Below are 56,773 nucleotides of genomic sequence, written 5' to 3' on the forward strand. Positions count from 1 at the left end.
GCGCCGAGTCGCGCGGCGTGCCGCGGCCACCGGTCAATGCGCCGGTTCGCGCCGGCTCGATTCGAGCCGACGTTGCCCGCTATAACGAGGAGCGCGGTTCTTCGCGCGCCATGCCGCGCCAGGCGGACGACCCACGTCAGCCAGAAGGCTCGCCGTACCGTAACTAGGCCATGCGCGGTCGTCTTTGTTCGCGGCGCGGGCTGAAGTACTTCTCCGCTGAACCTCTTTCGGCTGAAACTTCTCGGCTGAAACTTCTCGGCTGAACCGTCTCTCGGCCGAACCATCTTTCGGCCGAATCACTTTCCGGCTTAACCACCTCCCGCCTTTCCAACCGCTGCGCAGCGACCTGCCGCTGCCCCGCGCCCCAAGGCTGCGCGCCATGTGACGTTTCGACGCCACACTTTTTTGAAAACACTCGGCAGCACACCCCCTCTCGTCGTCAAATTTGGTCGTTTATGCGGCGGCGCGTCATCCGCATGTCATCTGAGGAGTTATCACGCGGTCGGGCCTAGTGTCGGTAACGTTTTGCGCGCCGCTACGGAGTCTGCGGCAGCACCGCGAACGCACTGTCCGCCAAGGCCTTATCAGGCCGATAAACGATAAAACTAATCAGTCCGATATACCCGCAATAACCAACGATATTTTTGTTCATAAAAATGGTCCGCAAAGATGGTCCCGCCCAGATTGGCTCGATGATCGAACGGACAACAACAATGGTTCGCGCGAGCCTGCCCTTTCGCACAGCCACACCCCTTTTGACAAAGACAGGAGAACCCATGAAATCAAGCATCAGCAGTGCGCTGAAGACCACCCTCAAGGCAACCGCGTGTGCCGCTCTGCTGGCCAGTGCATCGTCTGCTTTTGCGCAATCGAGCGTCCAGCTCTACGGTCAGGTCGACGAATGGGTCGGCGCGCAGAAATTTCCGGGCGGCAAGACTTCCGTGCAAGTCTCGGGTGGCGGCATGTCGACCTCGTACTGGGGCCTGAAGGGGGCGGAGGATCTGGGCAACGGCTACAAGGCGATCTTCGCGCTGGAAGGCTTCTTCCTTGCGCAGAACGGCCAGTATGGCCGCTTCACGGGCGACACGATGTTCTCGCGTAACGCGTACGTCGGTATCGAATCGCCCTACGGCACGGTGACCGCGGGCCGTCTGACGACGCCGCTGTTCGTGTCGACGATTCTGTTCAACCCGTTCATCGACTCGTACGTGTTCTCGCCGATGGTCTATCACACGTACCTCGGCTTGGGCACGTTCCCGACGTACTCGACAGACCAGGGCGTGACGGGTGACTCCGGCTGGAGCAACGCGGTGCAGTATTCGTCGCCGAACTTCAACGGCCTGTCGGCGTCGGCCATGTACGCGCTCGGCAACACGACCGAGAACGGCGCGAAGAAGTGGAGCGGCCAGGTGCTGTACTTCCACGGCCCGTTCGCGGCAACGGCTGTCTACCAGTACGTGAACTTCAACAACGTGCCGAGCGACCTCGGCAGCTTCAGCACCTCGGGCGTTCCCGGCCTGAAGAGCCAGAGCGTCGCGCAACTCGGCCTGTCGTACGACCTGAAGTTCGTGAAGTTCTTCGGCCAGTACATGTACACGTACAACGACCAGCAGGTCACGAGCTGGCACGTGAACACGGCGCAGGGCGGCGCTTCGGTCCCGTTCGGCCCGGGCACGGTGATGGCGTCGTACGCCTACTCGCGCGACGGCGGCGGCTTCGACCAGACCCGTCAAACGGCTGCGATCGGCTACGACTATCCGCTGTCCAAGCGCACGGATATCTATGCGGCGTATCTGTACGATCACATCACCAGCCAGTCGAGCGGCAACACCTACGGCGTCGGCCTGCGCGCGAAGTTCTAAGCGCTCCGGGCCGGCTGCGCGACGCCTCCTTGCTGGTGTCGCGCGGCAGCGGCTGCATCGAGCTTGATCTCCCAAGCCCGCCTTCTTTGGAAGGCGGGTTTTTTTGCTTTTGGGCTCCGCTTCTTATGGCTCACGACGCCGTTTTGCTGACCATCTTTTGATAAACCAGGCAAAATGACACCGATTGATTCCTGAAGTGAGCGATTGAGATGGATACCCTCGTCAGCATGAAAGTGTTCCGCCATGTGGTCGAAGTCGGCAGCTTTGTCGGCGCGGCCGAACGGATGGAGATGTCGGCGGCCATGGCGAGCAAGCACGTGATGCATCTCGAACAGCAACTCGGCGCGCGGCTGCTCAACCGCACCACGCGGCGGGTCGCGCCGACTGAGGCGGGCCGCGAATATTACGAGCGTCTGAGCCAGGTGCTCACCGAACTCGAGGAGGCCGAACAGGTGGTCGGCGCGGCGAGCGTCGTGCCGCAGGGGCGCTTGCGGGTATCGTCGCTGTCGGCATTCGGCTTGAGCCACGTGATGGCCGCGGTGGCCGACTATGCCGCGCAGTATCCGCAGGTCACCGTCGATATGACGCTGTCCGACCGGGTGGTCGAGTTGATCGACGAAGGTTTCGATGTCGCGATCCGGGCTTCGCCGAGCGGGCTCAAGTCGTCTTCGTTGATTGCGCGGCAGATCGCGACCGCGCATCTCGTGCTGTGCGCGTCGCCTGCCTATCTGAAGCGGCACGGCACGCCGAAGACCGTCGCCGATCTGGCGCGTCACAACTATCTGCAATACGCGGGCGTGTCGGCGCTCGAAATCGCGCCTGCCGCCGGTGACGCTTCGACGCGCGTGCGCCTGACGGGCAACCTCATCGTCAACCATCTGGAAGCGCAACGCGTGATCGTGCTGCAGGGCGCGGGCATCGCGATGCTCGGCACCGAAGTGATCGGCGACGATCTGGCCGCGGGGCGTCTCGTGCCGCTGCTGGTGGACGATGTTCCGCCGCGCGAGTTGCCTATTCATGTGGTCTACGCGAGCCGGCGGCATCTGTCGGCGAAGGTGCGCTCGTTTGTCGACTTCCTCGCCGAACGGTTCGCGAACGAGTCGCTGTGGCCGTCGCTCGAACAGATCAAGGCGCTGGCGGTGCGGTAGGCGCGTGGGCCGGTCAAGCGCCGCGACCCGTTTCGCTATACTGGGTGCAGCACCCATACGCGTAACGATCTGGGGGAGACATGACCGATCTGTCCACGCCGCAGCGCATCGGCAGCCACAAGCTGCCCGCGGGCCGGCGATTGCGCTTTGTCACGGCGGCTGCGTTGTTCGATGGCCACGATGCGTCGATCAACATCATGCGGCGCATTCTTCAGGCGAGCGGTGTCGAGGTGATTCACCTCGGCCATAACCGCTCCGTCGATGAAGTCGCCACCGCCGCGCTGCACGAGGACGCCGACGGCGTCGCCGTGTCGAGCTACCAGGGCGGTCACAACGAATACTTCCGCTATCTGGTCGACCTGCTGCGCGCACGCGGCGGCGAGCGCATCAAGGTATTCGGCGGCGGCGGTGGGGTGATCGTCCCGGAAGAAATCGCCGAACTCGAGCGCTACGGCGTCGAGAAGATCTATTCGCCGCAGGACGGCCAGCGGCTTGGTCTGCAAGGCATGATCGACGATATGATCGCGCGCTGCGCTGAAGGGGCGCGCGCGGCGGCGAGTGAGGTGAGTCCGGTTGGCGCGTGGGTGGCCGAGCTTTCGGAGCATGGGCTGCCGCGTTCTGATTCGCATGACGATGCTGCCGCAGAGGATCACGCGGCAGCCGCGCGCGATTCAGCCAGCAAGGCGATTCAAGCGGGCAGGGCCAACACGGCCGACACGGCCGACACGGCCAACACGGCCAACACGGCCAACACGGCCAACACGGCCAACACGGCCAGCACGGCCAGCACGGCCAGCACGGCCAGCACGGCCAGCACGGCCAACACGGCCAGCACGGCCAGCACGGCCAGCACGGCCAGCACGGCCAGCACGGCCAACACGGCCAACACGGCCAACACGGCCAACACCACCCCCAACCCAACATCCCTCGCTTTCCGCCGACTCGCCCAACTCATCAGCGCATTCGAAACGGCCGCCATCGACGCCGCCTCGCGCGAAAAACTGTCCGCCGTGGCCAAAGCAACCGCGATTCCCGTCCTCGGCATTACCGGGACAGGCGGCGCCGGCAAGTCGTCGCTCACCGATGAACTGATCCGCCGCTTTCGCCTCGACTACGGCGACGCGCTCACCATCGCCGTGCTCGCCATCGACCCGTCGCGCCGCAAGTCCGGCGGCGCGCTGCTGGGCGACCGCATCCGCATGAACGCTATCGGCGACTGGGGTGGCGGCGCGCGCGTGTACATGCGATCGATGGCGACGCGCGAAGCGTCGAGCGAAATCTCCGCCGCATTGCCCGACGCGCTGATGCTGTGCAAGGCGGCGGGCTTCGATCTGATCGTCGTCGAAACGTCCGGCATCGGTCAGGGCGACGCGGCGATCGTGCCGTTCGTCGACGAATCGCTGTATGTGATGACGCCGGAGTTCGGCGCGGCCAGCCAGTTGGAGAAGATCGACATGCTCGATTTTGCCGGCTTCGTCGCGATCAACAAGTTCGATCGCAAAGGCGCACCGGACGCGTTGCGTGACGTCGCCAAGCAGGTGCAGCGCAATCGCGGCGATTTCGCGAAGTCGCCCGAAGCGATGCCGGTGTTCGGCACGATCGCCTCGCGCTTTAACGATGACGGCGTGACCGCGCTGTACCTGCACGTCGCCGAAGCGCTGCGCAGGCACGGCTTGCGTGTGGGCGGCGGCCGTCTGGCAGCGCCCAAAGGCCTGCGGTTTTCGAGCGGCCGCAACGCCATCGTGCCGCCGACGCGGGTGCGTTACCTGGCGGATATTGCGCAGACGGTTCACGCTTATCGCGAGCGCGCCGACGCGCAAGCACGCGTGGCGCGCGAGCGCTGGCAACTTGTCGAGGCGCGCAGGATGCTCGGGGAGGCGGGGGCGGCTGCACGTGGAGTTGCAGTTGCGAGCTCAGGTTCCGCCGCAGGTGCAACCAATGATCCAAGCACAAACGCCGTTTCAGGCACAAACGCGCCTGCGAACTCAACCTCAACCGCAAGCCCAGAAACGACCACACCCACCGCCACCGGCAACCAGAATCTCTCCCAACTCGACACCCTGATCACCCAACGCACCGCGGCACTCGGCGAACGCGAGCGCATCCTCCTCGACACCTGGCCGCAAACCGTCGCCGCCTATTCGGGCACCGAACACATCGTCCGCATTCGCGACCGCGAAATCCGCACCGCGCTCACCGTCACGACGCTGTCCGGCTCGGAAGTGCGCAAAGTCTCGCTGCCGAAATTCGTCGACCACGGCGAGATCCTGCGCTGGCTGATGCTCGACAATCTGCCCGGTTACTTTCCCTTCACCGCCGGCGTGTTCCCGTTCCGCCGCGAAAACGAAGACCCGACGCGGATGTTCGCCGGCGAAGGCGATCCGCAACGCACCAATCGTCGCTTCAAACTGCTCTCGGAAGGCATGCCGGCCAAGCGTCTGTCCACCGCGTTCGATTCGGTCACGCTCTACGGAGAAGAGCCGCACGAGCGCCCCGACATCTACGGTAAGGTGGGCAATTCGGGCGTTTCGGTGGCGACGCTCGACGATATGAAGACGCTCTACGACGGATTCGACCTGTGCGCGCCGGAAACCTCGGTTTCCATGACGATCAACGGCCCGGCGCCGACCATTCTTGCGATGTTCTTCAACGTCGCGATCGATCAGCAGATCGCGCGCATGACGCAACAGCAAGGCCGCCCGCTCACGGACGACGAACTCGCCGCGACGCGCCGCGCGGCGCTGGAAAACGTGCGCGGCACCGTGCAGGCCGACATCCTGAAGGAAGACCAAGGCCAGAACACCTGCATCTTCTCGACCGAATTCAGCCTGAAGGTGATGGGCGATATTCAGGCGTACTTCGTCGAGCACGGCGTGCGCAATTTCTATTCGGTGTCGATCTCCGGCTATCACATCGCCGAAGCCGGCGCGAACCCGATTTCGCAGCTCGCGTACACGCTCGCGAACGGCTTCACCTATGTCGAGGCCTATCTCGCCCGCGGCATGTCGATCGACGACTTCGCGCCGAATCTGTCGTTTTTCTTTTCGAACGGCATGGACCCGGAATACACGGTGCTGGGCCGCGTCGCGCGACGCATCTGGGCCGTTGCCATGCGCGAGCGCTACGGCGCGAACGAACGCAGCCAGAAGCTCAAGTATCACGTGCAGACGTCGGGCCGCAGCCTGCACGCGCAGGAGATCGACTTCAACGATATCCGCACCACGCTGCAAGCGCTGATCGCGATTTACGACAACTGCAACTCGCTGCACACGAATGCCTTCGACGAAGCGATCACCACGCCCACGGAAGAGTCGGTGCGCCGCGCGGTGGCGATCCAGTTGATCATCAACCGTGAATGGGGGCTCGCGAAGAATCAGAATCCGAATCAGGGCAGCTTCGTGATCGAGGAACTGACTGACCTGGTGGAAGAGGCGGTGCTGGCCGAATTCGACCGGTTGACCGAGCGCGGCGGCGTGCTGGGCGCGATGGAAACGGGCTATCAGCGTGGACGCATCCAGGACGAGTCGATGCTGTACGAACATCGCAAGCATGACGGTTCGTATCCGATCGTCGGCGTGAATACGTTTTTGAGCGCGCATCCGCATGAGGCGCCGCAGCCGATCGCGCTAGCCCGCTCCACCGACGACGAAAAACAGAGCCAGTTGCACCGTCTGCATGCATTCCAGGCGCAGCATCGCGAAGCGGCGCCTGCCGCGCTCGAACGCCTCAAGCGCGCGGTGATCGACGATCAAAACGTGTTCGCGGTGCTGATGGACGTCGTGCGTGTCTGCTCGCTTGGGCAGATTACGCACGCGTTGTTTGAAGTGGGCGGGCAGTATCGCCGCAACATGTGAGTCTTGCTGCGCGGCGATCGCTGCGGCTCGGCCCGACGGTCGGGCCTGAGGCGCGGGCCTGAGGCGCGGCCGCAGCGAAATCTCCTCAGATCCGGCGCCTCAGCCGAGGCGCTCCAATGGGACGCTCAGCGCGCAATCCCCAGCCGCGCCTTCGCGTCGTTATATTCCTTCGTGAGACGCTGCACCAGTTCGCTCACGCTCGGCACGTCGTCCATCAGGCCGACGCCCTGGCCCGCGCCCCAGATGTCTTTCCACGCCTTCGCCTTGTCGCTGCCGAAGTTCATCTTGGTCTTGTCCGATTCCGGCAGCGCGTCCGGGTCCAGCCCCGCGTTCACGATACTTTCGCGGATGTAGTTGCCGTGCACGCCGGTGAACAGGTTCGTATAGATGATGTCGGACGCCGTGGAATTGACGATCGCCTGCTTGTAGCTGTCCACCGCGTGAGCTTCCTTGGTCGCGATGAAGCGCGTGCCCATGTAGGCGAGGTCCGCGCCCATGGCCTGCGCGGCGAGAATCGAGCCGCCGTTGGCGATCGAGCCCGACAGCACGATCGGGCCGTCGAACATGCGCCGCACTTCGCCGACCAGCGCGAACGGCGAGGTCGTACCCGCATGGCCGCCCGCGCCGGAGGCCACCAGGATCAGTCCGTCGACGCCCGCTTCCAGCGCCTTCTGCGCATGCCGCAGATTGATCACATCGTGCAGCACGATGCCGCCGTAACTATGCACGGCGTCGACGATTTCCCGCGCCGGCGCCCGCAGGCTCGTGATGAAGATCGGCACCTTGTGTTCGACGCACACGCGCACGTCGTGTTCGAGCCGCGTATTCGACTGATGGACGATCTGGTTGACCGCTATCGGCCCGATGATCGCATCGGGGTTGGCCGCCTTGTGCTCGGCGAGCTGCGTCTGGATCTGCGTGAGCCATTCGTCGAGCAACTCGGCCGGGCGGGCATTCAGCGCGGGGAACGAGCCGACGATCCCCGCCTTGCATTGGGCCAGGACGAGTTCGGGATAGCTGACGATGAACATCGGCGAGGCGACGACGGGCAGCGCAAGTTTTTGCAGAACGGCGGGCAATGCCATAGTGCGAGTCTCCTGATTTGAGCGGACCGGTGCGTCGTTGCGCGCCCGGCGATGAATGAGTTTAGCGGCACATGGCTTGCGGTGCTTTTATCTGCCGCAGCCACCCGAATATTTAAGAACGGTCGTTCGATTATAGGCGAAGCGCCGTGCTTGCGTCCGGTCGCTGCGTTTGGAACAGTTGGAAGGAGTGTTCAGGTTCTATGCTTGCGTGGGCTGTCCCACCTCGCGCGGTCATATTGGGCTTCTACAATGCAGTGACTCCAAATCACAAAAGAGAGAGACGCCATGGCCTTCGAGAATTTCACGCCTTTTCGCGTCGCCGTGGGCGATGTCGATATTTTCGGAGTGAAGGGCGGAGCGGGGCCGCCTCTTCTGCTGCTGCACGGTCATCCGCAGTCGCATCTGATCTGGCAAAAGTGCGCCGCGCAACTGGCCGAACATTTCACCGTCATCGCAACCGACCTGCGCGGCTACGGCGCATCGGGCAAGCCGCCGAGCGACGCCACGCACACGCCGTATTCCAAGCGCGCAATGGCCGCCGATCAGGTTGCCGTGATGCGTCATTTCGGCTTCGAACGTTTTCTCGTGTGCGCCCACGATCGCGGCGCGCGCGTTGCGCACCGCATGGCGCTCGACCACAGCGACGCCGTCGAGCGTCTGATGCTGCTCGATATCGCGCCGACGCTCGCGATGTACGAAGCCACCGACCGCGCCTTTGCGACGCACTATTTCCACTGGTTCTTCCTGATCCAGCCGGAGCCGCTGCCCGAGACGCTGATCGGCGCGAACCCGACGGCCTATGTCGACGCGGTGATGGGCAGCCGTCACGCGGGTCTGGCGCCGTTCGAGCCCGCCGCGCTCGACGCCTATCGGTCGGCGCTGGCCGAACCGGGCGCCGTGCACGCGATGTGCGAGGACTACCGCGCGTCGGCGAGCATCGACCTGGAGCACGACCGGGCCGATATCGAACGAGGTTACAAGATCGGCTGTCCGCTGCGCGTGCTGTGGGGCGACAAGGGTGTGATCGAGAAGTGCTTTGACGCGCTGGCGGAATGGCGCCATGTGGCGCGCGACGTGAGTGGCCGCGCGTTGCCTTGCGGGCATTACATCCCCGAGGAAGCGTCGAGCGAACTGGTCGCCGAAATGCTGTCCTTCTTCGAAGCGGTCGAACAGTAACTCAGCCGCTTCGTTCCCTTCGTTCCGCCGCGTACACGCACGCGCGCTTCGTCTAACCGAGCGGAGGCAAGCGGCGCGCGACCGGTGTCGACTTGACGATGGCGGAGCTGGTCTCCGCGCGCTCGGCGACTTTCGTCAGAATTTCGTCGAGCTGCTCGATCGAGTGGAGGTACAGGCGGCAGATGAAACAATCGTCGCCCGTCACCTTGTCGCACTCGACGAACTCCGGAATCCGCCGGATCACTTCTTCCACGAGATGCAACTGACCGGGCAGCGGCTTCACGCGCACGATGGCCTGCAACGTGTAGCCGAGGGCGCGCGGATCGATGTGCACCGTAAAGCGCTCGATCACGCCTTGCGCTTCGAGCCTGCGCACGCGCTCCGCCGTACTCGGCGCCGACAGTCCGACCAGACGCGCCAGTTCGCTGACCGGCTGACGGGCGTCTTCTGCCAGCGCGGCGAGTAGTGCGCGGTCCGTCTCATCGAGTGGGGCAGGTGCCGAGGGAGTAAGGCGTTTGGTCATAACGGCCTTCGATTATTAGGTTTCATCGCAGTTGCGCTTAAGTTTAGCCATGTATTCAGGCGATCGGATTAATTACACTGCTGGTCGTGCAGGAATCAATTCGAGGATTGAATCATGGCGTCAAACGAAATTCGCCGCGGAGCCGCGGAAATGACCATGGCCATGCTGATGTCCGGCACCATCGGCTGGCTCGTGGTGTCGTCGCAGCAAGGCCCGTTCAATGTCGTGTTTTTCCGCTGCATTTTCGGCGGCGCGACGCTGGCGCTCGTCTGTGCGGTGCTGGGTTTGTTCCGGCGCCAGCTCTTCTCGTGGAAGATGCTCGGCCTCGCCTTGCTCGGCGGGGCGGCGATCGTCATCAACTGGGTGCTGCTGTTCGCCGCGTATTCGCGCGCGTCGATCTCGATGGCCACGGCCGTCTATAACACGCAGCCGTTCATGCTGGTGGCGCTCGGCGCCCTGGTGTTTCGCGAGCGCATCAGCCCGTCGACCGTGGTCTGGCTGGTGGTTGCGTTTATCGGCCTCGTGTTCGTCGTGAGGGTCGAGCCGGCGGTGTTGGCGGTGCCGGGGCAATACCTGGTCGGCGTCGCGTATGCGGTGGGCGCGGCGGCCATGTATGCCGTGTCGTCGATCATCACGAAGCGGCTCAAAGGGACGCCGCCGCATCTGATCGCGTTGATCCAGGTGTCGCTCGGCGTGCTGATGCTCGCGCCGTTCGTGCGCTTCGACGCGCTGCCCACAAGCGGTGTGCAGTGGCTCGAACTGGTCGTGCTCGGCATCGTCAATACCGGGCTCATGTACGTGCTGCTGTATGGAGCGATCCAGAAGCTGCCGACTTCAATGACCGGCGCGCTCTCGTTTATCTATCCGGTGGTGGCGATCATTGTCGATCGGGTTGCGTTCGGGCAAACGCTGGCGTGGATTCAGGTGCTCGGCGCGCTGCTGATTCTGTTGGCTGCCGCGGGCGTCAATCTCGGCTGGCGGATCGTGCCGCACAAGCGCCTGTCGTCGACATGACAGATATTGTGTCGTTGCAGCGTGCGGTAATGCTATGGATTCCAGAGTAACTGGGCGCCGGGATTGTTCGTATGAGCGGACTAATGTTTCGAAAGCTGCACGACTACGGGGTTTTGTAGTGTGACGTGTATGCCGCTTTAAAAGCGCGCGTCAAACTTCTGTAGGGAAATCACTGATGCGGCCAAAAAACCGGCACGCGTATCATGCGACTTGACGCTGATCACGTCCGACAGAATTTCCGCCGCTCGCCAGTCATGGTTGAGCGGCTTTCTTTTTGTACCGACGGTTCGAGCATCTCGCGCTGCCTGTCGGCGGCGGCGCGCTCCACGTCACGTCACGACGCACGCGCGACAATGCGCTCACCATCCACTTCCAGCGGCCCATTTCTCGCCGCCAGTTCCTCCACGATCTCTTTCACCAGCGCGGGCCACTCGCCGCGCGGCTTGAGCATCGACGCGGCGGCGCGCATCACGGCGGCGTCGTCGAGCATGTGCAGCAACGTGTCGAAGCGCATTGCGCGGACTTCGAGCAGCTTGAACACGATCAGCACCTTCAACGCATTCTTTGCGTTGCGCGCGGGATCGGCACGCAGCCACGCCAACCGCGAGAAAGCGCGTTCAAGCGCCTGTTCGACATTCGTGAAGGGTGCGCCATGACCGGGAATGACGAGGCGCACGTCGAGCTTCGCAATGGCTTCCAGTACGGCCTGCTCCTCGGCGAATCCGCTCTCGCCCTCCAGTTCGGGAAAGATCACGCCGAAGCTGTTTTCCCACAGCGCATCCGCGCTGATCAGGATGCGCTCGCCCGCGCAGTAGAGCATCAGCGAATGCGGATCGTGGCCGGGCGCGCCGAGCACGTCCCAGTCGAGCGCGCCGAGCCGCAACTGTGCGCCGGGTGCAATCGTTCCAGTGAAGCCGAAGCGCTCGCAGTTCTGGCCGGTGGCGCGAAACGTGAGGCGTGCCTCGTCCCAGTCGCGCACGGCATCGGCTTCCGAGGCGGGAATCACGGTGCGGCATGGCCACGTCGCTTGCAGGAGCGCATTGCCGCCACAGTGGTCCGAGTGCAGATGCGTGTTGACGATCAGATCGAGCAGCCGCGTGCCTAGCGCTTGCCGCACGAGCGAGACCGTTTGCGGCGCGTGCGTGGCATAGCCGGTATCGATGAGCGCCGTGCATGCGTCGTCCACCAATAGCACGTTGTTCGACGATAGCCAGCCGCGTTCGAAGACGCGAATCGATTCCGGCAGCGTGATCATGCTGAGTGGGGCGTCGCGCTCGCATGAGCGGCGGCTTCGGGTTTCGGCATGACGAGAATGGTCGACGAACCGATCAACATGAGCTCGCCGCGCTGATTCACGACCGTGCCTTCGAGGTGCGTCAGATCGCCGTTCAGGCTCGGTTTCCAGTAAGCGTGCTTCACCCGCCAACTGATGGTGAGCGTGTCGTTCGCATGGACGGCTTTCTTCAGCTTGATATCGAACTCGAGACCAAGCGGTTGCGCGTAGGCCGAGTAATGCGTCGCCAGCAGCGCCATGAAATGCGCGGTGGGTTGTGTGCCGGACGCGATCAGGCCGCCGAAGCGGCTCTGCGCCGCATACGCTTCGTCGTGATGCAACGGATTGTGGTCGTTGACGAGCGATGCAAACGATTTCACCGACTCCGCCGATAGCACCAACGTCGAACTGAACGTCTCGCCGATCGTGACGATGCGCGGCGCGGCGTTCATCGCTGCTCCTTTGGCAGGCTCGCCATGAATTCCACGTGGCGCGACTCGATCGCGTCCCAGACCGCGCGCTTCGCGTCGTCGTCGAACGACGACCAGCCGGCGATTTCGTCGATGGTGCGCAGGCATCCTTCGCACCAGCCGGTCGATGCATCCATCCTGCACACGCTGATGCAAGGCGACGGCACGGCGTGGTCGTCTTCGGTATCGAGGCCTGCTGTCATGTCGTCACGCCGTCTCGCGCAGCGCCACGTCGATCACCGGCGCGCCCGTCAGCGCGATCAGTTCCTGCGCCGTCAGATTGAACACCGCATGCGGATGGCCCGCAGCGGCCCACAGGCTGTCGAGTTCGAGCAGATCGGCGTCGATCAGCGTGACCGGTTCGGTGGCGTGACCGATCGGACAGACGCCGCCAATCGCATAGCCGGTTTTTTCGCGGACGAACTTCGCATCCGCGCGGCCGATTTCGCCGACCTGCGCGGCGACCTTTTTTTCGTCGACACGATTCGCGCCGCTCGCCACCACCAATACCGGCGCATCGTCTTCACGGCGGCGAAACAGGATCGATTTGGCGATCTGCGCGACCGAGCAGCCGAGTCCGGCGGCGGCTTCGGCGGATGTCTTGCCGGTTTCCGGCAGCATCACGATGCGGCCCGCGTGACCGCGTTCGCGCAACAGCAGCGCGACGCGGCGTGCCGAGTCGGGCAGCGCGCTGAGATCGTCGGATTCGAGGGAAGCGTGGTCCGTCATCGTTTCAGGTCCTGATGGTTTGCATGAGTATTGAGCGCATGCGTCGAGCAAGCGTCAGACGCAATTGGCCGCTTCGCTGCGCGCCTTGGCGAGCAGCGCTTTACCGGCGCGCGAAACGTTGGGCCGGCCGATCGACGTGGAGATGAAATCGCCGATGGCCACGACTTGCGCGAGTTCGATGCCGGTTTCGATGCCGAGCCCTTTCATCAGATACAGCACGTCTTCGGTCGCGACGTTGCCGGTCGCGCCCTTTGCATACGGACAACCGCCGAGGCCCGCCACCGACGCGTGATAGATCTCGATGCCTTCCAGCAACGCCGCGTAGATGTTGGCGAGCGCCTGACCATAGGTGTCGTGAAAGTGGCCCGACAGACGCTCGCGCGGAAACACCCGGGTGACCGCTTCGAACACTTCACGCGTGCGCCTGGGTGTGCCGACGCCGATCGTGTCGGCGATATCGATTTCGTCGCAACCGAGCGCCGCGAAGCGCTCGACGACATCCACCACCGACGCCACCGGCACTTCGCCCTGATACGGACAACCCAGCGCGCACGACACGCTGCCGCGAATCCGCAGGCCGTGCTGCTTGGCCGCCTGCGCGACGGGCGCAAACCGGTCGATGCTTTCCGCGATGCTGCAGTTGATGTTTTTCTGCGAGAACGCTTCGCTGGCGGCGCCGAAAATCACGATCTCGTCCGCACGCGCGGCGAGCGCGCCTTCGAAGCCGCGCAGGTTGGGCGTCAGCACCGAGTAGATCGTGCCGGGGCGCCGTTCGATGCCGGCCATCACGTCCGCGCCGTCCGCCATTTGCGGCACCCATTTCGGCGACACGAACGAAGCGGCCTCGACGTTACGGAAGCCCGCCGCTGACAGACGGTTGACCAACTCGATCTTGGTCGCGGTGGGGACGAACTCTTTTTCGTTCTGCAGTCCGTCACGCGGACCGACTTCGACGATTTTCACTTGCTGGGGCAGTGCCATGATGTGTCTCCTATGCGGTCCCATGCAACCGGTCGCCGCCAGATAGGGCGGCGCTCCTTCAACGGGACCCGATATGTTCAGTATCCACGTTCGATATCCACCACGCCGCTGACGGTAGCGCCGCCTACCAGCGCGGTGATCTTCCTCGCGACCTGAGCGACGCTTTCTTCGCGCAACGTCAAAGCCGAGACATGCGGCGTAATCGTGATGCGCGGCTCCTGCCAGAACAGATGATCCGCCGGCAGCGGTTCTTCGCGAAACACGTCGAGCGTGGCGGCGGCGATCTGGCCGCTCGCGAGCGCGTCGAGCAGGTCCGGTTCGACCAGATGTCCGCCGCGCGCCACATTGATCAGATACGCGCCGCGCGCAAGCCTCGCGAAGGTGCGCGCGTTCAGCACGTCGCCAGTTTCAGGCGTATGCGGCAGTAGATTCACCAGCACTTTTACACCGTCGAGAAACGCGTCGAATTGCGCTTCTCCGGCGAACGTTGCGATGCCGTCGATCTGCCGCGGGCTGCGGCTGTAACCGCGCACCGGCATGCCGAATGCCGCCACCGCCTGTGCGACATGCGCGCCGAGCACGCCGAGTCCCAACACGCCGACGGTAAAACTTTCGCGCGGATGCGGCTCCAGCACTTCCCAGCGGCGCTCGTTTTGCTGCGTCTGATATTCGTCGAAGCGACGCAGATAGCGCAGCACCGCATGCGTGACGTACTCGGCCATTTGCAGCGCCATGCCGGTGTCTTCGAGGCGGATCAACTGCGCGTTGCGCGGCAACGTGCCGGGCTGTTCGTGTTCCAGCGCGAGGATCGCGTCGACGCCAGCGCCGAGATTGAAGATGGCGCGCAGATCGTCGCGGCCGGCCAGCATCTCGCGCGGCGGCCGCCACACCACCGCGAAATCGGCGGGCGCGGTATCGCCCGGCTGCCATTCACGCAGATCGGCCTCCGGCAGCGCGCGGGCGAAGTCGTGCAGCCACGCGGCGGCGTCGGCATGCGGCATGTAGAAGAGGATTTTCATACGGTCCGGAAGGCGCCTGCGAGGTCGAGTCGAGTGACGGAGAAGCCACGACACGGCCGATGCGGCAGATGCAATGCTGCGGACGACGCGTGCGGCATGAGGCCTCCTCCTTTTATGGATAGGCTTCATTCTACTTTTTCGACGCGGATTGCGCGCGTTTGCGCACGAGCGTGCGGTTTTGGTGGTGCGCTTTCCGTCGGGAGACCTCTATCTGGCGGTGCTTACGAGCGTTTGGCGCTCCATTTGCCCGCGCGTTTGCTCGCGCATTTGCCCCATAACCAAAGCACAAAAACTTGGTTCGCCCACGCGGGCCCCGGCGAGACAATCACTATCCGGAATTCCGCAGCGAGGCACCCACATGCTTTCATGCACCAAATCGACATGGCCGCCGCGGCTCGTCACCGTTCCCGGCCTGCACGGCAGCGAGCGCGCGCACTGGCAGACATGGCTGGAGCGGCAGTTCGCGCGCTCGCTGCGCGTCGAGCAAGCCGACTGGGACGCGCCGGACCTCGCGCGGTGGTCCAAATCGTTGCGCGATCTGCTGGCGCGCGAGCGCGGGCCGTTCGTGCTGGCCGCGCATAGCTTCGGCTGCCTCGCGACCGCGCATGCGCTGCAGCAGGCGTCGTACGCGAACGACGTGATCGGCGTGCTGTTCGTCGCGCCCGCGAGTCCGCAGAAGTTCGCCTTCGCGGGACCGTTCGACGCGCGGCGTCTCGGCGTGCCATCCATTCTGATCGGCAGCGAAACCGATCCGTGGATGTCGCTCGCCGGATCACGCGATCTGGCGCAGCGTTTCGGCAGTGCGTTCGTCAATCTCGGTGACGCGGGACATATCAACACCGCGGCCGGATTTGGTCCGTGGCCGCGCGCGAAGTATTTCGTCGACACGCTGGTGCATTGCGCGGCGCCGTTGCGTTTTCGCGAGGAGTCGTTCGACGCCGCACAGCACGCGTTCGTTTGAGTGGCCGGGCCGGCGTTCGTGCATCGCCGGGCGCGCGGACGGCCCGCTGGCTGAGTAAGCGATCCGTTAGAATCCCGCTTCATGCCGCGCGTTCGTGCGGCCACTGGTTTTCATCAACGATAGGCGGGGACAGGATGGCAGGCAAGACGGGGACATCGCGCTGGCTGGCAGCCGGCATGACGGCAATCACGCTCGCGCTGGCGGGTGTGTCGACGGCGCACGCGGATGCGTCGCTGCTCAATGTGTCGTACGACGTGACGCGTGAGTTGTATAAGGACATCAACGCCGGCTTCATTGCCGCGTACAAGGAGAAGAGCGGCGAGACCGTGTCGATTCGCCAGTCGCACGGCGCGTCGAGCGCGCAGGCGCTGTCGGTGCTGCAAGGCCTGCAGGCCGATGTGGTGACGATGAATCAGCCTAACGACATCGACCTGCTCGCCGAGAAAGGCCAACTGGTGCCGGCCAACTGGCGCGCGCGTCTGCCCGACGACAGCGCACCGTACACCACGACGATGGTGTTCCTCGTACGCAAGGGCAACCCGAAGCACATCAAGGACTGGGACGATCTCGCCAAGCCCGGCGTGCAGGTAGTGATCGCCAATCCGAAGACATCGGGTAACGGGCGCTATACGTATCTGGCTGCGTGGGGTTATCGCAAGCAGCACGGCGGCACCGACGCGCCGGCGCTCGACTTCGAAAAAGCGATCTTCAAGAACGTGCCGGTGCTCGACACGGGTGGACGAGGCGCGACCACCACGTTCACGCAGCGCGGTATCGGCGACGTGCTGGTGACGTTCGAAAACGAAGTGGCGCTGATGGACACGGGCGTGGGCGGGGGCAACTTCGAGGCCGTCTATCCGTCGGTGAGTCTGCTGGCGGCGCCGCCGGTTTCGATCGTCGACAAGGTGGTCGACAAGCGCGGCACGCGCAAAGAGGCGCAGGCCTACCTCGACTATCTGTGGTCGCCGGCCGCGCAGGAAATCATCGCGCAGCATCATCTGCGTCCGCGAGACAAGACGGTGCTCGCGAAGCATGCCGCGGAGTTCAAGCCGATCAAGACGTTCACGGTCGAAGAAATGTTCGGCAGCTGGCAGAAAGCGCAGCAAACCCATTTTTCCGATGGCGGGACGTTTGATCAGATCATCGTCGACAAGAAATAAAACTTCGGCTTCTTAAGTAAAAAGGCTGCCTCGTACAAAACGAGGCAGCCTTTTTTATCGCGCGTGTTTTATTGCACGCGGCGCACGCGCTCAGTTCGGCGCAGCGTGTTTATCGCAGCCATGCTCGCAGCCGCTTTGATCGAGCGGCATTTGTTGCGCGGCCTCGGCGCGAATGCCGAGTCGTTCGAGCAGCTTGCGGTCGGCTTCCGCCTGCGGATTGCTCGTGGTCAGCAACTGATCGCCATAGAAAATCGAGTTCGCGCCGGCGAGGAAGCACATGGCCTGCAACGCTTCGTTCATCTGCTCGCGGCCCGCCGACAGACGCACCATGGCGCGCGGCATGGTGATGCGCGCAATCGCAATCGTGCGCACGAATTCGAACGGGTCGATCGCTTCCGTGCCGGTCAGCGGCGTGCCTTCCACCTGCACCAGATTGTTGATGGGCACCGATTCCGGATACGGCTCCATGTTCGCCAGTTGCGCGATCAGGCCGGCGCGCTCACGACGCGACTCGCCCAGTCCGACAATCCCGCCGCAGCACACGTTGATGCCGGCATCGCGCACGCGTTCGAGCGTGTCGAGGCGATCCTGATACGTACGCGTCGAAATGATCTGGCCGTAGAACTCCGGCGACGTATCGAGATTGTGGTTGTAGTAGTCGAGGCCTGCTTCGCGCAGCCCTTGCGCCTGATGCGTTTCGAGCATGCCGAGCGTCACGCAGGTTTCGAGACCCATCGCCTTCACGCCGCGGATCATGTCCTTGATCGGTTCGAGGTGACGGTCTTTCGGATTACGCCATGCGGCGCCCATGCAGAAACGCGTCGCGCCGTTTTCCTTGGCGACCTTCGCGGCGGCGAGCACTTCGTCGACCGGCATCAGTTTGTCGGCTTGCAGGCCCGTGTCGTGATGCACCGACTGCGGACAGTACGCGCAATCTTCTTCGCAGCCGCCGGTCTTGATCGACAGCAGCGTCGACAGTTGCACGGTATTCGCATCGAAATGTTCGCGATGGGTTTGCTGCGCCTGGAACATCAGGTCGTTGAACGGCAGTTCGTACAACGCCACGATGTCCGCCACGCGCCAGCGCGCGACCTGCTTCGTGCCGGCTGCGGCGTTGTTATTGGCGGCGGCCGTATCGGCGGACGCCGGAGCGATGTTCAGTTGCGTCATGTCGTCGATCCTCATGGATGGATGTGATGGGGGTTCAGCGCTGCGCGTGGCGCAGCGTCTGCAAAAGGCGGTTGATGTCGAGCTGCTCCGCCGCGAACTCGGGCGAAGCGGGGCTCAGATGCGGCACGATGCCGAGCAGCGGCGCGTCGTATTCGCGGGCGAGATGCGCGCGGATCGACGCGATGTTTTCGTCGGGAAACGTCATGTCCGGATCGATGCGGTTGGCAACCCAGCCGGCGAGCGTGAGCCCGCGCGCGGCGATCGCTTCGGCGGTGAGCAGCGCATGGCTGATGCAGCCGAGCCGCATGCCGACCACCAGCACGACCGGCAGTTTCAGGGCAACGGCGAGATCGGCGGTGTCCTGAGTGGCGGTCAACGGCACGCGAAATCCGCCGACGCCTTCCACCACGACGATCTGCGCGCGCTTGAGCGCTTGCGCGTGACAGTCGACGATACGGTCCAGATCGAGCGAGACGTTTTCCAGCGCGGCCGCAATATGCGGCGCGGCCGGTTCCTTCAACAGATACGGTGTGCGCATCTCGGGCGGCAGCAGGACGTTCGACGCGGCGTCGAGTTGATCCGCGTCCTCGTTATGCAGCACGCCGTCCACTTCGAACGCGCCGGCGGCGATCGGCTTCATCGCGGCGGCTTGCAGCCCTTCGCGAACGAAGCCGCGCAACAGTGCAGCCGAGACGAACGTCTTGCCGATTTCCGTATCGGTGCCGGTGACGAACAACGACAGTGCGTTTTGATTCGCGCTACTCATGCCGCTTTCGCTCCCAATTGCTGCAAGCCGGCTTCGAGCCGATCGAGGTCCGCCTGCGAGTGCGCGGCCGACAGCGAAATGCGCAAGCGCGATGTGCCGGCGGGCACGGTCGGCGGACGGATGGCCGGCACCCATAGACCCGCACGTTCGAGGGTGGCCGCGATATCCAGCGTGGCATCGTTCGCGCCGATGATGAGCGGTTGCACGGCCGTATGCGAATCGACCGGTATCCACGGCGTTGCCTTGAGCATGGCGCGCGTGCGCTCGATCAACTGCTGAAGATGCGCGCGCCGCGCGTCGCCTTCTTCGCCGCCGATGATACGCAGGCTTGCCGACACCGCGTGCGCGGCGGCCGGCACCGACGCCGTAGTGAAAATGTACGGACGTGCGCGCTGCACGAGCCATTCGATCACCGTCTCATGCGCCGCGACGAATGCGCCGGAAACGCCGGCCGCTTTGCCGAGCGTGCCGATCGAAATGAGGTTCGGCGAACGCAGCGCTGCTTGCGCGATCGCGCCGCGGCCTTGCGGGCCGAGCACGCCGAAACCGTGCGCGTCGTCGACGATCAGCCACGCGCCGTGTTTTTCCGCGAGTTCGAGCAGGCGCGGCAGCGGCGCAATGTCGCCGTCCATGCTGAAGACCGTATCGGAGACGACCACTTTGACATCGGCGTCCGAGGCTTCGAGCATCGCGCTCAGCGCTTCGGTATCGCAGTGCGGGTAGATCTGCACGTCGGCGCGGGACAAACGCGCGCCGTCGATCAGCGAAGCGTGATTCAGCGAGTCGGAGAAGAGCGTCGTGCCGCGGCCCGCGAGTGCGGTAAGCGTGGCGAGATTCGCCATGTAGCCGGTGCTGAAGTAGAGCGCGCGCGCATTGTCGACGAAGCCGCCGACGAATTCCGCGAGATCGTCTTCGAGTTGCGCATGCGCGCGCGAGTGGCCGCCGAGCAGATGCGAGCCGCCGCTGCCCGCGCCATAGCGCTCTGCGCCTTCGGCGATGGCCGCGACCAGTTGCGGATGCGCGGCGAGCCCGAGATAGTCGTTGCTGGCGAAGCCGATGATCGCGCGGCCGTCGACCGTCATGTGGGCCGCGCACGGCGTGTCGGCGGTGCGGCGGCGACGGCGCAGGCCGCGCGCGTCGATCTCCTTCAGCCCTTCGGCGAGCGTGTCGAGCAGATGCATTAGCGGGTCTCCGCCAGCGTGGCTTCGAAGGTTTCGCGCGTGCGTGAAGCGAGCAGCGCGAGTTCTTCGTCGTCGAGGATATAAGGGGGCATCAGATATACCGTGGTTCCGATTGGGCGCAGCAGCAGTTCGCGCTGCAACGCGTTTTCGAAGAAGCGGCGCGAGAATGTTCTGGCTTGCTGAGCATCGTCGATCACGGCGTCGAACGCGAAGATCGTGCCGCGCTGGCGCAGATTGCGGACTTGCTCGTGATCGGCGAGCGGCGCGAGCGCGGCTTTCAGCTTCGCGGACTTCTGCGTGTTGGCGGCGAGAACGTTGTCGCTCTCGAACAGATCGAGCGTAGCGAGCGCCGCGCGGCAGGCGAGCGGATTGCCCGTGTACGAATGCGAGTGCAGGAAGCCGCGCGCGGTGTCGTCGTGATAGAAGGCATCGAAAATTTCGTCGCGCGACAGCACGATCGAAAGCGGCAGATACCCGCCGCTGATACCTTTCGACAGACAGATGAAGTCCGGCCAGATGCCGGCCTGTTCGCATGCGAAGAAGGTGCCGGTGCGTCCGCAGCCGACGGCGATTTCATCGGCGATCAGGTGCACGCTGTATTGATCGCACAAGGCGCGCAATCCGGCGATATACGACGCGTCGTGCATGGCCATGCCGGCCGCGCATTGCACGAGCGGCTCGACGATCAGCGCGGCGATTTTCGTGGCGCGTGCTTCGAACAGCGCGCGAACGTGATCGAGTGCGCGGCGCGCGACATCGGCGGCGCTTTCACCAGCTTGCGCGAGACGAGCATCGGGCGATGCCACGACATGCGCGTGGCGGATCAACGGGTCGTAGGCGTCCTTGAACAGCGCGACATCGGTGACACCGAGTGCGCCGATGGTTTCGCCGTGATAGCTGTTGGCGATGCAGACGAATTCCTGCTTGTCGGCGAAACCGCGATTGCGCCATGAGTGGAAGCTCATCTTCAAGGCGATTTCGACGGCGGACGCGCCATCCGATGCGAAGAATGCGTGACCGAGGGTATTGCCGGTGAGCGCGCTGAGCCGCTCTGCGAGTTCGATAGCCGGTTCATGCGTGCAGCCGGCGAGCATGGCGTGTTCGAGCGTGTCGAGTTGATCTTTGAGCGCCGCGTTGATGCGCGGGTTGGCGTGACCGAACAGGTTGACCCACCAGGAGCTGATGGCATCCAGATAGCGATGGCCGGCGCGATCGTAGAGCCACGCGCCTTGACCACGCGCGACGGGCACGAGCGGCAGGCGCTCGTGGTGCTTCATCTGCGTGCAGGGGTGCCAGACGGCGCGCAGGCTGCGGGCGATCCAGTCTTCGGGGGCTGTTGACTGTGCTGCTGACTTTTCCAAAGGGTACTCCAGGGTGCTTTTTGGCCGCTGTGCGGCGTGGCTTTTTTAGGGCCATTTTCGAGCGTGCTGCGCATCTTTTTTCTGCGCTGCGCGCGGCCCTTGGCGGGCTTGCGGGGTCGAGATTAGCGGTTTATTTCGTGCTGTGCACTAGGGGCGGATGGGCGGTTTTTGCCTGCGGCGCTGGGGTTGTTGGCTGTTCGATGCAGGTGGTTTCTGTTTTCCGCGGAAGGTTGCTGATCGGTGCAGTTAGCGACGGCAAAGTAGTTGGGTTTTACTGGCGGGAAATTGGGGTGGGTGGGGGTTTTTTGCCTGTTCGGCGGTTTTTTGGCTGTGGTCTTTGTGGTGTTGGCCTTTCCTTGCTTTGTTAGTGGTCTATTGGCGTTGCCCCTGTGCGGGGCGGCACCTACTTTCTTTGCCGCGGCAAAGAAAGTAGGCAAAGAAAGCCGCTTTGCACCGCCAGCTCTTAAGCGGGGCCCCCGCGCAGCCACGGTAGTGGTCCATCTGGAATCCGTGCCCTCGCACATTTGGCCTTCGTGACAAGGCAGTCATACTTCCTGCTTCGCGCTGCGCGCTCGCCAGAACGGTCAGCCTAAAACCCGAGGCTGCGTTCGTATGCGGCGGGAGCCATCGGCTTCGCCTCGGCGTGGCGCCTATGCGGCCGGCGCAAGGAGCGAGCGGAATTTTGGAAGCGCGGCCGATACATGTAGTGAGCCGCAGGCTTAGAAGTACTGCCGGCGTAAGAGCCGAGCCGCGGCATTAGAAATGCAGCCGGTATAAGAGCCGAGCCGACGCATTAGAAATACTGCTGGTGTGAGAGCCGTGTCGCGGCGTTAGAAATACTGCCGGGGTAAGAAATGAACAGCGGCTTTAGAAATACTGCTGACGCAAGGGGCTGCGATACGAAGTCGGGCTGGCGTAAGAAACCGACGGGCATTTAAGAAATCCCGCTGCCTACAAACGACCGATGGTTTTAATGAAGTACCGCCACGGCGCGCGCAGCGCCGCTGGAAGAATGACTGCTGTGTCACAAGCGCTGAATGTGCGAGGGCACGGATTCCAGATGGGCCGCTACCGTGGCTGTGCGGGGAGCCCGCTTATGAGCTGGCGGTTCAAAGCGGCTTTCTTTGCCTACTTTCTTTGCCGCGGCAAAGAAAGTAGGTGCCGCCCCGCACAGGGGCAACGCGAATAGACCACTAAGAAATCAAGGAAAGGCCACCACCCGAGGGAAACAATCAAAAACACCGCCGATCAGGCAAAAAACCACTCACTCCCGACTAGCAATAGCCCGCCGCGCATCACCGCTACCCCCAGCCCCACCGTCAGCCGTCTGCGAAGACTGATCCCCCCAAACAACCGCATTATTCACCGCATACAACCGGCAAGGCGCCGAACTCTGCTTCTGACAATTGGCCACGGCAACCGACATAGGATCATCGCCACCCTCAGCCCACGACCAAGCCCCAGTATCAGACACCGCAAACGCCCGGCTAGGAAACTGGTGCAGGAAATTCCGATACCCATTGCGCCCGGCCTCGTCGACAAACGGCACGGCATCGACCGCATCGACAGCGGCAAACCCGCTCGCCTTCGGCATGGAAGGATCCGACACACGATACTGCACACCAGTCGGCATCCCCACTCGCGCAAGGAACGCTTCCACGGCCGGCCACCACACATGCACGCCATCGCGGTCGCCGACCAGCCGGTGCGCATCGTTCTTGTAGTTGCCGAAATCCACCATCTTCGCGCTCGCGCCGTGCGCACCGAACGCGGCATACATACCCGCCACCAGCGGCGCATTCCAGACCGAATCGTTATCGCCGTACATCCAAAGCGACGGCACCTTGGTCTTCTCGCCGTAAGCGCCGAAGGCGCGCGTCAGGTTGCCCTGCCAGTCGCTGCAAGCATCCTGCCGCAAGCCGCCCGAGAAATTGATCAGCGCGCGCACGCCCGGCGCCGCTTCCGTACCGTAGGCAATCGTCGCAAGACCGCCGTGCGAGGTGCCGGCCACGACGATGTGCGTGGCGTCCACGTAAGGTTGCTTCGACATGAAGTCGACCGTCGCGGCGACGTCGCCGGCCTGGCTGATGCCGTTCTTTTCGACGTCGCAGCCGTCCTGCTGATAAGCGCCGTCCGAATGGCCGAAACCCTGACGGTTCGGCGCCACCACCACATAACCACGGCGCACGAATTCGCGCGCGAACGGCAGCGGGTCGCTGCGTTCCTGCGTGCGCGGATCGCCGGGAATCTTGCCGTGGTTGAAAACGATCATCGGAAACGGGCCTGCGCCGTCCGGTTTGTAGATCGTCGTTTCGAGGGTAATCGTGCCGGCTGCGTCGACCGGTACGCGGATGATCTGTTCGTTCAGACCTGCGCTGGGCAGATAGACGTCGTCGTCGAGCGCAATACGCGGCACGTGCGCGCGTGTCAGCGGTCCAGCCTGAATGTCGGCGAGCGGGTCGGCGTGCGCGAGTGCGACAGCGCACGTGGCCGCTGCACAGATCACCGCACACTTCGTCAGAACCTTGCTGAACACCATTGACGCACCTGCCTCAAAAACCTGCCCTGAACACCGTGATGCCCGTTTATCGAAAGCCATTACTGACATTTGCCTTTCGGCTGGCCTTTCGACAAACAAAAGCACACTCGCGCACGGAGTGCGCCAAAGGCGCACGCACGCTAATCGAGATCGCACGGGATGAACCCAAACGGCCGACGCGACCCCACGCGCCGATGATGAGCGTCACGCCTGCTGCCTGAAACCGCCGCCGGAACCACACTCTCTGGTACCCGGCAGGGCGCCCTGCGCAATTTGCGGAGTGGTATGAACCGGGCTCTCGCAACATGACGTCATGAAGCTACGGCCTCATCCTGGCACGACAATTTTGTTTTGTGCAATCAAGGAGAACCCGCGACGCAAAATTTGCCGCGCGTCGATCGGCCACCTCGGGCCGGTCGTGCGGGCCTCGCGGGTGTTTGGTGCAACGAAGCAATCAGGCGCGGCGCGGGCGTTGTGGCATGGAGCCAACACGAAAAAATGGCCCCGCTATCGGGGCCATATGTGAGCGCGGCGTAAGGACGCTGCGACGTCGTGTAAGGGTCGGGAAGGGTTATTCGCTGACGTCGCCGTCCACGTAACGCCAGCGACCGTCTTCGTCGCGAACGAAACGGCTCAGTTCATGAAGCCGGTGCGCGCGGCCGCCCACCTTGTAACGCGCGACGAATTCGACGGTCGCGTGATGAGCGTCGGTTTCAGCAAACGCCTTGATCTGCAGTCCGAGCCACCGTGGCGCGTCGGGCGAAGCGGGATCCGCGTCGAGATCGGCGGGGCAGGTGTGCGGCGCCCAGGTCGCGCGCAGATAATCCGTTGCACCGACCACATAGGCGCTGTAGCGCGAGCGCATCAATTCAAGGGCCCGTGGCGCCGCTTCGCCGCCGTCGATATAGCGGCCGCAGCATTGCGCGAAGCGGGGCGCCTTGGCGCCGTTGCGTTGATCGGGCGCGGCGCCGCCACAGGGACAATCGGCAGGTCGTTGTAACGGCGACAGTTGCTTATTCATCAGACTTTCAGCCAAGACCGCGTGCGATCAAAATTTTCTGGATGTCGCTGGTGCCCTCGTAGATCTGGCAAACGCGCACGTCGCGGTAAATCCGCTCGACCGGGAAGTCGCTCAGATAGCCGTAGCCGCCATGAATCTGTAAGGCGGCCGAACAGATGCGCTCGGCGGCTTCGGAGGCGAACAGTTTGGCCATCGCGGCTTCGGTGAGGCACGGCTGGCCGGCGTCTTTCAACGAGGCCGCATGCCAGATCAACTGGCGCGCCGCCTCGAGTTGCGTCGCCATGTCGGCGAGGCGGAATTGCACGGCCTGATGCGAAAAGAGCGGCACGCCGAAGCTCTCGCGTTCCTTTGCATAACTCAGCGCCGCCTCGAACGCGGCGCGCGCCATGCCGACGCTTTGCGCGGCGATGCCGATACGGCCGCCTTCGAGCCCTGACAGCGCGATCCGGTAGCCTTCGCCTTCTGCGCCGATCACGTTCGCAGCCGGCACGCGGCAATCCTCGAAAATGATCTGCGCGGTGTCCGACGAATGCTGGCCGAGCTTGTCTTCAACCCGCGCGACGACGTAACCCTTCGTATCGGTCGGCACGATAAACGCGCTGATGCCGCGCTTGCCCGCGGCCTTGTCCGTCACGGCCATGACGATCGCAACATTGCCGTTCTTGCCGCTCGTGATGAACTGTTTGACGCCGTTCAACACATACACGTCGCCGTCGCGGGTCGCGGTGGTGCGCAGCGCGGAGGCGTCGGAACCGGCTTGCGGTTCGGTCAGGCAAAACGCTCCGAGCATGTCGCCGCGCGCGAGCGGCGTCAGCCAGTCGCGTTTCTGCGCGTCGTTGCCGTAGGTGAGCAGAATGCTGCACACGGGGCAGTTGTTGACGGAGATCGCCGTCGAAGTGCCGCCGTCGCCGGCTGCGATTTCTTCGAGTATCAGCGCGAGCGCCAGCGCGTCCATGCCGGCGCCGCCGTACGTTTCGGGCACGAGCACGCCATACGCGCCGAGTTCCGCCAGTTGCCGATGCACGTCCTGCGGAAACGTGCGTTCGCGGTCCCATGCCGCCGCATGCGGCGTGATCGCTTCGCGTACGAACGTGCGCAGCGCGTCGCGGACCATCAGGTGATCCTGATCAAGCACCATAAGTGATCCCGTTCAAGTAGTTGCTCACCAGTCGAGCGGTGTCCCGTCGTATTGATAGAAGCGGCCGTTGAACGCTTCGCGCGCACCCGCGGCCTGCGCCAGCACATCACGCATGCCGCTCACGCTGCGCGCGGGATCGATCGCCGCCTGGGCGCCGCCCATGTCGGTTTGCACCCAGCCTGGATGCAGCGAAATGCACGTGGCGCGCCGAGCGTCCAGCGACGCGAGTTTCAACGCGTCGTTCAGCGCCGCCTTGCTCGCGCGATACAGCCAGCCGGTCGTGCCGCTCGCGTCGCCAATGCTGCCCATCTTGCTCGAAATCACCGCGAATACGCCGCCGGCTTCTTCGACGAGCGGCAGCAGGATCGGCATCAATTGCATGGGTCCGCGCACATTGGTGTGCATGACGTGGTCGAAGTCTTCAGCGGTGATCGTCTCGATGCCTTCGGTGCGCGGGCCGTAGACGCCCGCCACCACGATCGCCGCATCGAGCCGTTCACCGTCGAGCTTCCAGCCGAGCGCGGCGATTTCCTCGGGCGCGCTCACGTCGAGCGAGAACGTTTGGGCGCCGAGTTCATTCAACGCATCGAGCGCGGCGCCGTCACGCGCGGTGGCGAGCACGCGCCAGCCGCTCTTTTTGTACTGCCGCACAAACTCCTGGCCGATGCCACGCGACGCACCGACGATCAACACTGTTTTCATCGAATACTCCAAGCTGTCAAAACGCCCCGAATCGCGCGTTACACAAGTTCGATACCCATGGCCGTCGCTTCGCCGCCGCCGATGCACAGCGTCGCGACGCCGCGCTTGCCGCCGCGTTGCCTGAGCGCGCCGATCAGCGTGACGAGAATGCGCGCGCCCGACGCGCCGATCGGATGGCCGAGCGCACAGGCGCCGCCGTTCACGTTGACCTTTTCGTGCGGCAGATGGTGTTCCTTCATGGCCGCCATGGTCACGACGGCAAATGCTTCGTTGACCTCATACAGATCGACTTCGTCGGCGCGCCAGCCATTCTTCTCGAACAGCTTGCGAATCGCCCCGACCGGCGCGGTGGTGAACTTCGCCGGTTCCTGTGCGAAGGTCGAGTGGCCGACCACGCGCGCAATCGGCTCCACGCCGAGGCGCTTCGCCGTCGACTCGCGCATCATGACGAGCGCGGCCGCGCCGTCGGAAATCGACGACGAATTCGCCGCCGTCACCGTGCCGGTTTTGCTGAATGCGGGTTTGAGCGTTGGAATCTTGTCGAGGTTCGCCTTGAACGGCTGTTCGTCGTGATCGATGGTGACTTCGCCCTTGCGGCTTTGCACCTTCACCGGCGCGATTTCCCAGCTGAACGAACCGTCTTCGTTCGCGCGCTTCGCGCGGTGGAGCGACTCGACGGCGAACGCGTCTTGCGCTTCGCGCGTGAAGTCGAACGAGGCCGCGCATTCTTCGGCAAAGGTGCCCATCAGACGGCCTTTTTCGTAGGCGTCTTCGAGACCGTCGTAGAACATGTGGTCGATCACCTGGCCGTGGCCCATACGCATGCCGGCGCGCGCTTTCGGCAGCAGGTACGGCGCATTCGTCATGCTTTCCATGCCGCCCGCGACGATCACGTCGACGGAGCCGGCCGCGAGCATGTCGTGCGCGAACATTGCCGCACGCATGCCGGAGCCGCACATCTTGTTCACCGTGGTGCTGCCGGTGGCGAGCGGCAAGCCGGCGCCGAGCGCGGCCTGACGCGCGGGCGCCTGGCCGAGGCCTGCGGGCAGCACGCAACCCATCACCACTTCGTCGATCTGTTCGGGTTTCAGGCCCGCGCGCTGCACGGCCGCCTCGATCGCCACCGCGCCCAATTGCGGCGCGGTCAGTGTGGCGAAGTCACCCTGAAAGGCCGCCATCGGCGTGCGGGCCACGCCCACGATAACGATCGGATCAGCCTTTGTCTCACTCATGTTTGTCTCACTCATGTTTAAGCTCCTTGATGACGCCTTCGACGATGGCCGGCACGTCGCCGAGCTGAGCCGCATCGGCGGCCACCACGTCGTTGTCTGCCTTGTGCGGGCCACTTGCCGACACGGCCGCGACACACTTCTGATAGGTTGCGTCGAGCGCGGCCGGCTCGCTGATCGTCATGCCGAGATTGCGCACCTTGCCGTCATGCACGCCGTACGCCCAGCCATGTACCGTCAACGCCTGGCCGCGCGCCCATGCATCGTTGACGATGGTGGTGCGGCACACGTTCATCACCTGTTCGATCGCGTTCAGTTCGACCAGACGCCGGTGACGCGCCTCGCCGATCGGCCATTCCTCGATCAGCGCCGCATGCTTGGCGCGCACGTCCTGCACGTGGTGCAGCCAGTTGTCCGCGAGACCCACGCGGCGGCCGTGCAGGGCCGCGCCGACACCCGAGCAGCCGTAGTGGCCGACCACCATGATGTGCTTGACCTTCAGCAGATCGACGGCGAACTGGATCACCGAGAGACAGTTCAGATCGGAATGCACCACCACGTTAGCGATGTTTCTATGCACGAACACTTCGCCCGGCGGCAGGCCGATGATCTGGTTCGCCGGCACGCGCGAATCGGAGCAGCCGATCCACAAATATTCGGGCGTTTGCTGATGTGCGAGACGCGAAAAATACTCGGGGTCTTCGGACAGCTTGCGGGCGACCCACGCTTCGTTGTTGTCGAACAGATGCGCGAGCGGATTGTCAGGAGTGGAAGCGTTCGTGTTCATGGTGCGTCTTGGCGGTTGCTCGACCGATTGACCGGTCGATGTCGTTACATAAGGTTCGGACGAGGCATCAACACTGCGAGCGGCACAGGCGCCTCACGCGACCCGCGCGCTGCGCTCGTCGGCCGGTGCGTCCGGCGCGGAGTTGGCCGCATCGGCAAAGCGTTCCGGGTAGCGCACGCAGAAGCGCACGCTGTCGTCGTACGGGAAAAAGTCGGGCAGTTCGCCTTTCAATAGATGATCCTTGTGCCGTTGCCATAGCGCAGGTTCGAAGAAGTCCGCGTGATGCTGCATGAAGGAGCGGCGCACGCGTGGGTCGCCGAGCAGAAACGTGCCGTAGGTCTCCGGGAAAATGTCGTGCGGGCCGACCGAGTACCACGGCTCGCCCGACATTTCGTCCTCCTCGTTACGCGGCGCCGGCACCGCGCGCACGTTGCAATCGGTCAGATATTCGATTTCATCGTAGTCGTAAAACACCACGCGGCCGTGACGTGTCACGCCGAAGTTCTTGTACAGCATGTCGCCCGGAAAGATGTTCGCCTGCATCAGTTCCTTGATGGCGTTGCCGTATTCCTTGATGCCGTGCTCGATGTCCTCGTCGTTGCCGTTCTGCAGGAACAGATTCAACGGCACCATGCGGCGTTCAATATACATATGGCGAATCACGAGGCTGTCGCCGTCGTATTCGATCAGCGACGGCACTTCCTTTTCGAGTTCACGCACGAGCGCTTCGTCGAGCCGCGAGACCGGCAACGCTACGCTCGAATATTCGAGCGTGTCGGCCATGCGGCCCAGACGGTCATGCCGTTTGACGAGCTGATACTTTTCCTTGATCTGCGCGCGCGTGGTTTCCTTCGGCGGCGGGAAGCTGTCTTTGATCAGCTTGAACACATACGGAAACGACGGCAGCGTGAATACGAGCATGACGAGGCCCTTGATGCCGGGCGCGACGATGAACTGATCGCTCGAATGCGACAGGTGATGCAGCAGGTCGCGATAGAAGAGATTCTTTCCCTGCTTCTGCAAACCCACGGACGTGTAGATTTCCGCCTTCGGTTTGCCCTGCATGATGGTGCCGAGAAACTCGACGTAAGCGGACGGCACTTCCATATCCACCAGGAAATACGAATGCGAGAAGCTGAAAATGATCAGCAACTGGTCGCGCTTGACCAGCACCGTGTCGAGTGCGAGCACGCCCGGCTTCACATGGCGCAGCGGCACCGCGAACGGCAACAGCAGATCACCGTTGATGATTCGCCCGACGATATACGCAGACTTGTTCCGGTAAAACAGTGACGAGAGCACGTGAATCTGGAAATTGGGCGCTTCGTCGAACACGCCGAACGCGTCGCGGATCGCCTGCATCAGGCAGCCGACGTCGCGGGTCAGATCTTCAAACGGCGGTTCCAGCTGGAAGTTCGTGACAATGCGCTCGAGCGTCGCCGCGAGGCCGTCTTTGCCGGGATAGTACGCGCGGTAAGTTGGCTTCGCCGCGGGTTCGTCGTTCTCGATGTATTCGGTCGAGATGGCCGGGCGCACGAAAATGAAATCGTTGTTGAAGTACGAGCGGTGCAGGATCTTGCAGCACACCGAATTGAAGAACGTCTCCGCGCATTCGGGCTGCCGGTGCGTGGTGAGGAGGCCGATGTAGTGCAGCTTGATCTGCTGCCAGACTTCGTCGTCGATATTTTCCGCGTCGTATTCGTCTTCGAGCAGTTCGACGCATTCCTCGACGCGTTCGTCGTACGAGGCAATGCGGTCGCGCGCGAGCTTCTGCAGGCCGTGCCAGTCGGCCTGTTCAAACAGCGTCTTGGCGTGGATCGCGGCGTCGCGAAAGACCCGGTAGTGCCGGTCGAATCCTTCGAGCATGGTCTGTGCGACGTCAAAGCCGATTTGCGACGACAGCAGTTTGGGGAAGTGATTCATGTCGACCGTGCATCCGCCTCATGTCGTAAAGACACCCGGGATTGTATCGCCCAGGTGGGCCCGCGCCGCATCGCGCCGTGGTTCATGCCGGCTTGGCTTCGCGTGCGCCGGTCGCGAGCAGCGCGCGCGCCTGCGTTTCATATTGCGCGAGGTCTTCGAGCGTCGCGTTCAGGTCTTCCAGCTGACGCTCCAGCACTTCGCGATGACGCGCTACCGTGGCGAGGAACGCGTGCAATTGCGGCACCGTGTCGGTCGGCGACTCGTACACGTCCAGCAGATCGCGAATTTCCGACAACGTGAAGCCGAGCCGTTTGCCGCGCAACGTGAGCTTCAGACGCGTTCGGTCGCGGCCGGAATACACACGCCGCAAGCCGCTCGATCCTTCCCGGCTCGGTGAGAGTAAACCCTGATCTTCATAGAAGCGGATCGCGCGCGGCGTGACGTCGAATTCCCGCGCGAGCTCGGTGATCGTGTATTGCGTGTTCATCGGGGCATTCCGTGGCCAGGCAGAAAATCGGATTGAACGATAGAATCAACGTTTACGTTATCGTCAACTTGAGCTGAACGCAACCAGGCGCAGTACGGCCGCAGTACGGCGCCAGCACGCCGCAACCACGCTATCCGGCATTGCATACCTCGCCATGCCGGACGGCCGACGGAGGAAGACACCCACAATGAATGCACTCGAACACCAACTCGACTACCCGTTCAACGACGCGTTGCCGGACGCGGGCCACGCCATGGAAGTCTCGCCAGGCGTTTTCTGGCTGCGCATGCCGCTGCCCTTCGCGCTGGATCACATCAACCTCTGGCTGTTACGCGACGAGATCGACGGGCAGCAGGGTTGGACCGTGGTGGACTGCGGGATCACCTCGGACACGATCAAGGAGAACTGGGAAAAGGTGTTCGACTCGGTGCTCGGCGGCCTGCCGGTGCTGCGTGTGATCGTCACGCATTGCCATCCCGATCACATTGGCCTTGCACACTGGATTTGCGCGGGCGGTGACAAAAAGCGCTGGGACGTGCGGTTGTGGACGACGCTCGGCGAATACATGCAGGCCCGCGTGATGGCTGCCGGCGACGGTTCGAATGCGGGCGGCGAAGGCGCCGCGCGGCACTTCGCGCGGCACGGTGTGACCGACGAGGAATCGCTCGAGAAACTGCGCAATCGCAAGAGCTATTATGCGAGCCTCGTGCCGGCGATTCCTGGCCAGTATCGGCGCTTGCGCGAAGCGGACGGCGTGAAGATCGGCGGCAAAACGTGGCGCGTGGTGACCGGCTTCGGTCATTCGCCCGAACACTGCGCGTTGTTCTGCGAGGAGACCGGCGTGCTGATTTCCGGTGACATGGTGCTGCCGCGCATTTCGACCAACGTGTCGGTGTTCGATATGGAGCCGGAAGGCTCGCCGCTTGCGCTCTATCTGGAGTCGCTCGGTCGCTACGAGACGATGCCGGAAGAGACGCTGGTGCTGCCGTCACATGGCAAGCCGTTTCGCGGCGTGCGCACGCGGATCCGGCAATTGCGTGAGCATCATGATGCGCGTCTGGCGGAAGTGCGCGAGGCATGCGCGGAAAAACCGCAGAGCGCCGCGGATATCGTGCCGCTCATGTTCAAGCGTCAGCTCGACATTCATCAGATGACGTTTGCGATGGGCGAAGCGCTGGCGCACTTGCATCTGCTGTGGCTGGCGGGGGAGTTGAAGCGTGAGCAGGATGCGGATGGGGTGATTCGGTTTTCGCCGGCGTGATTGCGGTGGTGTGCAGATAAAAAAGCCCGGTGCTTACGCAACCGGGCTTTTTCTCGCACGCTGCAGACGCAGAAGCGATTACTGCACCGACACCGTCCCGAAGTTCTGCCGTCCAAACGGACTCACGTGATAACCGCTCACGTTCGTGCGCGTGATGGCCGCCGCAGTTGGATAGCCGAGCGGAATCCACAGCGCCTGATCGTGAATGACCTGCTGCGCCTGTTCGTACGCTTTCGCGCGCTTCGTCTGATCCGGCGTCGCCTTGCCGTCGGCAATCAGTTTGTCTAGATCCTGATCGCAGAAGCGCGCGAAGTTGATGCCCGACTTGACCGCGTTGCAACTGAATAGCGGCGACAGGTAGTTGTCTGGATCGCCGTTGTCGCCCGCCCAGCCCATGAATAGCGAATCATGCTGGCCTTGCTTGGCCTCCTTGATCAGCTCACCCCATTCGATCACCTTCACCTCGGCCTTCACGCCGATCTTCGCGAAGTCGGCTTGCAGCAGTTCCGCGCCGGCCTTCGGATTCGGGTTCAGCACGCTGCCGTTCGGACGCACCCAGATCGTCGTTTCGAAGCCGTTCGGATAGCCCGCGTCGGCGAGGAGTTTCTTCGCCTTTGCCGGGTCGTACGGCCACGCCTTAACGGACTTGTTGTAGCTCCATGTGTTCGGCGGATACGGGTTCACGGCCGCCGTTGCCGTATTGTCGAACACGGTCTTCAGATACGTGGTGCGGTCGAACGCCATGTTGAGCGCAGCGCGCACCTTCTGGTTGTCGAGCGGCTTCTTCTGCGTGTTCAACGCGACGAACGCCGTCATGAAGGCGGGCGTCTGCACGATGGCGAGCGACTTGTCGCCCTTCGCGTCGGCGAGATCCTGCGGCTTCGGCGACAAGGCGATCTGGCATTCGCCGGTTTTCACCTTCTGCGCGCGCACCGTGGCGTCCGGCGTGATCGCGTAGATCAAACGGTCGATCTTCGGTTTTGGACCCCAGTAGGCAGGATTCACGTCATAGCGGATCACGGCGTCTTTCGTATAGCTCTTCAGCTCGAACGGACCCGTGCCGATCGGTTTCGAATTCAGATCGGCCTGCTTGCCGGCCTTGAGCAACTGGTCGGCATATTCAGCCGAATAGATCGAGGCGAAACCCATGGTCAGGATCGACACGAAAGTTGCGTCGGGCGCGTTCAGCTCGAACTTGACGGTGTTGTCGTCGACCTTGCTGATGGACTTGATGAGCTTCGGCAGGCCCATCGACTGCGCATGCGGGAAGCCGCTCGCGCCCGCCACCTTGTGCCACGGATTGCTGTCGTCGAGCATGCGCTCGAACGTGAAGACGACGTCGTCGGCCGTAAGCGGCCGGGTGGGCTTGAAGTAGTCGGTGGTCTGGAACTGCACGTTCGGGCGCAGATGGAACGTGTAAGTGAGGCCGTCGGCGCTCACGTCCCACTTGTCGGCCAGCGCCGGCACGACTTTCTTCGCCGCCTCGTCGTACGAGACCAGCGAGTTGAAGATCACATCGGCCGACGCATTGGTCGTGACGAGCGAATTGAACTGCACGACATCGAAGCCGTCGGGGCTCGACTCGGTGCAGACGGTCAGCGGTTTGGCGAGCACGAGCGCGGGCGCCGTGAACAGTACGGCGGCTGCGAGCAGTTTGAAGCGCATAGGATCTCCCATAACAAGCGCAGTCAGGCAGTGCGTCTGGTTGTGTGGTTATATTCCGTTGACGAGAGCGACGGGCGGCCGTCCAGCATAGCCGCCGTCTTCATTGTGATACGTTTCCGGCGCTGGCGCATGGCTTGGACAACGTCGCCCACGCGCGCGCCGGCCTTCGCGAAAGCTTATCGAAGGGTGGTTGCGCCGACAACAACATAATCCGCATATTCATATGGAAGGTTGTCCGGCCTCGCGGCGCGGCGTCGACGCTTATGCCGCCGCTGCGCGCCGCAGCAGATAGGCGATACCTTCGATCGCACGCACGCCGTACCACGAGACCATTTCCCCATCGATCAACTCGATACGCTTGCCGGCCAGCCGCGCGTCGCGTTTCAGCGTGTCGCAATGGGCCTGCGTGAAGCGATACGGCTCACTGGAGAGCAGGATGCGATCGACGTGGGCAAGCCATGGCGCGGTGTCGAAATCGAGCGTTGGGTAACGTCCTGCGCCTTGCGCACCGCCTTGCACATCAGGGAGCGTGTGCCAGTTCACGAGTCGCAGCATCGCGGAGATATAGGTGTCGCGCGCCACGGTCATCCACGGCTCGCGCCAGATCAGATAGAGCACGTTTTGCGGCGCGAATGCGTGCGCAGCCGCTTCGTCTAGCCGAGCTTCGAGCGCTTCGCTCAGGCGCTGCGCTTCCCGCGTCCGATCGAAGATCGAGCCCAGCAGCGTGTAGAGCACCAGATTGTCCTGCGGTGTCCGCGGATGCGTCACGACGATATGCGGCACGAACGCGCGCAGTTGCTCGACGGTATCGCGTTCGTTTTCGTCGATATTGACGATCAGATGGGTGGGGCGCAACGCACGAATGGCGTCGAGGTTCACGGCCTTGGTGCCGCCGACCTTGCGGACCTCGCGCACCTTGTCGTGAGGATGCACGCAAAAGCCGGTGCGGCCGACAATCTGCCGGTCGAGACCGAGCGCGAACAGCAGTTCGGTAATGCTCGGCACCAGCGAGACGATGCGTGCCGCGGCGCCGGCTGGTTCGTGCGCGACGCCGGCTGCATCGACCGCACGGGGGTGCATGCCTTACTCGGCTTCTGTGGCGGCGCGCGGCTTGCGCGGCGCGCGTTCGAACGCGCGGTCGTAGAGCCAACGCGGCAGCACGTGCAGCAGCATGGCCACGATGCGCATCTGCCAGGGGAACACCGCGAACGCCGTTTGACGTTCGATCGCCTGCGCCACCTTCACCGCGAAACGGTCGGCGTCCATCAGGAAAGGCATGGTGTACGGGTTGGGCTCGGTCATGGGCGTGCGGATATAGCCTGGCGCGATGGTGACCACGCCGACGTCATACGGCCGCATTTCCACGCGCAACGCTTCGAGATACTTGAGCGCCGCCGATTTCGACGCGCTGTACGCGCCGGACCCCGGCAAGCCACGCACACTGGCGACGCTGGCGATACCCACCAGCGTGCCGCGTTTCGCGGCGATCATCGCGGCGGCGAACGGCTCGAAGGTGGCGACCATGCCGAAGTAATTGATATCCATCACTTCGCGAAAGGTGCGCAAATCGCCGTGGCCCGTGACCGCGCCGCGGCTGATGCCGGCGTTGGCGATCACGACGTCCGGCAAGCCGTGCCGCTCGATGAACTGCGCGGCCGCGTCGGCGAGCGCTTCGGCGTCGCGAACGTCGACGGAATAGATGGAGACGGTGTTCTGCGGATGGGACTGCTGGAACGCGGCGAGGGCGTCGCCGCGGCGGGCAACGAGGCCGAGAATCGCGCCGCGCCGCGCATATTCGGCGGCGAGCGCGAGGCCAATGCCACTCGAAGCGCCGGTAATGAAAACCTTCAGCGGTGAACTCATTCCGGCGCCTCGGCTTTACATCTTCTTGGCGCGGACTTGCGCGACCAGGTAGTCCAGCACCTGGAGCGTGCCCGGCAGGCTGTTGGTCGCGGCCGGGCCGGTTTCATACTTGCCCTGCACGGCCAACGTCGGCACGCCGTCGATCTTGTAGTCTTCCAGCAGCTTCTTGTCTTTCTGCAGCGCGCTTTGCGTCGAGAACGAGTTGTACGCGTCCATATATTTCTTCGGATCGACGCCGTTCTTCGCGAGGAATTTGGCCTGATCTTCCGGCGTCAGCAGGTAGTTCTTGTTGACGTGGATTTCATTGAAGACCTTCGGCGTGAGCTGCGAGGCGAGGCCGAGTGCGTCCAGCGCGTGATACATCTTGGAATGCGGAATGAAGTCGTCGCGGAAGGCGACCGGTACGCGCTTGAACACCACGTCGGGGTTTTGCTTCTTCACCCACGTTTCGAGGTACGGGTCGAATTCGTTGCAGTGCGGGCAGCCGTACCAGAAAAATTCGGTGACTTCGATCTTGCCGGCGGGCACGTCGGTCGGCTGCGCCGTGGGCAGCACGGTGTAGTCCTTGCCCGACACCGGCGCGGCCGGCGACGCTTGCGCCGTGGCGGCAACGAGTCCCAGCGAGAGGAACAGAATGCTCAGCAGTTTTTTCATGTTGTGTTGACCCAAGTAGGCGTAAAACAGTGGCGCCACGCGAAAGCCCGCCACCGTCTTCAGATTTCGGCGTTGGACGGTTTCGGCCGTCCTTCGTGCTTGTGACACGCGCCGCGCGCCGATAGTTCGGCGGCGGCGCGTCCCGGCAAATCACCGTTTGTTTTTTGTTGGCTTATTGCTTCGTGAAGCGGATCACCGCGGTATCCACGCCCGCATCGGACAGACGCTGACGGCTCGAATTCATGTCTTCGAACTTCGAGAACGGCCCGATACGCACGCGGTAATACGTGACGCCGCCGGCGTCGCGCTGCGTGACCTTCGATTCGAAGCCCTGGAACGCGAGACGCGCACGCTGCTGTTCGGCGTCCGCCGCGGTCTTGTAGGCGCCGACTTGCAGGAAGTAGCCGGTGTTCGCGTCGCCCGCTGCCGGCGCCGTGCCCGATCCGGGCTTGGCGTTGGCGGCGGTGGCCGACGAGCTGCTCTTCGGCGCGGAACCTGCCGCGGTGGCGGCCGGCGTGCTGGAAGCTTGCGGCTTCTTAGCCGGCGTGGCGGCCGTGCCGTTGCCGTTGTCCTGCGCGGGCTTCGGCGCAACCGCTGTGCCATTCGCATTGCCACTGTTGCCGTTAGCCGGTGGCACTTCGACGATTTGCGGCTCTTCCAGCATGCCCGACTGCGTCTGCGGGTTGGTCTGGCCCGGCGCCGTGTTCGGCGGCGCGGGTTGCGCGGCTTGCGGCACCGGCTGACCCGGCGTCTTGCCTTGCAGCGGACGGTTCGGGTCGTATTGCGGCTGGCTCGCGCCGGCGTCGGACGCCGGGGGCGGCGCCACCTTCGAGACGAATGGCGTGGGCGCACGGGTGATATACAGCGCCACCACTACCGCGATCGCAAGGCCAACGATCAGGCCCAGCACGATGCCGAGAAAAGTCCCCCCGGTTTGTTTCGATTGCTTTGTTGTGCGGCGTGGTTTTGCCATCGTATGAATCACCTGCAAAAAGAATCCTGGAACGGCCGCCGATTATAACGACGGCCGCATGCATGTTGCGCCGGAGGACTTACATCTTGACGGGAGCGGAGACGCCGATCGTCGCGAGACCGTTGGCCAGCACCTGACGCGTGGCCGCGAGCAGCGCCACGCGTGCATTGCGCTCGGCCGCATCGTCGACCAGCACGCGTTCGGCACGGTCATTGTAGAACGAGTGGAATTCCCCGGCGAGGTCGCGCAGATAGAACGCGACCGCGTGCGGCGCGAGTTCGTCGGCGGCGTGTTGCAGCATGTCCGGGAATTCGGCGAGTTTGTTCAGCAGGGCCATCGCGCGTTCGCTGGTGAGCGGGGCGACGTCGACCTCGGCCAGCGTGCTTTCGTCCGTGCTGTAGCGTGCCTTGCATTCGGCGATCACCGAGCAGATCCGTGCATGCGCGTACTGCACGTAATGCACCGGGTTCTCGTCGTTCTGTTTCAACGCGAGGTCGATGTCGAACACGAATTCCGTGTCGGCTTTGCGCGAGATCAGGAAGAAGCGCACGGCGTCGCGGCCGCGGCGGATCGTTTCCTCGTCGATCAGATCGACGGCGGCTTCCGAGCCCGGCGTCGCGCCGCCCGACCATTCGATCAGGTCGCGCACTGTCACGTAGCTGCCGGCGCGCTTGGAGATTTTCACCTCTTCACCGTTGCGCATGACGGTGACCATCTTGTGCAGGATGTAGTCGGGATAGCCCTTCGGAATGCCGATGCCGAGACCCTGCAGGCCGGCGCGCACCCGCGCGATCGTGCCGTGGTGGTCCGAGCCCTGAATGTTGATGACCTTGGTAAAGCCGCGTTCCCACTTGGCGACGTGATAGGCGACGTCCGGCACGAAGTAGGTGTAGGTGCCGTCGGTCTTGCGCATCACGCGGTCTTTGTCGTCGCCGTCGTCCGTGGTGCGCAGCCACAGCGCGCCTTCCTGCTCGTAGGTCTTGCCGGCGGCGATCAGCGCCTCGACGGTCTTCTCGACGCGGCCTTCCTTGTACAGCGACGATTCCAGGTAGTACTGGTCGAACTTCACGCCGAACGCTTGCAAGTCCATGTCCTGCTCGCGGCGCAGATACGCCACGGCAAAGCGGCGGATCGCTTCGAGGTCTTCCACGTCGCGCGCGCCGGTGACCGGCTCGCCGTCGCTCGCGGCCACGGTGGCGCCGTTCAGATAGTCCTTCGCGATGTCGGCGATGTACTCGCCGTTGTACGCCGAAGCCGGCCAGCCTTCGTCGCCGGGGGCGAGTCCGCGGGCGCGCGCCTGGGTCGACAGGGCGAGCGTCCGGATCTGCACGCCGGCGTCGTTGTAATAGAACTCGCGGTGCACGTCCCAGCCTTGGCTAGCCAGCACGTTCGAGAGCGCGTCGCCGAGCGCGGCCTGACGGCCGTGGCCGACGTGCAGCGGGCCGGTCGGGTTGGCCGAGACGAACTCGATCAGCACATGCTTGCCGGCGTCGCGTTGCGAGCGGCCAAAGCGCTCCTGTTCAGCGAACACGGCGGCGATCACCGCCTGCTTGGCAGCGGCCGCGAGGCGCAGGTTGATGAAGCCCGGGCCCGCCACTTCAGCCGCTTCGATCAGGCCCTTGGCCTGCGGCTGCGCGAGCAGCGCGTCGACGATCTGTTGCGCCAGCTGGCGCGGATTGGCGCGCAGTGGCTTGGCGAGTTGCATCGCCACGTTGCAGGCGACGTCGCCGTGCGCGGCGACCTTGGGCCGCTCCAGCGTGATGGTGGGCGACACGAACGCGGCTTCGGTCGCGCCTTGCGAGGCAGTCGCGACCTGCTTCACCGTGTCGGCGAGCAGTGTTTCGAGGGTATGTTTATGTGCAGGCAGCATGCTTGTTGCGAGTCCAGTGAGGCAATCCGGTGATGCGGAAGAGGCGCCGGCCGCGCGGCAGGCGCGACCGGTTCGTCAGAAGCGTGGAAAGCGGCCTGCACCCGCCGCGGCGCGTTGGGCGCAATGGGTGTGCGGCGTCAGGCACGTTGCCTGCAACGCGTTAAGCGCGGTGCGCGGCGACCGGCCGTGTCATGGGCTGCCGCGGCGGGCAGGGTATGAGGCGAGTTGCGGCCAACCGGCCCAGCCACGCCACTTTTGCTTCGCCGCGTGCGGCGCATTGCGGCACGCTTTTCCGTCCAGACGGATTTTAGCAGGTGCTAATATGTTCAATGAGATGCCCAGCAAGGGCCGTGGCCGCCACGCCTGATCGGCGAGCCAACGTAACGCGCGCCGGCGGTCGCCTTTGAGCCGCTCGCGCGCCAATCGAACATAACGAAAAAGGGAACAGTCATGCTGATTACTTTCAAATGCCACGCCTGCCCGGACGTGATGATGCTGGAAAATCTTGCGCAGTATCTGGTCGGCATCGTCGGCAAGCGGCTGGGTGAGCGCGGCGTCATTACTCACGACGAACTGGCCCCGGCCATTCAGAAACTCGAAGCAGCCATTTCCGTCGACAAACAGGAACGTGCCGAGCACGACGGCCATTTCCACGAAGGCGAAGACGGTCACGATCATCACGAGATTCCGCCGGGGCTCGCGCAGCGCGCGTATCCGTTCCTCGACATGCTGCGCGCGGCGCAGAAGGAAAACGCGGATATCGTCTGGGGTCTCTGATCCCGCGCCGGTCCGCCGGCCGCTGCGCTCTGACGAGCCGCGGCGCCTCGCGGCGCGAACCCTGACGCACCAATGAAAAGAGCCCGCTTTCTTGCGGGCTCTTTGTCGTTCAGCGATCCGGACCGGCCGGTGCCGCCATGCTGCTTACTGGCTGGCGGCGTCCGCCGGAGCGGCCGCAGGAGCCGACGCACCTTTCTTCGCTTTCTGTTTCTTCGGTTTCTTGACGTGTTTCACCGTGGGCGGCGAATACGAACTGACCGAACTGGAACCGCCAGGCGCGGCGGGTTGGGCCAGCGCCACCGAGGCACCCAAAGCAAGCGAAACAGCGGTCAACAACAGCGTCAGCTTCTTCATACGATTTTCTCCGTTGACGATTGCAAATTAATGAGCCGACGCGTTTTGGCCGCGTCTGGCGGGGTCAAGCCGCCTCAGTCTACAAAGCCGAAAATTACGTTGCCGCAAATATTCAGTCTTTCTCGCCCGATATAGTGGGTTTCCCGCCACGCCACGCCTCGCCGCGCCTCGCTTTGCCGCTTCGCGCTTAAAGCAAAGGCGCCAAGGCCCGCTCCGCATCCGTCTTCGACAACGACATGCGCTTTGCGTAATCTTCCAACTGGTCTTGCCCGATCTTGCCGACCGAGAAATAGGTGCTGTCCGGATGCGCGAGATAGAAACCGGAGACGCTTGCCGCCGGCAACATGGCGAGCGATTCGGTCACGCTCATACCGATTTCGGTGGCGTGCAGCACGTCGAACATGTCGCGCTTCACCAGGTGATCCGGGCAAGCCGGATAGCCGGGCGCCGGGCGAATGCCACGGTACTTTTCCGCGATCAGGTCGTCGTTGGCGAGGGTTTCGTCATTCGCGTAGCCCCACAGGTCGCGCCGCACGCGTGCGTGCAGCGCTTCGGCGAAGGCTTCGGCGAAACGGTCGGCGAGTGCCTTCAGCATGATTGCGCTGTAGTCGTCGTGGTCCTTTTCGAACTGCTTTTCCTTCACGTCGACACCCAGACCCGCCGTCACCGCGAACATGCCGATGTAGTCGGCCACGCCCGAGTCTTTCGGCGCGATGAAGTCGGCAAGCGAACGGTTCGGCCGCATCACGCCGTCCACCACCGGACGCACGCTTTGCTGGCGCAGATTGCGCCACGTGAGCGCGACTTCCGAGCGCGATTCGTCCGTGTAGATTTCGATGTCGTCGTCGTTCACCGTGTTGGCCGGCAACAGCGCGATCACGCCGTTCGCCTGCAGCCAGCGGCCCTGGATCAGGCGCGCGAGCATCGACTTGCCGTCCGAGAAAACACGCCGCGCCGATTCGCCCACGATCTCGTCGTTCAGAATGGCCGGATACGGGCCGGCCAGATCCCACGTCTGGAAGAACGGGCCCCAGTCGATATAGTTCGCCAGGTCGCTCAGATCGAAGTTCTTGAACACGCGGCGGCCGATGAACTTCGGCTTGACCGGCTGATAGTTCGCCCAGTCGATCCTCGTCTTGTTGGCGCGCGCTTCGGCCAGCGTGACCATGGGCTGCGCTTTCTTGTTGGCGTGCTGGTCGCGGATCCGGTCGTAATCGGACTTGAGTTCGTCGAGGTATTTCGCCGCGCCTTCGTCGGACAGCAGGCTCGACGCCACGGACACCGAGCGCGACGCGTCCGGCACGTAGACCACCGGCCCTTCGTAATGCGGCGCGATCTTCACGGCAGTGTGCACGCGCGAGGTGGTGGCGCCGCCGATCAGGAGCGGAATCTTCTTGATACGGAAGTAGTCGTCGCGCTGCATTTCCGACGCGACGTAGGCCATCTCTTCGAGGCTCGGTGTGATCAGCCCGGAGAGCCCGATGATGTCGGCGCCTTCGACCTTCGCCTTGGCGAGAATGTCGTTGCACGGGACCATCACGCCCATGTTGACCACTTCGAAGTTATTGCACTGAAGCACCACCGAGACGATGTTCTTGCCGATATCGTGCACGTCGCCCTTCACCGTGGCGATGACGATCTTGCCCTTCGCGCGCACGTCGGCGCCGGCTTCAGCGAGCTGCTTCTTTTCTTCTTCGATGTACGGAATCAGATGCGCGACGGCCTGCTTCATGACGCGCGCCGACTTCACCACTTGCGGCAGGAACATCTTGCCCTGACCGAACAGGTCGCCGACGATGTTCATGCCGTCCATCAACGGCCCTTCGATCACGTTGATCGGGCGGCCGCCTTCGGCCGCGATCTTCGCGCGGACTTCCTCGGTGTCTTCGACGATGAAGTTGGTGATGCCGTGCACGAGCGCGTGCGACAGGCGTTTCTCGACCGGCTGGTTGCGCCACTCAAGGTTTTCTTCTTTCTTCGCGGCGCCGGTCTTGAACTTGTCGGCGATTTCGAGCAGGCGGTCGGTGCCGTCTTCACGGCGGTTCAGCACGACGTCTTCGACGCGTTCGCGCAACTCCGGATCGAGGTCGGCATACACGCCGAGCTGGCCCGCGTTGACGATGCCCATGTCCATGCCCGCCTGGATCGCATGGTAGAGGAACACGGTGTGGATCGCCTCGCGCACCGGGTCATTGCCGCGGAACGAGAACGACACGTTCGACACGCCGCCGCTCACCTTGGCGTACGGCAGGTTCTGCTTGATCCAGCGCGTCGCGTTGATGAAGTCGACGGCATAGTTGTTGTGCTCTTCGATGCCGGTTGCGATCGCGAAGATGTTCGGGTCGAAGATGATGTCTTCCGGCGGAAAGCCGACTTCGTTCACCAGGAAGTCGTACGAGCGCTTGCAGATCTGCGTCTTGCGCTCGAAGGTGTCGGCCTGGCCCTGTTCGTCGAATGCCATCACCACCGCGGCCGCGCCGTAGCGGCGAATCAGGTTGGCGTGGTGGCGAAACGCCTCTTCGCCTTCCTTCAGCGAGATTGAGTTGACGATCGCCTTGCCTTGCACGCACTTCAAACCCGCTTCGATCACGTCCCATTTCGACGAGTCGATCATGATCGGCACGCGCGCGATATCCGGTTCCGATGCGATCAGATTCATGAAGCGCACCATCGCCGCTTTCGAATCGAGCATCGCCTCGTCCATGTTGACGTCGATGATCTGCGCGCCGTTCTCGACCTGCTGGCGCGCGACCGCGACCGCCTCGTCGAACTGGTCGTTCAGGATCATGCGCGCAAACGCCTTCGAGCCGGTTACGTTGGTGCGTTCACCCACGTTGATGAAGAGCGTCCCGGACGTGACGTTGAACGGTTCGAGGCCGGCAAGGCGCAAGGTGTGATCGGTCATGGCGTATGTGCTCGATTGCTGCGATTAAGTGCGTCGTGTTCGATGGCGATACTGCGGGCGGGGGAGGCGGCTCAGCGAACCGCCGCTCGCCTCAGGCTGCGTCGCGGTATTGCGTCGGCCATTGGCGCGGCTTCACTTCGGCCAGCGCCTGCGCAATCGCCGCAATATGTTCCGGCGTCGTACCGCAGCAGCCGCCGGCAATATTCACGAGACCAGCCTGCGCGAACTCCTTCAGCAAGCCCGAGGTATCCGCGGGCAATTCGTCGAAGCCCGTGTCGCTCATCGGATTCGGCAAGCCGGCGTTCGGATAGCACGACACATAGGTGTCGCACAGCTTGGCCAGTTCGGCGATGTACGGGCGCATCAAAGCCGCGCCCAACGCGCAGTTCAGACCGAACGTGAGCGGCTTGGCGTGACGCAGCGAATTCCAGAAGGCTTCGACCGTCTGGCCCGACAGAATGCGGCCCGACGCGTCGGTGACGGTGCCGGAGATCATGATCGGCAGACGCTCGCCAGTATCTTCGAACAGTTCATCCAACGCAAAGAGCGCAGCCTTCGCATTGAGCGTGTCGAAAATGGTCTCGACGAGGAACAGATCGGCGCCGCCGTCGAGCAACGCCTTGGCCTGCTCGTAGTAGGCCGCGCGCAGTTCGTCGAACGTCACGTTGCGCGCGCCCGGATCGTTCACGTCAGGGGAAATGCTCGCGGTCTTCGGCGTCGGTCCGATCGCACCGGCGACGAAGCGCGGCTTGTCGGGCGTCGAATACTTGTCGCAGGCGGCTCGCGCCAGTTTCGCCGACTCGAGGTTCATCTCGATGGCGAGGTCTTCCATGCCGTAGTCCGCCTGGGCAACCGTGGTCGCGCCAAACGTGTTGGTTTCGATGATGTCCGCGCCCGCCGCCAGATACTGCTCGTGGATCTCGCTGATGATCTGCGGCTGCGTGATCGACAGCAACTCGTTGTTGCCCTTGATGTCGCGCCCGTAGTCCTTGAAGCGTTCACCGCGATAGCGGGCTTCGTCGAGCTTGTAGCGCTGGATCATCGTGCCCATCGCGCCGTCCAGGATCAGGATGCGCGACTTGAGCAGCGCGGGCAGCGCCGTGCCGCGCGTGTAGGCGGCGTCGGGACGGACTGGCGTGGCGGTTTGAGCGGGCTGGTTCATGGCGGACGAGGGCTTGCGCCGGCTTTTTCGGGAAACCTGTCATTGTAGCCGCTGCCGGACGAAACCGCCCGGCGCGGGCGGGCGGGCGGCCGCCTGCCTGTCGAGGCGTGCCGCATGCGAAAGAGCGCCAAAGCGGCGCTACAAAGAAAACGGCCCAGTCAGGCAAAAGCTGCTGGGCCGCTTCACAATTGCCGACCAACTTGTAAAAACCGCCGGGCTGCCCGGGACGGGGCCTGACGGCGTGGTCGATGTATGTCGCCAAAAACGTAAAGCCAGACCTCTCGCTTAGTGAAGAATCACCGGTTGATGCATCAGGCTGTCAAACTGGCCGAGGAATTCGTCAACTTCGTCCAGCGACGGTTCCTCTTCGATCAACTTCTGCACGTGCTCGCGAAAGCGCGCCGCCATTGCTCCGTCGATATAGATCTCGCGCTGCATGTTCTTGTCGACGATCTCATAGCCACCTGACTTCATGGCCAGAGGACCTTCCTGCGGCGGAAACTCGACGACACAATAATTGGGGCTGTTGTAGATCATTTGCATGGCGACACTCCTTATTTCCGTTGGCTCCTGGCCATTCCTGCGCCATAGGTGGAGCGTATGGTTTGGAATTCAAGGGGTGGGTCCGGATTGACGGATGTAAAAGCTCCGAACCTACCGGTTAGACCGGCCTTTCAAGAAACGTTTCAAGCAGTGCAGCAAAACGGTGAGATTGCTCGATCGGCGCAAGATGAGCGGCATCGAGCAGTTCGAAACGTGCGCCTTCGATGGCGTCTGCTATCGCCTGAGTGGAAGCAGGCGGCGTGCCCGTGTCGTGGCGGCCCGCCACGGTCAATGTTGGGCATCGGATTGTTGTCAGCTTACTGCGTACGTCGAAATCGCGCAGGGCTTCGCACGCCATGGCGTAGCCTTCTGGCAACGTCTGCATCAATACGTCGCGGATCTGCTCGACCGCTTCGGGGTGCGCAGCCTGAAAATCGGCTGTCAGCCAGCGGCTCAAGGTCGCGGGCACGAGCGCGGCCATGCCCTCGCTGCGGGCCGCGGCAGCCCGCTGGTCCCAGGTGGCGCGGGCCTCCGGCGGCGTGCCGCCGCTAGTGTCGGCGATCGTCAGCGTGTCGACGCGCGCGGGATGATCCAGCGCGAATTGCTGCGCGATCATGCCGCCCATCGACATGCCGACCAGATGAGTACGGGGTGCATCGAGTGTATCGAGCAGTGCGGCGAGATCGCGTGACAGGTCTGCCACGCCAAAGGGCGCGCCGGATGCCGCGGTCTTGCCGTGGCCGCGCACGTCGTAGCGCAATACGGTGTAGTCGTCGCGGAAATAGCCGGCGAGCTGGTCCCAAACGGACAGATCGCCGCCGAGCTGGTGAACGAACGTCAGCCATGGGCCGCCGCCCTCGTTGCTCAACACATAGCGCGTTTCGATACCGTTGATGTTCACTTGCATGCGGGCTCCTTTAAGGGGAACGCAGTGGAAGGGTCCATTCACGCGCGCTGTCGCCCATCTGGGCCGTACGACTTCTTTGTATACGCAGCGCCGGCGCGAACGGTTGCAGCAATGTGTTGCGAGTCGACCTCGTTGTGGAAGTTTCGTCGATTTGATCGAGGCCGCGCTCGGATTGGCGGCTCTCAGGGTTTGATGATGCCAGGCGCGTTGGCGGGCTCGGTCGAATCGACTGGCGGGGCTGCTGGGGAAGGCGCTGCACCACCGGGCGAGGCGGGTGCAGAAGGTCCAGCGCCGGGTGTATCCGCCGGGGAAGTGGGTGTAGAAGGTCCACCGCCGGTTATAGCTGCCGGTGAAGCGGGGGTAGATGGCCCGGTCGAATTGTCAGAGGAAGCCGTGCTCATTGCGCCATTGCTGTCGGGCGAGCCGTCGGCGTTGCCGGCATTGAGCTTGCCGCGCCATACCAGTTCGAACTGCGTGCCGTTCGGTTCCGTCTGGACAATACGCGCGGGCAGCCAGCCGAGCGACGGCGCGAGCCACACGTCGATGCGGCGTAGATCGCCGTCATGGCGGGGCAGGCGCTTGAAATGGCGCGTGTCGAGGAAGCCTTGGTCCGTGCGGATGGTTTCGTCGCCAATCGTTTCGACCGGCCAATTTTCGCCGCTATCGTTGTCGACCACGAAGAACTGCCGCGTCACGCCCGGTTTGTAAGCGGCGGGATCGCCGCGCACGAGGCTGGCGAGTTGCATCACCATGCTGAAACGGTCCTGCGCGCCATCGGGCAACGGTAGCGCGGCCGGGGTGCGCGTGAAGGCGATCTTCTTGTCCGTGCGATTGAAAATCGCGATGTCTTCAGCCCGGCGGCCGCGCTTTTCGATGTACTGGTCCGGCGCGAGGCCGAATGCGTCGATGCGGCCGTGACTCGAATACACGAATGTGCCGACGAAAGGCAGTGGCACCGAGACGACCATTTCGTAGCTTTGTGCGGTGCTCGTCCAATGGATCGTGCCGGGTTGGTTGCGCACGCCGTTGTAGAACGTGTCGTACTGCAGTTCTCCGGATGGCGGGACGGAGAATTTCACGCCTGGCGACGCTTGCGGCGCACTCGCGGCAGCGGGGGCACTGGCCGCGCCGGCGGCGCTCGCGGCGGCATTCGGAGTCGCGTTGGCGCCTGCTGCATCTGGTGCACTCGCCGCCGCGTTCGATGCCGCGGCAGGCGCCACCGGCGCCGCTTGCTTCGTCGGTTGCAGCGCCGTCAACACATGTTCGCGCGGCTTGCGCGCCGCTGCCCGCCGCGCGGGCGCTGGTTCAGGCGTGGAGGTCGCGGCGGCGGCCGGTTGCCGTTCGATCCGTTCGGGCGTCAGCAAAGCGACCTGCACGGGCACATGCTCGTTGTCCGAAGGATTCAGCGTCGCGCGATTACGCTCGACCCATTGCGCGGCAATCCAGTGCAAAACGACCACGATCAGCAACACCGCGATCCAGCGCCCCGCACGCATACCGGTGCGCGGCCCGCTGGGCGGGGTGCGATCGGAACGGCGGGCTGCGGGAGCTGAGGACATCGGCAAGTGAACGTGTTCGGAAGGAAAGCGTCGGGATTGACGGCGAGCGTGTATGGGCTGCGGCTATTGAGGAAAGACGGGCGCAGCCTCATCTGCAAGCGACGAGGTCAGCCGCGAAACAATTCGACCGCACGGCCGCGAGCGATGTTCCGCGCCCATGCAATACGCACAGTCAACGCACGTATCAACGCACCGAGCAACGTACCGAGCAACGCACTGATCAACGTACCGAGCAACGCACCGATCAACGCACCGAGCAACGCATACAACACATGCAACGCCGGGCGGCCCGCTCACCAGGTTTTCTGTTTCCGAGCCGACGATTGCGCCGCACCTCGCGTACGGCATCATGCCTTTTCGTCACGCGGCGCCGCACTATACCCCAGCTCATACGAGAGCTTTTGCGCGCACTCGCGCAGCGCCGTGTCGATTTCTCCGCCCCAGCGAATATCGAACGCGCCCTCATGACCGAGCGCGACGAGGCCGAGCGCGAGTTCGCCGGTCGAGTCGAATACGGGCATCGAGAACGCGTGGATGGTGGGCAGCAACATGCCTTCCACGCGCGCCGCCTGGTGCTCGCGCACTTGCGCGAGCACCTGCTCGACTTCGTCTCGCGTGCGCGGACCACCCATATGTGACGAGCGCCGCGAATCGGCCAGTTCACGTTCAAGCATCGCGGCGGTCTTGCTCGACGGCAGATATGCCGCGAACAGCAGGCCGGTGGCGGAACTGAGCAGCGGCATCACATCGCCGAGTTTCAGCGACGCCTTTGCCGGATAGCTCGATTCCATCCAGTGCACCATGGTCGGCCCCTGATTGCCCCATACCGCGATGCCGACCGTGAGATCGAGCCGGTCGCGCAATTCGGACAGCGCGATGCGCGCGAGCTTCACACCGTCCACGCGGGCGAGCCGCGCGAGTCCCAATTGCAGCGCAAAACCGCCCAGTTCGTAACGGCCCGACAAAGGATCTTGCGACACCACGCCGAGGCGCAGAAAACTCACCAGGTAACGATGCGCCTTTGCCGGGCTCATGCCGGCACGCTGGGCGAGATCGCGCAGCATCATGGCGCGCGGTTCGTGAGTCAGGACATCGAGCAATCTGAAGCCGACTTCGATCGACTGGATGCCCGAGCGCAGTTTTTCCTCGCCGCTGTCGGCGCTTTCGTCTTCGGATTCGGGCGTGTCGAGCGGTTCGGCGGAGTCGGCGTCGGTGCGGATCGCGCCGGAGCGGGCAATAGGAGGCATGAGCGAGGCGCACGAAGCGCATTCAAAGGTGATACACGGGTGAGACGGACGCGGGCATTTGGGCTGCGCCGATTCACCATCGTAGAATAGATTCCTTCTATCGTCACTAACACGGTTCACTCATCTATGAAACTTGCCACGCTGAAGGACGGCACGCGCGACGGCCAGCTGATCGTCGTGTCCCGCGACCTGCACACCGCGGCCGTCGCCGACGCAATCGCGCCCACGTTGCAGCGCGTGCTCGACGACTGGGCCTTCTATGCGCCGCAACTGCACGATCTGTATGACGCGCTCAATCAGGGCCGCGCGCGCAACACCTTCGCTTTCGACGCGAGGGAATGCATGGCGCCGCTGCCGCGCGCGTTCCAGTGGGCCGACGGCTCGTCGTATGTGAACCATGTCGAACTGGTGCGGCGCGCGCGCGGCGCGGAAATGCCGCCGGAGTTCTGGACCGACCCGCTGATGTATCAGGGCGGCAGCGACGACTTCATCGGACCGAAGGATGACGTGCTGTGCGCATCTGAGGCATTCGGTATCGACTTCGAGGCGGAAGTCGCCGTGATCACCACCGACGTGCCGATGGGCGCCACGCCCGATCAGGCGCTCAGGAGCGTGCGTCTGATCACGCTCGTCAACGACGTCTCGCTGCGCAACCTGATTCCCGCCGAACTGGCGAAGGGCTTCGGCTTTTTCCAGAGCAAACCGGCCACGTCGTTCGCGCCGGTCGCGGTGACGCCCGACGAACTCGGCGAACACTGGCGCGAAGGCCGCGTGCACCGGCCGATGATCGTCCACTGGAACGGCAAGAAAGTCGGTCAGCCGGACGCCGGCACCGACATGGTGTTCCACTTCGGCCAGTTGATCGCGCACGCGGCGAAGACGCGCAACCTGCGCGCGGGCGCGATCGTGGGCTCGGGAACGGTATCGAACAAGGACGCCAAGCGCGGCTATTGCTGTATCGCCGAGAAGCGCTGCCTCGAAACGATCGAGCACGGTGCGCCGCAGACCGAGTTCATGAAGTACGGCGACACGGTGAAGATCGAAATGTTCGATGAAGCGGGCAAGTCGATTTTCGGTTCGATCGACCAGGGCATCGCGCCGCTGGATTGATGCACGCTCCGGCGCGCGCCGCGCCGGATGCGAAAGGGTTTAGCCCGATGCCGCGGCCGGTGCGCGCGGCTACACTGACTGGCGCGGCGGCGCGGCGGCGCGGCGGCGCGGCGGCGCGGCGGCGCGGCCCGGGGCGGGCTGGCAGTGGGGACATTGCATGAACGCCGCGAAGCAGAACAGCGCGTGAATGACACGTGAGCCGGGCACGAGCAAGTCCATCGGCAGCACATCAAAAACGAAAAACCGTGAGGAGACAGCATGCCGCAAATCGGAACCCTTGAACCTGGAAGCCGGCGCGCTCGCGCATCGAGCCTGCGCGTGAATCGTTCGCATAAGCGGCTCGCGCGTCGTGCCGTTGCATTGTGCGCGGCAGTTGCGGGCATCCTGCCCGGCATTGCACTGGCGCAGGTGAAAATCGGCCTCGTGCTGTCGCTGACCGGGCCGGCCGCGTCGCTCGGCATTCCCGCACGCGATACGGTTGCGTTGCTGCCCAAGCAGATCGGCGGTCAGCGCGTCGAATACATCGTGCTCGACGACGCGTCCGATACCACCCAGGCCGTGCAGGACACCAAGAAGCTGATCTCCGAAAATCACGTCGATGCGATCATCGGCTCGTCGATCACGCCGAATTCGCTGGCGATGATCGACGTGGTCGCCGAAGGTGAAACACCGATGATCTCGCTGGCGTCGTCGGCGAAGATCATCGAGCCGGTGGATGCGAAACGCCACTGGGTCTTCAAGACGCCGCAAACGGACGCGATGATGGCGTCGGCGATTGCCGAACATGCCAGCCTGCACGGCGTCAAAACCATTGCGTTCATCGGCCAGGCCGACGCGCTCGGCGAAACCTTCTACACCGAGGTCGCGAAGTTCGCGCAACTGCATCACATCAGTATGGTGGCGAGCGAGCGCTTCAATCGCACCGATCCGAGCGTGACCGGCCAGGTCCTCAAGATTCTGGCGACGCATCCCGATGCCGTGGTGGTCGGCGCGGCCGGCACGCCCGCCGCGTTGCCGCCGAAGACGCTGCGGGAACGCGGTTACAAAGGGCTGATCTATCACAATCACGGGGTCGGCAATAACGACTTCCTGCGCGTGTGCGGCGCGGATTGCAACGGTACCTTCCTGCCCGCGAGTCCGGTGCTGGTCGCCGCGCAATTGCCGGCGGATCATCCGGCCAAGCGCCTCGCGCTCGACTACATCGCGCGCTTCGAAGCCGTGCGCGGCACGGGCAGCGTGTCGGCGTTCGGCTCGTACACATGGGACGCGGGCATGCTGCTCGGTCAGGCTGTACCGGTCGCGCTGAAAAGCGGCGCGCCGGGCTCGCCGGAATTTCGCCGCGCACTGCGCAACGCGCTCGAAGCGACGCGCGGTCTCGCGGATACCAACGGCGTCGTCAACATGAGCGCCACCGATCACCTCGGGCTCGATCAACGGGCGCGTGTGATGGTCGAGATCAAGAATGCGAAGTGGGTTTATCAGCCGCGCTGAACGAGCGGCGCATGCGCCACTCAGTAAAACGCCGGGCCGTTTCATGTTTCTCGCGCCGCTTGCACTTGCGGTGGCGGCGCGCTCAATGAACGCGGCCCGGTTCAACAGATACACCGATATACGGATTGCTCATCATGTCTCAGGCACCACACCGTAACGACGCGTTTTACGCGCACTATCAGGCGCTCCAGTTGCATCGCCATCCGCACGGCGTGCTCGAAGTCGTGATGAGCGGCGAGGGCGCCAACAAGAGCGGACTCGCCACCGCCAACGCGCGCATGCACTTTGAACTCGCGGAGATCTGGCGCGACATTGACCGCGATCCCGATACGCGTGTGGCGATCATTCGCGGTGAGGGCAAGGGATTTTCGGCCGGCGGCGACCTGCAACTCGTCGAAGACATGGCAACCGATTTCGACGTGCGCGCGCGCGTGTGGCGCGAGGCGCGCGATCTGGTCTACAACGTGATCAATTGCAGCAAGCCGGTCGTTTCCGCCATGCACGGCCCGGCGGTGGGCGCGGGGCTCGTGGCGGGCCTGCTCGCCGACATCTCGATCGCGGCGAAGACGGCGCGCATTATCGACGGCCACACGCGTCTGGGCGTGGCCGCGGGCGATCACGCGGCGATCGTGTGGCCGCTCCTGTGCGGCATGGCGAAAGCCAAGTATTACCTGATGCTATGCGAACCGGTGAGCGGCGAAGAGGCGGAGCGTATTGGCCTCGTGTCGCTTGCCGTCGACGAAAACGAACTGCTGCCGAAGGCTTTCGAGGTTGCGCAGAAGCTGGCCAACGGCTCGCAAACGGCGATTCGCTGGACCAAATACGCGTTGAACAACTGGCTGCGCTCGGCAGGGCCCGCGTTCGATACGTCGCTCGCGCTGGAATTCATGGGTTTTGCCGGGCCGGATGTGCGCGAAGGCGTGAACTCGCTGCGCGAGCGGCGCGCGCCGGATTTCGGCGGCGCCGACCCGTGGCGCGGGAAATCGTCGGGCGGCGGCGCGGTGGACGGCGAGCGCTCGTGACGCCACTGTCCGCGCGGTATGATCGAATCAGACGCGCGCGGCACGGCGCCCCTTCCTTTCTTTATGCAGCGAGGCGACAAGCATGACCGACACTCCTGGCTCCACGCCGCCCTTTCCCGGCTTTCCTGGATTTCCGCCCGCTGAAATGCTCGAGCGCATGTGGGGCATGATGCGCATGTCGCCGTTCGGCTCGGCTTTCTCCGGCGCGCAACCGGGCGGCAGCCTCGGTCCCTCGCTCTCCATGATGTCGGACATGATGGCACCGCTCACGAATGTCGAGGAACTCGACAAGCGCATCACCGACATGCGCGCGGTCGAGCAATGGCTCAAGCTGAATCTGAACATGTTGCAGTCCGCGATTCAGGCGCTCGAAGTGCAGCGCGCGACGCTCGCGACGCTGCGCGCGTTCGGCGCCTTCGCGCAGTCGTCGATGACGCAGCCCGCGGCGGCCTCCGCCGCGCCGAGTCCCACAGCGCCGACGGGCTGGCCGCATCCGGCCGCACCGGCGCCCACCCCGGCACCGGCTGCTTCGGCGAGCGCCGGTTCGTCGGCCGAAGAGCCCTCCGGCGACGAAGAGCAAACGCCGGCAACGCCGCCCTTCGACGCGTCCGCGTGGTGGAATCTGCTGCAATCCCAGTTCAACCAGATCGCCCAGTTCGCGATGACGCAGCCGGCGGCCGCGGCTGGCAGCGCGGCAACCGATTCCGCGCCAGGCGAAGAGGCGGCGTCGGCATCCGGCGCTGAACCGGCGAGCGACGCGCCGCCGCCCCCCGCGCAGGAAGCGGAGCACGCGGCTACGCGGCCGGCGGCGAAGCGGGCGCCGACGTCGGCCAAGCGCACGAGTGGTACGAGCACCACAAGTGGTGCGAGCGCCAGCCCGAGAACCACGAAAAAGTCTATCTAACAGAAGGAATGAAACGCGGCGGCGCGAGTCCGAGCCCTGGCGCTGCCCGAAACGGCGAATTCGCCGTCTGTCATGGATTTGACGCCGATCTTCGACACACTCCGCGAATCTCGCAATGGGTTGCGCGAGATCAGCCAGGCACCGGAATTGCGTCTGTTGCAGTGCGGGTTGCGTCAGGTCAGCGTGCTATCATTGTGTAAGCTTTTTTATGTGGCTTTTGGGCGTGCGCTGAATACAACCAATCCAACCGCCCTTGCTGCATTGCCGCCGGTATCCCCGGCGCAGGGCTGGACGGTGCGGCCTTGATCGCAGACTGGCTCGACCTCAGGCACGGGTATCCCTCACCCACGGTTGGCCGCGCAGCGCATAACCTAAGGTTAGGCGTAGGCGCAAAACGCCAGGACTTCTTTGCCGCCAGGTGCATCTGGGCGGCCGATTACCGCGTAAAATTGAATGCTTGGCCGGCAAACGGCGCGCACCCGGTGCGATCCGTTCGTCGTGAGCAAAAGTGCTACACGTAGTAGTAACAGACACAGACAGTATGCGCAGAACAGGGGTGGGACTATGAACACCATGCTTTATCCGGAACTTTATAAATCGCTCGAATCCGTTCGATGGGACATGGAGAAAGACATTCCCTGGGACAAGTTCGATGCATCGCTATTGACCGACGAGCAGGCGGCGACGATCAAGATGAACGCGATCACCGAATGGTCGGCGTTGCCCGCCACGGAAATGTTTCTGCGTGATAACCATCACGACAGCGATTTCTCCGCGTTCATGAGCGTGTGGTTCTTCGAAGAACAGAAGCATTCGCTGGTGCTGATGGAATATCTGCGCCGCTTCAAGCCGGAAATGTGCCCGACCGAAGAAGAGCTGCACGCGGTGCGCTTCGAATTCGATCCGGCGCCGCCGCTCGAAACGCTCATGCTGCACTTCTGCGGCGAAATCCGCCTGAATCACTGGTATCGCCGTGCCGCCGAATGGCACACCGAGCCGGTCATCAAGCACATCTACGAAACGATCTCGCGCGACGAAGCGCGTCATGGCGGCGCATATCTGCGCTACATGAAGAAGGCCATGTCGCAAACCGGCGACATCGCGCGCGCTGCGTTTGCGAAGATCGGCGTGCTGATGGCATCGGCTCGCCGCACGGAAAAGCCGCTGCACCCCACCAACCTGCACGTGAACCAGGCGCTGTTCCCGCGCGACACGATTCAATCGCGTCTGCCGGATCCGGAATGGCTCGAACGCTGGCTCGACGAGCAGATCCGTTTCGACGACAGCTGGGAAAAGAAGGTGGTGGAGCGCATTCTGCACAACCTGTCGATTCTCTTCGAGCGCACGTTCAACACGGCGCAGGAACTGAACCGCTACCGCAAGGAAGTGGTGCTGCGTCTGCAGGCCGAGCAGAAGTCGGCCGAACAGCCGGCTTGATGGTCGAAAGCGCCTGACTCCGGTTTGCGGCGCGCGCCGCGAACCGGCTCGAGGGTTTCAGGAAAGGCCTGGCACGCGCGAGCTTGCCGGGCCTTTTTGCTTCATGCCGTTCACCGTGTATCGTGACGGCACTTCCTTGTCTCTTTCCGACTCCGTCATGGCTGCCATTTTTGAACGCAAGATCCTGACGCGCGATGCTCTGGCGACGCTGCGTCCTTCGCTGAGCGCGCCAGTTGTGTTTACCAACGGTGTGTTCGATATCCTGCATCGCGGGCATGTCACTTATCTCGCGGACGCCAAGGCTTTGGGCGCCTGCCTGATTGTCGGCGTGAATAGCGATGCATCGGTTCGCATGCTCGGTAAAGGCGACGACCGGCCCATCAATAACGAGGCGGACCGCATGGCGTTGCTGGCAGCGCTGGAGAGCGTCGACTACGTGGTGTGCTTCGGCGAGAAGACGCCCGTGGAGTTGATTTCGGCGCTTCGACCGGATGTGCTCGTCAAGGGCGGCGACTACGACATGGACACGTTGCCCGAGTCGGCCATTGTGCGAGGCTGGGGCGGCAAGGCGTTGGCGATTCCCTTCGAGCATGACCGCTCGACCACCGCGTTGCTGAAGAAAGTCCGTACTCAGGGCTAATGGCTGAGTGGCGCTCAATGGCGCTTAATGGTGCCGCGGTAAAGTTGCCGTGTCGAACCGGCTCCTTGCGTTTCGAATCTTGACGGCCCGACGCGTAACTGCCCGCGTTACTGCGACAGCGCGGAGGCCGCGATCGGCGCCGCCGGTGCCGGTCCGCCCACCACTGCCTGATCGGCGGCCTGGGCTGCCGTGACCGGCTTCACCTTCAACCATTCCGGATGAACCTGGCGGTTCAGATGGTTGGGCTCGCGTCCGCCGGCTGTGGGCGTCGGGCCGAATACGCCGCGCACCGCGACGAATGCCAGCATGTTGGCAAGAAACAATATGGCGATCAGCCAGCGCAGCATTGTTGGTTTTCCCCGTCCAGAAGTTGAGCCGCCGTTATCCGCGGTTATCCATATCGTCGCGATCAGGCCGCGCGTTAAGCTGCGCGCTCGGCAGCGATCAGCGCAAGACCGGACAGCACGAGCGAATCGTGGCGAGTATGCGGCACTTTCAGTGCACTCGCCACTTCGTCCACAGCGCCGCCGCTGACTACGAGCCGTACCGGCACCCGCCACTCTTCCTGCAGATCACGCCACATCCGCTCGATCAACCCCGCTTGCGCCAACGTGCAGCCGGCGGACAACGAGCGCGGCGTGTCGGTTGCGAAGAACGGACCACGGCGTACTGCGTCGGCCGAACTGCCGTCGAGCAGGCCGCGGGCCGCATTGGCGTCGAGCGTCGGCAGTTGCGCCGTGTGCTCGCCGAGCGAGCGCATCATCAAAGTCCAGCCCGGCGCGATCAGACCGCCGACAAAGCAGCCGTCCGCACGCAATGCCTCGAGCGTAGTGGCCGTGCCGAACGTCGCGATCAGGAGATGTTCACCGG

53 protein-coding genes (2 of these 53 cut by a window edge) are annotated in these 56,773 nt (G+C 63.6%); 17 read left to right on the top strand and 36 right to left on the bottom strand.

The features are described 5' to 3' along the window. From P0D71_RS05080 to P0D71_RS05095, 4 genes are all read left to right on the top strand, one after another. Positions 1–167: the final stretch of a hypothetical protein gene (locus tag P0D71_RS05080; RefSeq protein WP_408479453.1), read on the top strand. The gene continues 376 nt to the left of window position 1, outside the view; the window shows 167 of its 543 coding nt (coding positions 377–543); its start codon lies beyond the left edge, outside the window; its stop codon occupies positions 165–167. Positions 168–776: 609 nt separating this feature from the next. Next, positions 777–1,862 (top strand): porin, encoded by a 1,086-nt coding sequence (locus P0D71_RS05085; RefSeq protein ID WP_408343718.1) that lies wholly within the window; start codon positions 777–779, stop codon positions 1,860–1,862. 209 nt (positions 1,863–2,071) lie between these two features. Further along, positions 2,072–3,010, top strand: coding sequence for a LysR family transcriptional regulator (locus P0D71_RS05090; protein ID WP_091796989.1), 939 nt, complete (start codon positions 2,072–2,074; stop codon positions 3,008–3,010). Positions 3,011–3,090: 80 nt separating this feature from the next. Continuing rightward, positions 3,091–6,864 (top strand): methylmalonyl-CoA mutase family protein, encoded by a 3,774-nt coding sequence (locus P0D71_RS05095; protein ID WP_408479400.1) that lies wholly within the window; start codon positions 3,091–3,093, stop codon positions 6,862–6,864. A gap of 125 nt (positions 6,865–6,989) precedes the next feature. On the opposite strand, the gene P0D71_RS05100 is transcribed toward P0D71_RS05095, so the two are convergent. Next, a complete protein-coding gene (locus P0D71_RS05100; RefSeq protein WP_091796985.1) occupies positions 6,990–7,949 on the bottom strand; it encodes an NAD(P)H-dependent flavin oxidoreductase in 960 nt (319 codons plus the stop codon). 285 nt (positions 7,950–8,234) lie between these two features. Here P0D71_RS05100 and P0D71_RS05105 point away from each other — a divergent pair, with 285 nt between their 5' ends. Beyond that, the gene (locus P0D71_RS05105) at positions 8,235–9,125 is read left to right on the top strand and encodes an alpha/beta fold hydrolase (RefSeq protein WP_408479401.1); all 891 of its coding nucleotides are present in this window, start codon (positions 8,235–8,237) and stop codon (positions 9,123–9,125) included. 52 nt (positions 9,126–9,177) lie between these two features. Here the strand turns inward: P0D71_RS05105 and P0D71_RS05110 are convergent, their stop codons facing one another. Beyond that, positions 9,178–9,648, bottom strand: coding sequence for an Lrp/AsnC family transcriptional regulator (locus P0D71_RS05110; protein ID WP_408479402.1), 471 nt, complete (start codon positions 9,646–9,648; stop codon positions 9,178–9,180). 114 nt (positions 9,649–9,762) lie between these two features. On the opposite strand from P0D71_RS05110, the gene P0D71_RS05115 reads away from it, so the two are divergent. Further along, on the top strand, positions 9,763–10,662 hold the full coding sequence (locus P0D71_RS05115) for a DMT family transporter (protein WP_091796981.1): 900 nt from the start codon (positions 9,763–9,765) through the stop codon (positions 10,660–10,662). Positions 10,663–10,996: 334 nt separating this feature from the next. Here P0D71_RS05115 and P0D71_RS05120 read toward each other — a convergent pair whose 3' ends face one another. From P0D71_RS05120 to P0D71_RS05145, 6 genes are all read right to left on the bottom strand, one after another. Continuing rightward, positions 10,997–11,917, bottom strand: coding sequence for an MBL fold metallo-hydrolase (locus tag P0D71_RS05120; protein ID WP_408479403.1), 921 nt, complete (start codon positions 11,915–11,917; stop codon positions 10,997–10,999). After that, complete coding sequence (locus P0D71_RS05125; RefSeq protein WP_408479404.1) at positions 11,914–12,387, bottom strand: MaoC family dehydratase; 474 nt, start codon at positions 12,385–12,387, stop codon at positions 11,914–11,916. The genes P0D71_RS05120 and P0D71_RS05125 overlap by 4 nt, the downstream gene beginning before the upstream one ends. Beyond that, on the bottom strand, positions 12,384–12,608 hold the full coding sequence (locus tag P0D71_RS05130; RefSeq protein ID WP_408479405.1) for a DUF1289 domain-containing protein: 225 nt from the start codon (positions 12,606–12,608) through the stop codon (positions 12,384–12,386). The genes P0D71_RS05125 and P0D71_RS05130 overlap by 4 nt, the downstream gene beginning before the upstream one ends. A gap of 4 nt (positions 12,609–12,612) precedes the next feature. After that, entirely contained in the window at positions 12,613–13,134 is a 522-nt protein-coding gene (locus P0D71_RS05135; protein ID WP_408479406.1) for a YbaK/EbsC family protein, read from the bottom strand. Between the two features lie 54 nt (positions 13,135–13,188). Further along, positions 13,189–14,115, bottom strand: coding sequence for a hydroxymethylglutaryl-CoA lyase (locus P0D71_RS05140; RefSeq protein WP_408479407.1), 927 nt, complete (start codon positions 14,113–14,115; stop codon positions 13,189–13,191). Positions 14,116–14,192: 77 nt separating this feature from the next. Continuing rightward, complete coding sequence (locus P0D71_RS05145; RefSeq protein ID WP_408479408.1) at positions 14,193–15,134, bottom strand: 2-hydroxyacid dehydrogenase; 942 nt, start codon at positions 15,132–15,134, stop codon at positions 14,193–14,195. 358 nt (positions 15,135–15,492) lie between these two features. Between P0D71_RS05145 and P0D71_RS05150 the strand changes: the two genes are divergently transcribed. Both P0D71_RS05150 and P0D71_RS05155 read left to right on the top strand, forming a co-directional pair. After that, positions 15,493–16,095 carry an RBBP9/YdeN family alpha/beta hydrolase gene (locus P0D71_RS05150; protein WP_408479409.1) on the top strand — a complete coding sequence of 201 codons (603 nt, stop codon included), beginning with the start codon at positions 15,493–15,495 and terminating at the stop codon, positions 16,093–16,095. A 134-nt stretch (positions 16,096–16,229) separates the two neighbouring features. Continuing rightward, positions 16,230–17,255, top strand: coding sequence for a sulfate ABC transporter substrate-binding protein (locus tag P0D71_RS05155; RefSeq protein WP_408479410.1), 1,026 nt, complete (start codon positions 16,230–16,232; stop codon positions 17,253–17,255). Between the two features lie 90 nt (positions 17,256–17,345). Here the strand turns inward: P0D71_RS05155 and bioB are convergent, their stop codons facing one another. The 12 genes from bioB to P0D71_RS05215 form a co-directional block, all read right to left on the bottom strand. Beyond that, positions 17,346–18,425, bottom strand: a complete 1,080-nt coding sequence (bioB, locus tag P0D71_RS05160; RefSeq protein WP_408298488.1) for a biotin synthase BioB — start codon at positions 18,423–18,425, stop codon at positions 17,346–17,348. A 34-nt stretch (positions 18,426–18,459) separates the two neighbouring features. After that, positions 18,460–19,191 carry a dethiobiotin synthase gene (gene bioD / locus P0D71_RS05165; RefSeq protein ID WP_408343696.1) on the bottom strand — a complete coding sequence of 244 codons (732 nt, stop codon included), beginning with the start codon at positions 19,189–19,191 and terminating at the stop codon, positions 18,460–18,462. Continuing rightward, the gene (gene bioF / locus P0D71_RS05170; RefSeq protein WP_408479411.1) at positions 19,188–20,372 is read right to left on the bottom strand and encodes an 8-amino-7-oxononanoate synthase; all 1,185 of its coding nucleotides are present in this window, start codon (positions 20,370–20,372) and stop codon (positions 19,188–19,190) included. Before bioF ends, bioD begins: the two co-directional genes overlap by 4 nt. Beyond that, the gene (bioA, locus tag P0D71_RS05175) at positions 20,372–21,733 is read right to left on the bottom strand and encodes an adenosylmethionine--8-amino-7-oxononanoate transaminase (protein ID WP_408479412.1); all 1,362 of its coding nucleotides are present in this window, start codon (positions 21,731–21,733) and stop codon (positions 20,372–20,374) included. Before bioA ends, bioF begins: the two co-directional genes overlap by 1 nt. 1,264 nt (positions 21,734–22,997) lie before the next feature. Then, positions 22,998–24,272 carry a dienelactone hydrolase family protein gene (locus P0D71_RS05180; protein WP_408184470.1) on the bottom strand — a complete coding sequence of 425 codons (1,275 nt, stop codon included), beginning with the start codon at positions 24,270–24,272 and terminating at the stop codon, positions 22,998–23,000. A gap of 571 nt (positions 24,273–24,843) precedes the next feature. Next, on the bottom strand, positions 24,844–25,293 hold the full coding sequence (locus P0D71_RS05185) for a YchJ family protein (RefSeq protein WP_408479413.1): 450 nt from the start codon (positions 25,291–25,293) through the stop codon (positions 24,844–24,846). Between the two features lie 7 nt (positions 25,294–25,300). Further along, entirely contained in the window at positions 25,301–26,431 is a 1,131-nt protein-coding gene (locus tag P0D71_RS05190; RefSeq protein ID WP_408479414.1) for an acyl-CoA dehydrogenase family protein, read from the bottom strand. 24 nt (positions 26,432–26,455) lie between these two features. Further along, entirely contained in the window at positions 26,456–27,133 is a 678-nt protein-coding gene (locus P0D71_RS05195; RefSeq protein ID WP_408479415.1) for an SDR family oxidoreductase, read from the bottom strand. Between the two features lie 38 nt (positions 27,134–27,171). Continuing rightward, positions 27,172–28,380, bottom strand: a complete 1,209-nt coding sequence (locus P0D71_RS05200) for an acetyl-CoA C-acetyltransferase (protein WP_408479416.1) — start codon at positions 28,378–28,380, stop codon at positions 27,172–27,174. Beyond that, entirely contained in the window at positions 28,373–29,149 is a 777-nt protein-coding gene (can, locus tag P0D71_RS05205; protein WP_091796949.1) for a carbonate dehydratase, read from the bottom strand. Before can ends, P0D71_RS05200 begins: the two co-directional genes overlap by 8 nt. Before the next feature lie 93 nt (positions 29,150–29,242). Continuing rightward, positions 29,243–31,072, bottom strand: coding sequence for a bifunctional isocitrate dehydrogenase kinase/phosphatase (gene aceK, locus P0D71_RS05210; RefSeq protein WP_408479417.1), 1,830 nt, complete (start codon positions 31,070–31,072; stop codon positions 29,243–29,245). 82 nt (positions 31,073–31,154) lie between these two features. Continuing rightward, entirely contained in the window at positions 31,155–31,559 is a 405-nt protein-coding gene (locus P0D71_RS05215; protein WP_091796945.1) for a MerR family transcriptional regulator, read from the bottom strand. A 187-nt stretch (positions 31,560–31,746) separates the two neighbouring features. Here P0D71_RS05215 and P0D71_RS05220 point away from each other — a divergent pair, with 187 nt between their 5' ends. After that, positions 31,747–32,820, top strand: a complete 1,074-nt coding sequence (locus P0D71_RS05220) for an MBL fold metallo-hydrolase (protein ID WP_408298505.1) — start codon at positions 31,747–31,749, stop codon at positions 32,818–32,820. Between the two features lie 78 nt (positions 32,821–32,898). On the opposite strand, the gene P0D71_RS05225 is transcribed toward P0D71_RS05220, so the two are convergent. The 6 genes from P0D71_RS05225 to argS form a co-directional block, all read right to left on the bottom strand. Continuing rightward, entirely contained in the window at positions 32,899–34,485 is a 1,587-nt protein-coding gene (locus P0D71_RS05225; RefSeq protein WP_408184477.1) for an ABC transporter substrate-binding protein, read from the bottom strand. A gap of 261 nt (positions 34,486–34,746) precedes the next feature. Continuing rightward, a complete protein-coding gene (locus tag P0D71_RS05230; protein ID WP_408479418.1) occupies positions 34,747–35,565 on the bottom strand; it encodes a cobalamin-binding protein in 819 nt (272 codons plus the stop codon). Between the two features lie 3 nt (positions 35,566–35,568). After that, on the bottom strand, positions 35,569–36,348 hold the full coding sequence (locus P0D71_RS05235) for an SDR family oxidoreductase (protein WP_408479419.1): 780 nt from the start codon (positions 36,346–36,348) through the stop codon (positions 35,569–35,571). Between the two features lie 15 nt (positions 36,349–36,363). Continuing rightward, positions 36,364–37,002, bottom strand: coding sequence for a thiol:disulfide interchange protein DsbA/DsbL (locus P0D71_RS05240; RefSeq protein ID WP_091800849.1), 639 nt, complete (start codon positions 37,000–37,002; stop codon positions 36,364–36,366). Between the two features lie 172 nt (positions 37,003–37,174). Continuing rightward, positions 37,175–37,993, bottom strand: a complete 819-nt coding sequence (locus P0D71_RS05245) for an SPOR domain-containing protein (RefSeq protein WP_408479420.1) — start codon at positions 37,991–37,993, stop codon at positions 37,175–37,177. Positions 37,994–38,054: 61 nt separating this feature from the next. Then, positions 38,055–39,845, bottom strand: coding sequence for an arginine--tRNA ligase (gene argS, locus P0D71_RS05250; protein WP_408479421.1), 1,791 nt, complete (start codon positions 39,843–39,845; stop codon positions 38,055–38,057). A 450-nt stretch (positions 39,846–40,295) separates the two neighbouring features. Here argS and P0D71_RS05255 point away from each other — a divergent pair, with 450 nt between their 5' ends. After that, positions 40,296–40,622, top strand: a complete 327-nt coding sequence (locus P0D71_RS05255; RefSeq protein WP_091796932.1) for a DUF1840 domain-containing protein — start codon at positions 40,296–40,298, stop codon at positions 40,620–40,622. Between the two features lie 144 nt (positions 40,623–40,766). On the opposite strand, the gene P0D71_RS05260 is transcribed toward P0D71_RS05255, so the two are convergent. From P0D71_RS05260 to P0D71_RS05295, 8 genes are all read right to left on the bottom strand, one after another. After that, positions 40,767–40,976 carry an acid-shock protein gene (locus P0D71_RS05260; RefSeq protein WP_091796930.1) on the bottom strand — a complete coding sequence of 70 codons (210 nt, stop codon included), beginning with the start codon at positions 40,974–40,976 and terminating at the stop codon, positions 40,767–40,769. A 187-nt stretch (positions 40,977–41,163) separates the two neighbouring features. Further along, on the bottom strand, positions 41,164–43,881 hold the full coding sequence (metH, locus tag P0D71_RS05265; RefSeq protein WP_408479422.1) for a methionine synthase: 2,718 nt from the start codon (positions 43,879–43,881) through the stop codon (positions 41,164–41,166). 91 nt (positions 43,882–43,972) lie between these two features. Beyond that, positions 43,973–45,043, bottom strand: coding sequence for a homocysteine S-methyltransferase family protein (locus P0D71_RS05270; RefSeq protein ID WP_091796928.1), 1,071 nt, complete (start codon positions 45,041–45,043; stop codon positions 43,973–43,975). A 285-nt stretch (positions 45,044–45,328) separates the two neighbouring features. Then, a complete protein-coding gene (locus tag P0D71_RS05275) occupies positions 45,329–45,586 on the bottom strand; it encodes a BTH_I0359 family protein (protein ID WP_007179533.1) in 258 nt (85 codons plus the stop codon). A gap of 118 nt (positions 45,587–45,704) precedes the next feature. Beyond that, positions 45,705–46,493, bottom strand: a complete 789-nt coding sequence (locus P0D71_RS05280; protein WP_408479423.1) for an alpha/beta fold hydrolase — start codon at positions 46,491–46,493, stop codon at positions 45,705–45,707. Positions 46,494–46,675: 182 nt separating this feature from the next. Next, positions 46,676–48,052 carry a DUF3108 domain-containing protein gene (locus P0D71_RS05285; protein ID WP_408479424.1) on the bottom strand — a complete coding sequence of 459 codons (1,377 nt, stop codon included), beginning with the start codon at positions 48,050–48,052 and terminating at the stop codon, positions 46,676–46,678. 107 nt (positions 48,053–48,159) lie between these two features. After that, the gene (locus P0D71_RS05290) at positions 48,160–48,324 is read right to left on the bottom strand and encodes a hypothetical protein (RefSeq protein ID WP_408479425.1); all 165 of its coding nucleotides are present in this window, start codon (positions 48,322–48,324) and stop codon (positions 48,160–48,162) included. A 75-nt stretch (positions 48,325–48,399) separates the two neighbouring features. Beyond that, on the bottom strand, positions 48,400–49,299 hold the full coding sequence (locus P0D71_RS05295) for an IclR family transcriptional regulator (protein WP_091796921.1): 900 nt from the start codon (positions 49,297–49,299) through the stop codon (positions 48,400–48,402). A 126-nt stretch (positions 49,300–49,425) separates the two neighbouring features. On the opposite strand from P0D71_RS05295, the gene P0D71_RS05300 reads away from it, so the two are divergent. The 7 genes from P0D71_RS05300 (at position 49,426) to rfaE2 (ending at position 55,903) form a co-directional block, all read left to right on the top strand. Beyond that, positions 49,426–50,409 carry a fumarylacetoacetate hydrolase family protein gene (locus P0D71_RS05300; RefSeq protein ID WP_091796919.1) on the top strand — a complete coding sequence of 328 codons (984 nt, stop codon included), beginning with the start codon at positions 49,426–49,428 and terminating at the stop codon, positions 50,407–50,409. 258 nt (positions 50,410–50,667) lie between these two features. Beyond that, the gene (locus P0D71_RS05305; protein ID WP_408479426.1) at positions 50,668–51,900 is read left to right on the top strand and encodes an ABC transporter substrate-binding protein; all 1,233 of its coding nucleotides are present in this window, start codon (positions 50,668–50,670) and stop codon (positions 51,898–51,900) included. 134 nt (positions 51,901–52,034) lie between these two features. Beyond that, the gene (locus P0D71_RS05310) at positions 52,035–52,922 is read left to right on the top strand and encodes an enoyl-CoA hydratase/isomerase family protein (protein WP_408479427.1); all 888 of its coding nucleotides are present in this window, start codon (positions 52,035–52,037) and stop codon (positions 52,920–52,922) included. Between the two features lie 82 nt (positions 52,923–53,004). Beyond that, positions 53,005–53,826: a PhaM family polyhydroxyalkanoate granule multifunctional regulatory protein gene (locus P0D71_RS05315; RefSeq protein WP_408479428.1), complete on the top strand. Its 822-nt coding sequence runs from the start codon at positions 53,005–53,007 to the stop codon at positions 53,824–53,826. Positions 53,827–53,898: 72 nt separating this feature from the next. Further along, positions 53,899–54,132, top strand: coding sequence for a hypothetical protein (locus tag P0D71_RS05320; RefSeq protein WP_408184508.1), 234 nt, complete (start codon positions 53,899–53,901; stop codon positions 54,130–54,132). Between the two features lie 258 nt (positions 54,133–54,390). Further along, positions 54,391–55,263, top strand: a complete 873-nt coding sequence (locus tag P0D71_RS05325; RefSeq protein WP_091796911.1) for a ferritin family protein — start codon at positions 54,391–54,393, stop codon at positions 55,261–55,263. A 157-nt stretch (positions 55,264–55,420) separates the two neighbouring features. After that, positions 55,421–55,903 (top strand): D-glycero-beta-D-manno-heptose 1-phosphate adenylyltransferase, encoded by a 483-nt coding sequence (gene rfaE2, locus P0D71_RS05330; protein ID WP_091800843.1) that lies wholly within the window; start codon positions 55,421–55,423, stop codon positions 55,901–55,903. 107 nt (positions 55,904–56,010) lie between these two features. Here the strand turns inward: rfaE2 and P0D71_RS05335 are convergent, their stop codons facing one another. Beyond that, complete coding sequence (locus P0D71_RS05335) at positions 56,011–56,250, bottom strand: hypothetical protein (protein WP_408479429.1); 240 nt, start codon at positions 56,248–56,250, stop codon at positions 56,011–56,013. 74 nt (positions 56,251–56,324) lie between these two features. Next, positions 56,325–56,773, bottom strand: partial view of a type III pantothenate kinase gene (locus P0D71_RS05340; RefSeq protein WP_408479430.1) — the 3' portion only. Its footprint extends 352 nt past the window's final position; only the last 449 of its 801 coding nucleotides appear in the window; its start codon lies beyond the right edge, outside the window; its stop codon occupies positions 56,325–56,327.

The organism is Paraburkholderia sp. RL17-383-BIF-A (assembly GCF_046028015.1).
Lineage (GTDB): Bacteria > Pseudomonadota > Gammaproteobacteria > Burkholderiales > Burkholderiaceae > Paraburkholderia.

Bases quoted from the DNA above. Each gene is read 5' to 3' on its own strand.
- P0D71_RS05085 (WP_408343718.1), top strand. From the start codon at position 777: ATGAAATCAAGCATCAGCAGTGCGCTGAAGACCACCCTCAAGGCAACC.
- P0D71_RS05090 (WP_091796989.1), top strand. From the start codon at position 2,072: ATGGATACCCTCGTCAGCATGAAAGTGTTCCGCCATGTGGTCGAAGTC.
- P0D71_RS05095 (WP_408479400.1), top strand. From the start codon at position 3,091: ATGACCGATCTGTCCACGCCGCAGCGCATCGGCAGCCACAAGCTGCCC.
- P0D71_RS05100 (WP_091796985.1), bottom strand. From the start codon at position 7,949: ATGGCATTGCCCGCCGTTCTGCAAAAACTTGCGCTGCCCGTCGTCGCC.
- P0D71_RS05105 (WP_408479401.1), top strand. From the start codon at position 8,235: ATGGCCTTCGAGAATTTCACGCCTTTTCGCGTCGCCGTGGGCGATGTC.
- P0D71_RS05110 (WP_408479402.1), bottom strand. From the start codon at position 9,648: ATGACCAAACGCCTTACTCCCTCGGCACCTGCCCCACTCGATGAGACG.
- P0D71_RS05115 (WP_091796981.1), top strand. From the start codon at position 9,763: ATGGCGTCAAACGAAATTCGCCGCGGAGCCGCGGAAATGACCATGGCC.
- P0D71_RS05120 (WP_408479403.1), bottom strand. From the start codon at position 11,917: ATGATCACGCTGCCGGAATCGATTCGCGTCTTCGAACGCGGCTGGCTA.
- P0D71_RS05125 (WP_408479404.1), bottom strand. From the start codon at position 12,387: ATGAACGCCGCGCCGCGCATCGTCACGATCGGCGAGACGTTCAGTTCG.
- P0D71_RS05130 (WP_408479405.1), bottom strand. From the start codon at position 12,608: ATGACAGCAGGCCTCGATACCGAAGACGACCACGCCGTGCCGTCGCCT.
- P0D71_RS05135 (WP_408479406.1), bottom strand. From the start codon at position 13,134: ATGACGGACCACGCTTCCCTCGAATCCGACGATCTCAGCGCGCTGCCC.
- P0D71_RS05140 (WP_408479407.1), bottom strand. From the start codon at position 14,115: ATGGCACTGCCCCAGCAAGTGAAAATCGTCGAAGTCGGTCCGCGTGAC.
- P0D71_RS05145 (WP_408479408.1), bottom strand. From the start codon at position 15,134: ATGAAAATCCTCTTCTACATGCCGCATGCCGACGCCGCCGCGTGGCTG.
- P0D71_RS05150 (WP_408479409.1), top strand. From the start codon at position 15,493: ATGCTTTCATGCACCAAATCGACATGGCCGCCGCGGCTCGTCACCGTT.
- P0D71_RS05155 (WP_408479410.1), top strand. From the start codon at position 16,230: ATGGCAGGCAAGACGGGGACATCGCGCTGGCTGGCAGCCGGCATGACG.
- bioB (WP_408298488.1), bottom strand. From the start codon at position 18,425: ATGACGCAACTGAACATCGCTCCGGCGTCCGCCGATACGGCCGCCGCC.
- bioD (WP_408343696.1), bottom strand. From the start codon at position 19,191: ATGAGTAGCGCGAATCAAAACGCACTGTCGTTGTTCGTCACCGGCACC.
- bioF (WP_408479411.1), bottom strand. From the start codon at position 20,372: ATGCATCTGCTCGACACGCTCGCCGAAGGGCTGAAGGAGATCGACGCG.
- P0D71_RS05180 (WP_408184470.1), bottom strand. From the start codon at position 24,272: ATGGTGTTCAGCAAGGTTCTGACGAAGTGTGCGGTGATCTGTGCAGCG.
- P0D71_RS05185 (WP_408479413.1), bottom strand. From the start codon at position 25,293: ATGAATAAGCAACTGTCGCCGTTACAACGACCTGCCGATTGTCCCTGT.
- P0D71_RS05190 (WP_408479414.1), bottom strand. From the start codon at position 26,431: ATGGTGCTTGATCAGGATCACCTGATGGTCCGCGACGCGCTGCGCACG.
- P0D71_RS05195 (WP_408479415.1), bottom strand. From the start codon at position 27,133: ATGAAAACAGTGTTGATCGTCGGTGCGTCGCGTGGCATCGGCCAGGAG.
- P0D71_RS05200 (WP_408479416.1), bottom strand. From the start codon at position 28,380: ATGAGTGAGACAAACATGAGTGAGACAAAGGCTGATCCGATCGTTATC.
- can (WP_091796949.1), bottom strand. From the start codon at position 29,149: ATGAACACGAACGCTTCCACTCCTGACAATCCGCTCGCGCATCTGTTC.
- aceK (WP_408479417.1), bottom strand. From the start codon at position 31,072: ATGAATCACTTCCCCAAACTGCTGTCGTCGCAAATCGGCTTTGACGTC.
- P0D71_RS05215 (WP_091796945.1), bottom strand. From the start codon at position 31,559: ATGAACACGCAATACACGATCACCGAGCTCGCGCGGGAATTCGACGTC.
- P0D71_RS05220 (WP_408298505.1), top strand. From the start codon at position 31,747: ATGAATGCACTCGAACACCAACTCGACTACCCGTTCAACGACGCGTTG.
- P0D71_RS05225 (WP_408184477.1), bottom strand. From the start codon at position 34,485: ATGCGCTTCAAACTGCTCGCAGCCGCCGTACTGTTCACGGCGCCCGCG.
- P0D71_RS05230 (WP_408479418.1), bottom strand. From the start codon at position 35,565: ATGCACCCCCGTGCGGTCGATGCAGCCGGCGTCGCGCACGAACCAGCC.
- P0D71_RS05235 (WP_408479419.1), bottom strand. From the start codon at position 36,348: ATGAGTTCACCGCTGAAGGTTTTCATTACCGGCGCTTCGAGTGGCATT.
- P0D71_RS05240 (WP_091800849.1), bottom strand. From the start codon at position 37,002: ATGAAAAAACTGCTGAGCATTCTGTTCCTCTCGCTGGGACTCGTTGCC.
- argS (WP_408479421.1), bottom strand. From the start codon at position 39,845: ATGCTGCCTGCACATAAACATACCCTCGAAACACTGCTCGCCGACACG.
- P0D71_RS05255 (WP_091796932.1), top strand. From the start codon at position 40,296: ATGCTGATTACTTTCAAATGCCACGCCTGCCCGGACGTGATGATGCTG.
- P0D71_RS05260 (WP_091796930.1), bottom strand. From the start codon at position 40,976: ATGAAGAAGCTGACGCTGTTGTTGACCGCTGTTTCGCTTGCTTTGGGT.
- metH (WP_408479422.1), bottom strand. From the start codon at position 43,881: ATGACCGATCACACCTTGCGCCTTGCCGGCCTCGAACCGTTCAACGTC.
- P0D71_RS05270 (WP_091796928.1), bottom strand. From the start codon at position 45,043: ATGAACCAGCCCGCTCAAACCGCCACGCCAGTCCGTCCCGACGCCGCC.
- P0D71_RS05275 (WP_007179533.1), bottom strand. From the start codon at position 45,586: ATGCAAATGATCTACAACAGCCCCAATTATTGTGTCGTCGAGTTTCCG.
- P0D71_RS05280 (WP_408479423.1), bottom strand. From the start codon at position 46,493: ATGCAAGTGAACATCAACGGTATCGAAACGCGCTATGTGTTGAGCAAC.
- P0D71_RS05285 (WP_408479424.1), bottom strand. From the start codon at position 48,052: ATGTCCTCAGCTCCCGCAGCCCGCCGTTCCGATCGCACCCCGCCCAGC.
- P0D71_RS05295 (WP_091796921.1), bottom strand. From the start codon at position 49,299: ATGCCTCCTATTGCCCGCTCCGGCGCGATCCGCACCGACGCCGACTCC.
- P0D71_RS05300 (WP_091796919.1), top strand. From the start codon at position 49,426: ATGAAACTTGCCACGCTGAAGGACGGCACGCGCGACGGCCAGCTGATC.
- P0D71_RS05305 (WP_408479426.1), top strand. From the start codon at position 50,668: ATGCCGCAAATCGGAACCCTTGAACCTGGAAGCCGGCGCGCTCGCGCA.
- P0D71_RS05310 (WP_408479427.1), top strand. From the start codon at position 52,035: ATGTCTCAGGCACCACACCGTAACGACGCGTTTTACGCGCACTATCAG.
- P0D71_RS05315 (WP_408479428.1), top strand. From the start codon at position 53,005: ATGACCGACACTCCTGGCTCCACGCCGCCCTTTCCCGGCTTTCCTGGA.
- P0D71_RS05320 (WP_408184508.1), top strand. From the start codon at position 53,899: ATGGATTTGACGCCGATCTTCGACACACTCCGCGAATCTCGCAATGGG.
- P0D71_RS05325 (WP_091796911.1), top strand. From the start codon at position 54,391: ATGAACACCATGCTTTATCCGGAACTTTATAAATCGCTCGAATCCGTT.
- rfaE2 (WP_091800843.1), top strand. From the start codon at position 55,421: ATGGCTGCCATTTTTGAACGCAAGATCCTGACGCGCGATGCTCTGGCG.
- P0D71_RS05335 (WP_408479429.1), bottom strand. From the start codon at position 56,250: ATGCTGCGCTGGCTGATCGCCATATTGTTTCTTGCCAACATGCTGGCA.